This window comes from Nocardioides sp. P4_G10 (genome assembly GCF_056401175.1).
In genome coordinates this window covers 1-57,206 of the sequence record NZ_JBFUJV010000026.1, presented here as the reverse complement: position 1 = coordinate 57,206, position 57,206 = coordinate 1, and the positions used below count along the sequence as shown (strand labels likewise).

General features: G+C 70.8%; 54 protein-coding genes, 1 tRNA gene, 3 rRNA genes and 1 other RNA gene (1 of these 59 running past the window's edge). 24 read left to right on the top strand and 35 right to left on the bottom strand.

From position 1 onward, the window contains the following. The 3 genes from AC1DP1_RS20530 to AC1DP1_RS20520 form a co-directional block, all read right to left on the bottom strand. Positions 1-99, bottom strand: the 5' portion of a protein-coding gene (locus AC1DP1_RS20530; RefSeq protein WP_300052110.1) for a glutamine synthetase family protein. The gene continues 1,248 nt to the left of window position 1, outside the view; 99 of the gene's 1,347 nt are visible here — the first part of the coding sequence; its start codon is at positions 97-99; the stop codon falls past the left edge of the window. A gap of 86 nt (positions 100-185) precedes the next feature. Next, positions 186-812, bottom strand: coding sequence for a hypothetical protein (locus AC1DP1_RS20525; RefSeq protein ID WP_477508408.1), 627 nt, complete (start codon positions 810-812; stop codon positions 186-188). Positions 813-894: 82 nt separating this feature from the next. Next, a complete protein-coding gene (locus AC1DP1_RS20520; RefSeq protein ID WP_457189251.1) occupies positions 895-1,326 on the bottom strand; it encodes a hypothetical protein in 432 nt (143 codons plus the stop codon). Between the two features lie 111 nt (positions 1,327-1,437). Between AC1DP1_RS20520 and AC1DP1_RS20515 the strand changes: the two genes are divergently transcribed. After that, complete coding sequence (locus tag AC1DP1_RS20515) at positions 1,438-2,151, top strand: response regulator transcription factor (RefSeq protein ID WP_477508407.1); 714 nt, start codon at positions 1,438-1,440, stop codon at positions 2,149-2,151. 1 nt (position 2,152) lies between these two features. Beyond that, positions 2,153-3,451, top strand: a complete 1,299-nt coding sequence (locus tag AC1DP1_RS20510) for a sensor histidine kinase (RefSeq protein WP_477508406.1) — start codon at positions 2,153-2,155, stop codon at positions 3,449-3,451. A 26-nt stretch (positions 3,452-3,477) separates the two neighbouring features. Here the strand turns inward: AC1DP1_RS20510 and AC1DP1_RS20505 are convergent, their stop codons facing one another. From AC1DP1_RS20505 to AC1DP1_RS20495, 3 genes are all read right to left on the bottom strand, one after another. Further along, a complete protein-coding gene (locus AC1DP1_RS20505) occupies positions 3,478-3,855 on the bottom strand; it encodes a hypothetical protein (protein WP_477508405.1) in 378 nt (125 codons plus the stop codon). Between the two features lie 44 nt (positions 3,856-3,899). Next, complete coding sequence (locus tag AC1DP1_RS20500) at positions 3,900-4,286, bottom strand: hypothetical protein (RefSeq protein ID WP_477508404.1); 387 nt, start codon at positions 4,284-4,286, stop codon at positions 3,900-3,902. Between the two features lie 113 nt (positions 4,287-4,399). Then, a complete protein-coding gene (locus AC1DP1_RS20495; protein ID WP_477508403.1) occupies positions 4,400-6,442 on the bottom strand; it encodes an NAD(+) synthase in 2,043 nt (680 codons plus the stop codon). A gap of 156 nt (positions 6,443-6,598) precedes the next feature. Between AC1DP1_RS20495 and AC1DP1_RS20490 the strand changes: the two genes are divergently transcribed. The 3 genes from AC1DP1_RS20490 to panB all read left to right on the top strand — a co-directional run bounded on the left by AC1DP1_RS20490 (position 6,599) and on the right by panB (position 9,650). Then, positions 6,599-7,513: an N-acetyltransferase family protein gene (locus AC1DP1_RS20490; RefSeq protein ID WP_477508402.1), complete on the top strand. Its 915-nt coding sequence runs from the start codon at positions 6,599-6,601 to the stop codon at positions 7,511-7,513. Between the two features lie 10 nt (positions 7,514-7,523). Continuing rightward, positions 7,524-8,696 (top strand): PQQ-dependent sugar dehydrogenase, encoded by a 1,173-nt coding sequence (locus AC1DP1_RS20485; RefSeq protein WP_477508401.1) that lies wholly within the window; start codon positions 7,524-7,526, stop codon positions 8,694-8,696. Positions 8,697-8,795: 99 nt separating this feature from the next. Further along, entirely contained in the window at positions 8,796-9,650 is an 855-nt protein-coding gene (gene panB, locus AC1DP1_RS20480; protein WP_477508400.1) for a 3-methyl-2-oxobutanoate hydroxymethyltransferase, read from the top strand. A 71-nt stretch (positions 9,651-9,721) separates the two neighbouring features. Here the strand turns inward: panB and AC1DP1_RS20475 are convergent, their stop codons facing one another. Next, entirely contained in the window at positions 9,722-10,267 is a 546-nt protein-coding gene (locus AC1DP1_RS20475) for a hypothetical protein (RefSeq protein WP_477508399.1), read from the bottom strand. Between AC1DP1_RS20475 and AC1DP1_RS20470 the strand changes: the two genes are divergently transcribed. Then, positions 10,242-10,448, top strand: coding sequence for a hypothetical protein (locus AC1DP1_RS20470; RefSeq protein ID WP_477508398.1), 207 nt, complete (start codon positions 10,242-10,244; stop codon positions 10,446-10,448). The genes AC1DP1_RS20475 and AC1DP1_RS20470 overlap by 26 nt on opposite strands. Here AC1DP1_RS20470 and AC1DP1_RS20465 read toward each other — a convergent pair whose 3' ends face one another. Further along, entirely contained in the window at positions 10,449-10,673 is a 225-nt protein-coding gene (locus tag AC1DP1_RS20465; RefSeq protein ID WP_457189270.1) for a hypothetical protein, read from the bottom strand. Here AC1DP1_RS20465 and map point away from each other — a divergent pair. The 3 genes from map (at position 10,672) to AC1DP1_RS20450 (ending at position 13,889) form a co-directional block, all read left to right on the top strand. Further along, complete coding sequence (gene map / locus AC1DP1_RS20460; RefSeq protein WP_477508397.1) at positions 10,672-11,544, top strand: type I methionyl aminopeptidase; 873 nt, start codon at positions 10,672-10,674, stop codon at positions 11,542-11,544. The genes AC1DP1_RS20465 and map overlap by 2 nt on opposite strands. Before the next feature lie 13 nt (positions 11,545-11,557). Beyond that, an RNA gene (gene rnpB / locus AC1DP1_RS20455) (RNase P RNA component class A) lies at positions 11,558-11,933 on the top strand. A 234-nt stretch (positions 11,934-12,167) separates the two neighbouring features. Beyond that, on the top strand, positions 12,168-13,889 hold the full coding sequence (locus AC1DP1_RS20450; protein WP_477508396.1) for a SulP family inorganic anion transporter: 1,722 nt from the start codon (positions 12,168-12,170) through the stop codon (positions 13,887-13,889). 33 nt (positions 13,890-13,922) lie between these two features. Here the strand turns inward: AC1DP1_RS20450 and AC1DP1_RS20445 are convergent, their stop codons facing one another. Then, positions 13,923-14,471 (bottom strand): hypothetical protein, encoded by a 549-nt coding sequence (locus tag AC1DP1_RS20445; RefSeq protein WP_477508395.1) that lies wholly within the window; start codon positions 14,469-14,471, stop codon positions 13,923-13,925. Between the two features lie 139 nt (positions 14,472-14,610). Beyond that, entirely contained in the window at positions 14,611-15,414 is an 804-nt protein-coding gene (locus AC1DP1_RS20440) for a hypothetical protein (RefSeq protein ID WP_477508394.1), read from the bottom strand. A 107-nt stretch (positions 15,415-15,521) separates the two neighbouring features. On the opposite strand from AC1DP1_RS20440, the gene AC1DP1_RS20435 reads away from it, so the two are divergent. Then, the gene (locus AC1DP1_RS20435; RefSeq protein WP_477508393.1) at positions 15,522-15,695 is read left to right on the top strand and encodes a hypothetical protein; all 174 of its coding nucleotides are present in this window, start codon (positions 15,522-15,524) and stop codon (positions 15,693-15,695) included. Positions 15,696-15,698: 3 nt separating this feature from the next. Here the strand turns inward: AC1DP1_RS20435 and AC1DP1_RS20430 are convergent, their stop codons facing one another. Genes AC1DP1_RS20430 through AC1DP1_RS20405 form a run of 6 tightly spaced genes read right to left on the bottom strand, consistent with a single transcriptional unit; the run spans position 15,699 to position 20,396 of the window. Beyond that, positions 15,699-16,352: a GTP cyclohydrolase II gene (locus AC1DP1_RS20430; protein ID WP_477508392.1), complete on the bottom strand. Its 654-nt coding sequence runs from the start codon at positions 16,350-16,352 to the stop codon at positions 15,699-15,701. After that, positions 16,349-17,044 carry a RibD family protein gene (locus AC1DP1_RS20425; RefSeq protein WP_457189288.1) on the bottom strand — a complete coding sequence of 232 codons (696 nt, stop codon included), beginning with the start codon at positions 17,042-17,044 and terminating at the stop codon, positions 16,349-16,351. The genes AC1DP1_RS20430 and AC1DP1_RS20425 overlap by 4 nt, the downstream gene beginning before the upstream one ends. Next, positions 17,037-17,963: a lysylphosphatidylglycerol synthase transmembrane domain-containing protein gene (locus AC1DP1_RS20420; RefSeq protein WP_477508391.1), complete on the bottom strand. Its 927-nt coding sequence runs from the start codon at positions 17,961-17,963 to the stop codon at positions 17,037-17,039. The genes AC1DP1_RS20425 and AC1DP1_RS20420 overlap by 8 nt, the downstream gene beginning before the upstream one ends. Continuing rightward, positions 17,960-19,018, bottom strand: a complete 1,059-nt coding sequence (locus AC1DP1_RS20415) for a glycosyltransferase family 4 protein (RefSeq protein WP_477508390.1) — start codon at positions 19,016-19,018, stop codon at positions 17,960-17,962. The genes AC1DP1_RS20420 and AC1DP1_RS20415 overlap by 4 nt, the downstream gene beginning before the upstream one ends. After that, a complete protein-coding gene (locus tag AC1DP1_RS20410; protein ID WP_477508389.1) occupies positions 19,015-19,401 on the bottom strand; it encodes a 6-pyruvoyl trahydropterin synthase family protein in 387 nt (128 codons plus the stop codon). Before AC1DP1_RS20410 ends, AC1DP1_RS20415 begins: the two co-directional genes overlap by 4 nt. Next, positions 19,398-20,396 carry a zinc-dependent alcohol dehydrogenase gene (locus tag AC1DP1_RS20405; protein ID WP_477508388.1) on the bottom strand — a complete coding sequence of 333 codons (999 nt, stop codon included), beginning with the start codon at positions 20,394-20,396 and terminating at the stop codon, positions 19,398-19,400. Before AC1DP1_RS20405 ends, AC1DP1_RS20410 begins: the two co-directional genes overlap by 4 nt. Positions 20,397-20,482: 86 nt before the next feature. On the opposite strand from AC1DP1_RS20405, the gene AC1DP1_RS20400 reads away from it, so the two are divergent. Genes AC1DP1_RS20400 through AC1DP1_RS20390 form a run of 3 tightly spaced genes read left to right on the top strand, consistent with a single transcriptional unit; the run spans position 20,483 to position 23,458 of the window. After that, positions 20,483-22,159: an alkaline phosphatase family protein gene (locus AC1DP1_RS20400; protein ID WP_477508387.1), complete on the top strand. Its 1,677-nt coding sequence runs from the start codon at positions 20,483-20,485 to the stop codon at positions 22,157-22,159. Positions 22,160-22,202: 43 nt separating this feature from the next. Next, positions 22,203-22,721 carry a sigma-70 family RNA polymerase sigma factor gene (locus AC1DP1_RS20395; RefSeq protein WP_457189299.1) on the top strand — a complete coding sequence of 173 codons (519 nt, stop codon included), beginning with the start codon at positions 22,203-22,205 and terminating at the stop codon, positions 22,719-22,721. After that, positions 22,718-23,458, top strand: coding sequence for an anti-sigma factor family protein (locus AC1DP1_RS20390; RefSeq protein ID WP_477508386.1), 741 nt, complete (start codon positions 22,718-22,720; stop codon positions 23,456-23,458). The genes AC1DP1_RS20395 and AC1DP1_RS20390 overlap by 4 nt, the downstream gene beginning before the upstream one ends. On the opposite strand, the gene AC1DP1_RS20385 is transcribed toward AC1DP1_RS20390, so the two are convergent. The 3 genes from AC1DP1_RS20385 to AC1DP1_RS20375 all read right to left on the bottom strand — a co-directional run bounded on the left by AC1DP1_RS20385 (position 23,441) and on the right by AC1DP1_RS20375 (position 26,062). Next, positions 23,441-23,806: a hypothetical protein gene (locus tag AC1DP1_RS20385; protein ID WP_457189303.1), complete on the bottom strand. Its 366-nt coding sequence runs from the start codon at positions 23,804-23,806 to the stop codon at positions 23,441-23,443. The two genes, AC1DP1_RS20390 and AC1DP1_RS20385, sit on opposite strands and share 18 nt — an antisense overlap. 5 nt (positions 23,807-23,811) lie before the next feature. After that, positions 23,812-24,543, bottom strand: a complete 732-nt coding sequence (locus tag AC1DP1_RS20380) for a CDP-alcohol phosphatidyltransferase family protein (protein WP_477508385.1) — start codon at positions 24,541-24,543, stop codon at positions 23,812-23,814. A gap of 67 nt (positions 24,544-24,610) precedes the next feature. Beyond that, a complete protein-coding gene (locus AC1DP1_RS20375) occupies positions 24,611-26,062 on the bottom strand; it encodes an RNB domain-containing ribonuclease (protein ID WP_477508384.1) in 1,452 nt (483 codons plus the stop codon). A 147-nt stretch (positions 26,063-26,209) separates the two neighbouring features. Here AC1DP1_RS20375 and yaaA point away from each other — a divergent pair, with 147 nt between their 5' ends. Beyond that, positions 26,210-26,998 (top strand): peroxide stress protein YaaA, encoded by a 789-nt coding sequence (gene yaaA / locus AC1DP1_RS20370; RefSeq protein ID WP_477508383.1) that lies wholly within the window; start codon positions 26,210-26,212, stop codon positions 26,996-26,998. Between the two features lie 40 nt (positions 26,999-27,038). Here the strand turns inward: yaaA and AC1DP1_RS20365 are convergent, their stop codons facing one another. The 4 genes from AC1DP1_RS20365 to AC1DP1_RS20350 are packed head-to-tail and all read right to left on the bottom strand — an operon-like array spanning position 27,039 to position 31,578. After that, on the bottom strand, positions 27,039-28,133 hold the full coding sequence (locus AC1DP1_RS20365; RefSeq protein WP_477508382.1) for an FUSC family protein: 1,095 nt from the start codon (positions 28,131-28,133) through the stop codon (positions 27,039-27,041). A gap of 14 nt (positions 28,134-28,147) precedes the next feature. Next, positions 28,148-28,888, bottom strand: a complete 741-nt coding sequence (locus AC1DP1_RS20360) for a zinc ribbon domain-containing protein (RefSeq protein WP_457189313.1) — start codon at positions 28,886-28,888, stop codon at positions 28,148-28,150. 16 nt (positions 28,889-28,904) lie between these two features. Next, entirely contained in the window at positions 28,905-30,023 is a 1,119-nt protein-coding gene (locus tag AC1DP1_RS20355) for a Nif3-like dinuclear metal center hexameric protein (RefSeq protein ID WP_477508381.1), read from the bottom strand. Positions 30,024-30,045: 22 nt separating this feature from the next. Continuing rightward, a complete protein-coding gene (locus AC1DP1_RS20350; RefSeq protein ID WP_477508380.1) occupies positions 30,046-31,578 on the bottom strand; it encodes an AMP-binding protein in 1,533 nt (510 codons plus the stop codon). An 89-nt stretch (positions 31,579-31,667) separates the two neighbouring features. Between AC1DP1_RS20350 and AC1DP1_RS20345 the strand changes: the two genes are divergently transcribed. From AC1DP1_RS20345 to AC1DP1_RS20335, 3 genes are read left to right on the top strand one after another with little or no spacing between them, the layout of a single operon-like run. Then, complete coding sequence (locus AC1DP1_RS20345; protein WP_477508379.1) at positions 31,668-32,042, top strand: hypothetical protein; 375 nt, start codon at positions 31,668-31,670, stop codon at positions 32,040-32,042. Beyond that, the gene (locus AC1DP1_RS20340) at positions 32,011-33,453 is read left to right on the top strand and encodes a sensor histidine kinase (protein ID WP_477508378.1); all 1,443 of its coding nucleotides are present in this window, start codon (positions 32,011-32,013) and stop codon (positions 33,451-33,453) included. Before AC1DP1_RS20345 ends, AC1DP1_RS20340 begins: the two co-directional genes overlap by 32 nt. A 40-nt stretch (positions 33,454-33,493) precedes the next feature. Beyond that, the gene (locus tag AC1DP1_RS20335) at positions 33,494-34,165 is read left to right on the top strand and encodes a response regulator transcription factor (RefSeq protein ID WP_477508377.1); all 672 of its coding nucleotides are present in this window, start codon (positions 33,494-33,496) and stop codon (positions 34,163-34,165) included. Here the strand turns inward: AC1DP1_RS20335 and AC1DP1_RS20330 are convergent. From AC1DP1_RS20330 to AC1DP1_RS20305, 6 genes are all read right to left on the bottom strand, one after another. Next, positions 34,147-35,067 (bottom strand): serine/threonine-protein kinase, encoded by a 921-nt coding sequence (locus AC1DP1_RS20330; RefSeq protein WP_477508376.1) that lies wholly within the window; start codon positions 35,065-35,067, stop codon positions 34,147-34,149. The genes AC1DP1_RS20335 and AC1DP1_RS20330 overlap by 19 nt on opposite strands. 71 nt (positions 35,068-35,138) lie before the next feature. Further along, positions 35,139-35,525, bottom strand: coding sequence for a hypothetical protein (locus AC1DP1_RS20325; protein WP_477508375.1), 387 nt, complete (start codon positions 35,523-35,525; stop codon positions 35,139-35,141). Between the two features lie 123 nt (positions 35,526-35,648). Further along, a tRNA-Val gene (locus AC1DP1_RS20320) sits at positions 35,649-35,720 on the bottom strand. 212 nt (positions 35,721-35,932) lie between these two features. Beyond that, entirely contained in the window at positions 35,933-36,418 is a 486-nt protein-coding gene (locus AC1DP1_RS20315) for a peroxiredoxin (protein WP_477508374.1), read from the bottom strand. Next, positions 36,415-37,998 (bottom strand): AMP-binding protein, encoded by a 1,584-nt coding sequence (locus AC1DP1_RS20310; RefSeq protein WP_477508373.1) that lies wholly within the window; start codon positions 37,996-37,998, stop codon positions 36,415-36,417. The genes AC1DP1_RS20315 and AC1DP1_RS20310 overlap by 4 nt, the downstream gene beginning before the upstream one ends. Before the next feature lie 80 nt (positions 37,999-38,078). Beyond that, positions 38,079-38,507 (bottom strand): DUF3052 domain-containing protein, encoded by a 429-nt coding sequence (locus AC1DP1_RS20305; RefSeq protein WP_477508372.1) that lies wholly within the window; start codon positions 38,505-38,507, stop codon positions 38,079-38,081. Between the two features lie 258 nt (positions 38,508-38,765). Here AC1DP1_RS20305 and aceE point away from each other — a divergent pair, with 258 nt between their 5' ends. Continuing rightward, positions 38,766-41,513, top strand: a complete 2,748-nt coding sequence (aceE, locus tag AC1DP1_RS20300; protein WP_477508423.1) for a pyruvate dehydrogenase (acetyl-transferring), homodimeric type — start codon at positions 38,766-38,768, stop codon at positions 41,511-41,513. Positions 41,514-41,562: 49 nt separating this feature from the next. Here the strand turns inward: aceE and AC1DP1_RS20295 are convergent, their stop codons facing one another. After that, complete coding sequence (locus AC1DP1_RS20295; protein ID WP_477508371.1) at positions 41,563-42,549, bottom strand: alpha/beta fold hydrolase; 987 nt, start codon at positions 42,547-42,549, stop codon at positions 41,563-41,565. Positions 42,550-42,722: 173 nt separating this feature from the next. Here AC1DP1_RS20295 and AC1DP1_RS20290 point away from each other — a divergent pair, with 173 nt between their 5' ends. From AC1DP1_RS20290 to AC1DP1_RS20265, 6 genes are all read left to right on the top strand, one after another. Next, a complete protein-coding gene (locus AC1DP1_RS20290) occupies positions 42,723-43,895 on the top strand; it encodes a PucR family transcriptional regulator (RefSeq protein ID WP_457189335.1) in 1,173 nt (390 codons plus the stop codon). Positions 43,896-43,974: 79 nt separating this feature from the next. After that, positions 43,975-45,159: an acyltransferase domain-containing protein gene (locus tag AC1DP1_RS20285; protein ID WP_457189337.1), complete on the top strand. Its 1,185-nt coding sequence runs from the start codon at positions 43,975-43,977 to the stop codon at positions 45,157-45,159. Continuing rightward, a complete protein-coding gene (locus AC1DP1_RS20280) occupies positions 45,159-46,172 on the top strand; it encodes a beta-ketoacyl-ACP synthase III (RefSeq protein WP_477508370.1) in 1,014 nt (337 codons plus the stop codon). The genes AC1DP1_RS20285 and AC1DP1_RS20280 overlap by 1 nt, the downstream gene beginning before the upstream one ends. A 52-nt stretch (positions 46,173-46,224) precedes the next feature. Beyond that, positions 46,225-46,470: an acyl carrier protein gene (locus AC1DP1_RS20275; protein WP_172260204.1), complete on the top strand. Its 246-nt coding sequence runs from the start codon at positions 46,225-46,227 to the stop codon at positions 46,468-46,470. 90 nt (positions 46,471-46,560) lie between these two features. Then, on the top strand, positions 46,561-47,811 hold the full coding sequence (gene fabF / locus AC1DP1_RS20270; protein ID WP_457189341.1) for a beta-ketoacyl-ACP synthase II: 1,251 nt from the start codon (positions 46,561-46,563) through the stop codon (positions 47,809-47,811). A gap of 20 nt (positions 47,812-47,831) precedes the next feature. Beyond that, positions 47,832-49,262 (top strand): acyl-CoA carboxylase subunit beta, encoded by a 1,431-nt coding sequence (locus AC1DP1_RS20265; RefSeq protein ID WP_477508369.1) that lies wholly within the window; start codon positions 47,832-47,834, stop codon positions 49,260-49,262. A gap of 10 nt (positions 49,263-49,272) precedes the next feature. Here AC1DP1_RS20265 and AC1DP1_RS20260 read toward each other — a convergent pair whose 3' ends face one another. From AC1DP1_RS20260 to AC1DP1_RS20240, 5 genes are all read right to left on the bottom strand, one after another. Continuing rightward, positions 49,273-49,752, bottom strand: a complete 480-nt coding sequence (locus AC1DP1_RS20260) for a DUF3145 domain-containing protein (protein ID WP_457189349.1) — start codon at positions 49,750-49,752, stop codon at positions 49,273-49,275. A gap of 199 nt (positions 49,753-49,951) precedes the next feature. Further along, positions 49,952-50,986 carry a tetratricopeptide repeat protein gene (locus AC1DP1_RS20255; RefSeq protein ID WP_477508368.1) on the bottom strand — a complete coding sequence of 345 codons (1,035 nt, stop codon included), beginning with the start codon at positions 50,984-50,986 and terminating at the stop codon, positions 49,952-49,954. 93 nt (positions 50,987-51,079) lie between these two features. Further along, positions 51,080-51,197 (bottom strand): 5S ribosomal RNA (gene rrf, locus AC1DP1_RS20250). A 166-nt stretch (positions 51,198-51,363) separates the two neighbouring features. Continuing rightward, positions 51,364-54,504 (bottom strand): 23S ribosomal RNA (locus AC1DP1_RS20245). A 579-nt stretch (positions 54,505-55,083) separates the two neighbouring features. Continuing rightward, positions 55,084-56,599, bottom strand: a 16S ribosomal RNA gene (locus AC1DP1_RS20240). The 16S, 23S and 5S rRNA genes sit together here, the layout of an rRNA operon. Positions 56,600-57,206: the final 607 nt, after the last annotated feature.

Below are 57,206 nucleotides of genomic sequence, written 5' to 3'. Positions count from 1 at the left end.
GCTCTTCAGGAAGCCCAGCACGTCGGTGAACCACAGTCGCACGAACCGGACGTCACGCTCCTCGAGCGCCCGGAGCACGAAGTCCTCTTGCTTGCCCATGGCACCACCCTAGGGGCACGACGGTCCCGCTCCTGCCGGTGGCCGGAGAGCGGGCGGGACACGGCGCTGGTCGCGCGGCGGCCGTCCTAGCGGCAGATGTTGACGTCCTGCGAGCCGAGCACCCCGTCCCAGACCCTGCGCATCGGCGCGAGCCAGCTCTGGGTCGTCGGCACGAAGGCGATGCTGCCGTCGACCTCCTTCTTCTGGCCGCGCACGCGCACCTTCTCCACGACGAGCGGGACGACGACCTCGCGGCTGCGCACGCCTTCCCAGCAGGCCGACGCCTTCGTCTTGGTCACCGCCTCGTCGAGCGTGACCGTGTCTCCGACGCGCTCGCCGTCGTAGCGCCACGCGATCGTGGTCCGGTAGCCGGTGAAGCCCTCCCAAGGCGCGACCACGGTGGCCGACATGCCCCAGGTGCGGCGGGCCGGGATCGTGAAGGTGACCTCGCCGTCGCGCACCTCCTTGGTGCGCGACTGCCAGACGTGGACGACGTCGGCGTCGAGCGTGCTGCGCGCGTTCACGAGCTGGACCTCGCAGCCCTCGCAGTCGTCGACGGTGAAGGTCAGCGTGGTGGGCGCGGCGGCGCTGCGGGCATCGGACTGGGCCGGGGCGGGCTGGGCCTGGGCGGGCACGGAGCCCAGCGCGCCGGCCAGGAGGGCGGCGCCCGCGAGCGCGGCGGTGCGGGCCAGGGCGGTGGTGCGGTGGGTCATCTCGGTCTCCCCGTGAGGTGGTCTGTCGTCGCTGACTGGACGCACCTGCCGCCGAGAAGGTTGCACGCGGTGACCCGGAGCGTCAGTCCTCGCCGAGGGTGTTGCGCTCGAGCTCGGCGAGCGTGGGGCGGCCGCGGTTGCAGAAGACCTCGAGGTCGACGGAGTTGCGCCCGTCGCTGAAGACCGCGTCGACGTCGTCGTCCGGGCCCTTCTCCCAGCTGACGATGCGCCAGCCGGCGTCCTTGTCAGGTCGTACGCCGACGCCGTACGCCCACGTGTCGCGGCACTCGACGACGAACGCCCCCCACTCCCCCGAGATCTCCTCGGACACACCCGGGCCCTCGGGCTCGGGCACCGACGCGGACGGCACCGAGACGTCGCGGGCGACCTCGTCGCCCACCGGACCGCGGTCGCGGATCGTGGCGCCGACGGTCGACACGGCGAAGACCCCGACGAGCACGGCGACGACCGTGGTGGCGGCCCACAGGCCGACGAGCAGCATCCGACGTCTCACGGGTCCATCGTGCCCGCCCGCACGACAGCGTGAGGTGAGGCGGTGGTTAAGGCACTGATAAGGCTCGCTCGTCGCGCGGATCAGTGCGGTCGCGGACGGTACGGTCGCGGCGTGGCCGAGGTGCTGATCATCGAGGACGACGACCGGATCCGGCCGTTGCTGGTGCGCGGCCTGCGCGAGTGCGGGCACACGGTGACCTCCGCGCCCACCGGGATGGGCGGCCTCCAGCTCGCGGTCGACTCCGGTCCCGACCTGGTCGTGCTCGACCTCGGGTTGCCCGACGTCGACGGCACCCAGGTGCTCTCCATGCTCCGGGCGGTCAGCCAGGTGCCGGTGATCATCGCCAGCGCCCGCGCCGACGACCCGTCGCTGGTGGGGGCGCTCGACGCCGGCGCCGACGACTACGTCGTCAAGCCGTTCACCAGCGCCCAGCTCGACGCCCGCATCCGCGCGGTCCTGCGCCGGGTCGAGGCGGGCCGGCAGCGGCCCTCGACCATCACCGTCGGCGGCCTCGCCGTCGACCTCGCCGGACGGCGGGTGCACCTCGACGGCACCGAGGTCGACCTCACGCCGCGCGAGTTCGACCTGCTCGCCCACCTCGTCGAACGGCCGGGTGAGGTGGTGACCAAGCGTGACCTGCTCGTCGAGGTGTGGCGCCAGCCGTGGGGCGGGTCGGACAAGACGGTCGACGTGCACCTGTCGTGGCTGCGCCGCAAGCTCGGCGAGACCGCCGCGGCCCCGCGCTACCTGACCACGGTGCGCGGCGTCGGCGTACGCCTCGCGGCACCGGTCCCCGACGTGCCCGCGCCGACCGAGGACGGCTGAGGTGCGCCGCAGCCTCCTGGTGACCGCAGCCGCGGCCATCTCGATGGTGCTGCTGGCGATGCTCGTGCCGATGGCGATCCTCGTGCGCAGCTATGCGCTCGAGGACCGGCTGGCCCGCGCGGCCCTCGAGGTGCAGGCCGTCGAGACGGTCGTGTCCGGTCAGGACGCCGGCGCGGTCGGGCAGTACGTGGATCGGCTGAACGACAAGGACAGCCACACCCAGGTGACCGTGCTCTACCCCGACGGCCTCGAGATCGGACCGGACCGCGGCCAGGACGAGCTGGTCCTCGACGCCCGCAACACCGGCCGCGCCCGCGTCGACGACGTACCGGGCGGGTCGCAGATCCTCGTCCCGGTGTCGCGGGGCGGCAACTCCGCCCTGCCCTCCCAGACCCCGGTGATCCGGATCGTCGTCGACGAGCCGGGCATCACGTCGGTGGTCGGCGTCGCCTGGGGCCTGCTGGCCGTGCTGGCGCTGGCGCTGCTGGCCGGCTCGCTCGTGGTCGTCGACCGCCTCGGCCGCTCGTTCGTGATGCCCATCCGCCAGCTCGCCGAGCACACGCAGACGCTCGGTCGACCGGGCGCCGTCACCCCGGTCGCAGCGATCGAGGGGCCGCCCGAGGTGCAGGAGCTCGCCGGCGCCGTCGAACGCCTCACCGGCCGCATCCAGCTGTTGCTCGCCCGCGAGCGGGAGAGCGTCGCCGACCTCTCCCACCGCCTCCGCACCCCGGTCACCGCGCTGCGGCTGCGCGTCGAGACCGTCGACGACCCGGCCCTGCGCGACCGCCTGGCCGGCGACCTCGACGCGCTGCAGGCCACCGTCGACGAGATCGTCCGCGAGGCCCGTCGCTCCGAGCGCGAGGGCCTCGACCCGCGCACCGACGCGGTCGCGGTCGTCACCGAGCGCGTCCGCCACTGGGAGGCGCTGGCGGAGGACCAGGGCCGCGCCTACGACCTGCACCTCGCCGCGTCCGGTCCGCTGCTGCGGGCGAGCCGCGCCGACCTGGAGGCGCTGGTCGACGTGCTGCTCGACAACGTCTTCTCCCACACCCCCGACGACGCCGCCGTGAGGATCACGCTGGACGCGACCGACGACCTGGTCGAGCTCGTCGTGGAGGACGCCGGTCCCGGCCTGCCCCCCGGCCTCGACGCGACGGGTCGCGGCGAGAGCGGCGCCGGGTCGACCGGCCTGGGCCTCTCCATCGCCGCGCGCACCGCCGAGGACTCCGGCGGGGCGATCACCACGGGTGCCTCGGACATGGGAGGAGCCCGGGTCTCCGTCACGTTGCGGACGGACTGACCCGGGCTCCTGCCGGTGGACGAGGCTCAGGCCACGGAGACCTTCACCGAGCAGGCGCCGCCGCCGGCCGGGGTCACCGTGAGCTTGAAGGTGTCCTTGCCGGGGGTGTTCTTGCGGAAGGTGTCGAGGTCCAGCTCGCCCTCGTCGTCGGCCTTGAGGGTGCGGGACACCGCGACCTTGCCGTTGTGGCGGACCGCGACGGTCCACTGGCTGAACGCGCGGGCGTTCTCGATGTCGGCGTCGACGTCGTAGCCGCCGCGCTCGCGGTCGACGTTGAGCTCGTACGTCGCCCCGGCGCAGGTGCCGCGCCGCTCGACGTCGGCGCTCGCGGGCCCGGCGACGAGCAGCGTGGTGCCGGCCGCAGCGGTCGCGACGAGGGTGGTGGCGATGAGCGTCTTCTTCATGGGGTGTCTCCTCAGGTGGGGTGGATCAGGGTGTCTGGGGTGGATCAGGCGCCGAGCGTGGCGGTGCAGGGCTCGCCGTCGGCGGGCGTGAAGGTGACGGCGTACGTCGCGTCGCCGGGGTTGCCGTCGCTGTAGGCGTCGACGTCGATCTCCCCGTCCTCGTCGGTGGTGCGGGTGCCGGTGAGCAGGGAGGTGTCGTCGCGCGTCAGCTCCACCTCCCACTCCTCGCCGGGTCCGGCCGACTGCAGCTCGGCACTCACCTCGGTGCCGCCGTCCTCGGCCTCGGCGCTCAGCTCCCAGGTCGCGCCACCGCAGGTGCCGCGCTCGGTGGTCTGGGCCTCGACGGCGTTGCCGACGGCCCACCAGGACCCGAGCCCGACCACGACCGCCGCCGCTGCGACGCCGCCGATGACTGCCTTCTTCTTCTGCACGGTTCCTCCTCGTCGTCCGACGCCGGGTGCGGCGTCGTGCAAGGAGGTTCGCGCGGGCGCGGCTAACTGCGCTCCAGCCGGTCGTTAAGGGCAGGCAAAGGCCTGAGCAGCGCTCAGGACGTCGGCACGTCCCGGTCGATCTCGGCCAGCCAGGCCGTCCCCTTCGCGTCGCTCGGCATCCGCCAGTCGCCGCGCGGGCTCATCGTGCCGCTGGGGCTGACCTTGGGGCCGTTGGGCAGCGCCGAGCGCTTGAACTGGTTGGCGAAGAACCGCTTGACGAAGACCACCAGCCAGGTGCGGACCTCCTCCAGCGAGTACGCCACCCGCGCGTCCTCCGGGAAGCCGGGCGGCCACTCGCCCGACTCGAGGTCCTTCCACGCGTGCCAGGCCAGGAACGCGATCTTGCGCGGCCGGAATCCGTGGCGCACGACCAGCGCGAGGGTGAAGTCCTGCAGGTTGTAGGGCCCGACCGTGTCCTGCGTCGCCTGCGGCTTCTTCCCCTCCTCGACGGGGATCAGCTCGGGGGTGATCTCCAGCTCGAGGATCTCCCCGAGCAGCTGGCCCACGGTCTCGTCGAACTCGCCGTGGCTGATCACCCAGCGGATCAGGTGCTGCACGAGCGTCTTCGGGACGCCGGCGTTGACCGTGTAGTGCGACATCTGGTCGCCCACGCCGTAGGTGCACCACCCGAGCGCGAGCTCGGAGAGGTCGCCGGTGCCGACGACGATGCCGCCGCGCTGGTTGGCGAGCCGGAACAGGTAGTCGTAGCGCAGGCCGGCCTGGACGTTCTCGAAGGTGACGTCGTAGACCTTCTCGCCGCGGCCGTAGGGGTGGCCGAGGTCCTTGAGCATCTGCTCGGCCGCTGGCCGGATGTCGAGCTCCTCGAAGGTCACGCCGAGCGCCTGCGAGAGCCGGGTGGCGTAGGACTTGGTGGTCTCCCCCGTCGCGAAGCCGGGCATCGTGAAGGCGAGCACGTCGCTGCGCGGGCGGCCGAGCCGGTCCATCGCCTTGCAGGCGACGATGAGCGCGTGGGTCGAGTCGAGGCCGCCGCTCACGCCGATCACGGCCTTGGGCGAGCCGATGGCGTTGAGCCGCTGCTCGAGCCCGGTGACCTGGATGTTGTAGGCCTCGTAGCAGTCGAGGGCGAGCCGCTCGGCGTCGTCGGGCACGAACGGGTAGCGGTCGACCTTGCGGAGCAGACCGATGTCGCCGGTCGGCGGCTCGAGCTCCCACTCGACGGTGCGGAACCGGTTGACCCGCTCGTGGTGGGTGCGACGGTTGTCGTCGAAGGTCACCTGACGCATCCGCTCCTGGCGGACCAGGTCGAGGTCGATGTCGACGACCGTGCGGCGCGGCCCGTCGGGGAACCGCTCGCTCTCGCCGAGCAGCGAGCCGCACTCGTAGACCATCGTCTGGCCGTCCCAGCTCAGGTCGGTCGTCGACTCGCCCTGCCCGGCCGCGGCATAGACGTACGCCGCCGAGCAGCGCGCGCTCGCACTGCGGACCAGCAGCCGCCGGTCCTCCGCGCGGGCGATCGTGATCGGTGAGCCACTGAGGTTGGCGAGCACCGTCGCGCCGGCCAGCGCGGCCTCCGCGCTCGGCGGCACGGGCACCCACATGTCCTCGCACACCTCGACGTGCAGGTCGAGGCCGGGGACATCGAGGCACCGGAAGATCAGGTCGGGGCCGAAGCGGACGTCCTGCCCGGCGACGGTGATCCACTCCAGCTCGCGGTCGTCGCCCGGTGCGAACCAGCGCCGCTCGTAGAACTCGCGGTAGTTGGGCAGGTAGGACTTCGGGGCGACGCCGAGGATCGAGCCGCGGTGGACGACGACGGCCGCGTTGAAGACCCGGTTGCCGTGCACGACCGGCGCGCCGATCACGAGCATGGTCATCAGGTCGGCGCTCGCCGCCACGATCTCGGCGAGCGCCTCCTCGACGGTCGCCAGCAGCGTGTCCTGCAGGAACAGGTCGTCGACCGAGTAGCCGGTCAGGCACAGCTCGGGGTAGACCGCGACGGCGACGGAGTCGTCGTGGCAGGCTCGCGCCTGCTCGATCACGACAGCTGCGTTGGCGACGGGATCGGCGAGGTGCACCGGCAGGGTCACTGCCGCGATGCGGGCGAAGCCCTGGGCGTAGGCCGAGTAGAAGTCCACGCCGCCACTCTAGGGATCCTGTTCCTCGACCCGGGGTGGTCCACCGGGAAACGGTCGCCCAGCGCAGGTAGTCCAGTGGCAAGTGGCTGTCTGGGCGCCCGGATGAGAGCCACAACTCACTGGACTACTACGAGCCCAGCGGGACAGGCTCCCCCCATGGCCCTCGACATCAGCCCGTGCGTCACCGATGACGACTACGACGAGTGGCGGCGCGTGCGGATCGCGGTGATCCCCTACGAGCGCACCCAGTCGCTCGCCGAGCTGCGGGAGGGTGACAAGCCCGAGCGACTCATGCTCCTGGCCCGCATCGACGGGGAGGTCGTCGGGCACGGACTGGCCCAGCCCTCCGACACGAGCGGTGGCGGCTCGGTGGTCCCGCGGGTGCTGGAGGCCCATCGCCGGCGGGGCGTCGGCACGGCCCTTCTCGAGCGCCTCGCCGCGCACGTCGTCGACCTCGGCGTGGCGACGCTGCGTGCCGGTGCCGACGACGAGGGCTCGGTGGCCTTCGCCCGTCGGTTCGGCTTCGAGGAGGTGAACCGCGAGGTCGAGCAGACCTTCCACCTGCACGGCCACCTGCACGGCCCGGTCGAGGTCACGCCGAGGCCCGAGGGCGTCGAGGTAGTCACGGCGCAGGATCGTCCCGGGCTGTGGGAGGCGGCGTACGAGCGCTTCGGCCTCGAGGTACTCGCCGACTTCGCCGTCGACACCCCGCTCGACGTCAGCCCCGAGCGGTGGGCGCGCGACTGGCTGGTCGACCCGATGTTCCTCGCCCTCCACGGCTGCGAGGTCGTCGGGTGTGCCGGGCTCGGTCGCGACGCCGACCAGCCGACCCGCGCGGAGAACGGCCTCACCGCCGTACGCCGCGACTGGCGCGGCCGCGGCCTCGCGGTCCACCTCAAGCTGATCACCCTCGCCTGGGCCGCCGAGCACGGCATCGAGGAGGTCTACACCTGGACCCAGGACGGCAACGCCGCGATGCGGGCCCTCAACACCCGGCTCGGCTACGAGACCACCCGCGTGGGGATCCAGCTCGCTCGGCAGACCTTTACCTCGTGGCCGCCGTCGCCGTAGCGTCGCCCGCGTGCGCCACAGCCTCCGCACCACCCGCCTGCCCCTGTCCCTTGCCACGGTCCTCGCGACCGGCGCCCTCGCCGGCGGCCTGCTTCCGGGGCCACCGCCGTCGGTCGCAGCCGCTGACGTCGCAGGCCACCAGGAGGCGCGCGCCCCGCAGCTGCAGGTGCGCACGCTCGCGCGTGGCCTCCGGAACCCGTGGGACGTCCAGCAGGCCACCGGCGGCCGGCTCGTCGTCTCCGAGCGCGACCGCACCCGCCTCAGCGTCGTACGCAAGGGCAAGCGGCGCACGCTCGCCGACCTGTCGAAGCTGGTGTGGGTCTCCGGCGAGACCGGGCTGATGTCGCTCGCGGTCGACCCGGGCGCGCGGACGCTGTGGGCGTGCCACGGCAGCGCGAAGGGAGGCAACCACGTGCAGGTCAGCCGCTGGCGCGTCGACAAGAAGTGGACACGCCTCAACGGCCGCCGCACGCTCCTCACCGGCCTCCCCTCGACCTCGGGGCGCCACGGCGGTTGCCGGCTGCTCCTCGACCGCGACAGCGACGCCCTCTTCGTCGGCACCGGCGACGCCGCCGTGGGGACCAACCCCCGCGACCTCGACTCGCTGGGCGGCAAGGTGCTGCGCGTGCACCGCGGCACCGGCGCACCGATGGCCGGAAACCCGTACGCCGACGCGAGCAGCGCGCGGCGCTTCGTGTGGACCTACGGCCACCGCAACGTGCAGGGCCTTGCCCAGCGTGACGACGGCTCGGTCTGGTCGGTCGAGCACGGCAGCTACCGCGACGACGAGGTCAACCTGCTCGTCGCCGGCGGCGACTACGGCTGGAACCCCGTCCCGGGCTACGACGAGTCGGTCCCGATGACGGACCAGTCGCTGCCGGGCGAGCAGCAGGAGGCGGCGTGGTCCTCCGGCGAACCGACGATCGCGACCTCGGGCGCTGCTTGGGTCCGGGGATCGCAGTGGGGCACGCTCGAGGGCACTCTCGCCGTCGCCGCGCTGAAGGGCTCCGAGGTGCTGTTCCTGCGCTTCGACGCGGCCGGCAACCTCACCTCGGTCACCCGACCGCCCCGGTTGCAGCGGTTCGGCCGGCTGCGGTCCATCACGTCGGCTCGCGACGGCGACCTGCTCGTCACCACCGACAACGGCGCGAGCGACCGCGTCCTCCGGGTGTCACCGCGCTGAGCGTGACCGTCACCACAGCGCCGTACCGACGGGTCGGCACTAGCCTGACAAGTGGTCCGTGGACTCCATCAGGGAGCCGCGAGATGACGAGGAGTGAGCATGCCTGAAGAGACCGCCCCCTACGGTTCCGGCCCGGCTGCATCGCAGCAGTCCGCCCCCGGCAAGCGGGTCCGCACCCATCACCTGCGGGAGATGAAGGAGCGCGGCGAGAAGATCACGATGCTGACGGCGTACGACATGTACACCGCCGCGACCTTCGACGAGGCGGGCATCGACCTGCTCCTGGTCGGCGACTCCGCGAGCAACAACGTCTTCGGCAACGAGACCTCCCTCCCGGTCACGGTCGACGAGCTCCTCCCCCTCACCCGCGCGGTGGCGCGCTCGGTGAAGCGCGCGATGGTCGTCGGCGACCTGCCGTTCGGCAGCTACCAGGCCTCGCCCGAGCAGGGCTACCTCACCGCGGTCCGCTTCATGAAGGAGGCCGGGGCACACTGTGTGAAGCTCGAGGGCGGCGCCGAGATGGCGCCCGTCATCCAGAAGTGCACGCAGGGCGGCATCCCCGTCATGGCCCACATCGGCTTCACCCCGCAGTCCGAGCACACCCTGGGCGGCTACCGCGTCCAGGGCCGCGGCGACGCGAGCGATCGCGTGATCGCCGACGCCCGCGCCGTGCAGGAGGCGGGCGCGTTCGCCGTCGTCATGGAGATGGTCCCCGGCGACGTCGCGGAGCAGATCAGCAAGGAGCTGACCATCCCGACGATCGGCATCGGCGCCGGCGCCGGCTGCGACGGGCAGGTCCTCGTCTGGCAGGACGCCTTCGGCCTGCGCACCGGCCGGATGGCGCGCTTCGTCAAGCAGTACGCCGACGTGCACGGCGTGCTGCTCGACGCGGCGAAGGCGTACGCCGACGACGTCCGTGGCGGCACGTTCCCGGGCGCCGACCACACGTTCTGACGCCTCGCGCACGGCGGGCGTCGGCACCCACACCTACGGGCCGGTGACAACGTCCGCTCCGCGCGGCAGGATCAGGCATCCCGACGACGCGAGGAGACCTCCGTGAGCGAGACCCCGGCAGAGAAGACGGCAGCCACCCCGTCCACCGCGAAGAAGACCACGGCGAAGACGTCGACCGCCAAGAAGTCGACTGCCAAGAAGTCTCCGGCGAAGAAGACGACGTCGTCCGCCACGGGCGCCGCGAAGAAGGCCCCCGCGAAGAAGGCCCCCGCGAAGAAGGCGGCGGCCACGAAGTCCACGGCCACGAGGTCGACGAGCACCGCCGCGAAGAAGGCCACGAAGAAGACCGCGACCAAGGCCACGACCAAGACTGCTGCCAAGAGCACCGCCACGAAGGCGACGAGCAGGAAGGCACCGGCCCGGAAGTCGACGGCGAAGAAGGCCCCCACGAAGAAGGCGACGGTCGCCAGGTCGACGGCGAGCGCGACGGCGCGGACCACCGGGTCCGACAAGCCCGTGGCGGCCGCGGCGCGGCGGTCGCACGCCGAGCGCGCCGCCGACGTCGGCGCCCAGGCGATGTCGACGGCGGCGATGGTCCAGAAGGTCGCGCAGGACACCGCGGAGCGGGTGGCGGCCGAGACCGCCGCGCGCGTGAGCAAGCAGTACGAGGCGGCGATCGCCGAGCTCACCAAGACCCTCGACAAGAACACCAAGCGGGCGCTGAAGAGCGTCCGTGCCGCCGCCGACGTCGCTCAGGCGGCCAACCCCGTCAAGGGCAAGAAGAACAAGAAGAAGTGATCAGTTGTCCGGCGTGCCGTCGGTGACGCCATCGCCGGAGCCGGCGCCGTCGTCGTTCCACTTCGGGTCGTTGTCCCACTCCTCGTTGCGCTCCTCGACCTTCTCGAGGGCGCGCGAGGCCTCCGCGGCCGTGGCGTAGGGGCCGAGGCGGTCGCTGTTCTTGCAGCCGTCCCTGCCCTCCACCGCGTGGTGCGTCAGGCAGAACCAGTATTCGTTCTCGCTCATGGCCCGAAACTACACTCGCGCCGTGCCTGTCGTATCCCCCGCAGAGGTATCTGCTCGTCGTGCCGTGCCAGCCCACATCGCCCGCCCGGAGTACGTCGACCGGCCGGCGCCGCAGCGGTTCACCGGCGAGGAGGTCAAGGACGCCGAGACGATCGAGCGCATGCGGGTCGCCAGCCGCCTCGCCGCGCAGGCCCGCGACCTCGTCGGCTCCCACGTCGTACCCGGTGTCACCACCGACGAGCTCGACCGCATCGGTCACGAGTTCCTCTGCGACCACGGCGCCTACCCCTCGACGCTCGGCTACCGCGGCTTCCCGAAGTCGCTGTGCTCGAGCGTCAACGAGGTGATCTGCCACGGCATCCCCGACGCGCGCGTCGTCGAGGACGGCGACATCGTCAACATCGACATCACCGCCTTCATCGGCGGCGTGCACGGCGACACCAACGCGACCTTCCTCGCCGGCGAGGTCGACGAGGAGACGCGGCTGCTCGTGGAGCGCACGAAGGAGGCGCTCGACCGGGCGATCAAGGCGGTCAAGCCCGGCCGCCGGGTGAACATCATCGGCCGGGTGATCGAGGCGTACGCCAAGCGCTTCGGCTACGGCGTGGTCCGCGACTTCACCGGCCACGGCATCGGCACCTCGTTCCACTCCGGCCTGATCATCCCCCACTACGACGACGAGCGCTTCGACGACGAGATCCGGGTCGGGATGACGTTCACCATCGAGCCGATGCTCAACCTCGGCACGCCCGACTACGACATGTGGGACGACGGCTGGACCGTCGTCACCAAGGACCTCCGTCGCTCCGCGCAGTTCGAGCACACCCTGCTCGTCACCGAGGATGGCGCCGAGGTGCTGACGCACCCCTAGACTCCTCCCCGAGTGGGTCGGCCGGGCGGCCGCGGCTCGCCGCTCCTGGTTCGTCCTGGCGTGGTGGGTCGAGGAAGGTCCGGGCTCCACAGGGCAGGGTGGTGGCCAACAGCCACCCGGGGCAACCCGCGGGATCAGTGCCACAGAGAACAGACCGCCGGTCCACGGACCGGTAAGGGTGAAACGGTGGTGCAAGAGACCACCAGTGCGCCGGGCGACCGGCGCAGCTAGGCAAACCCCACCCGGAGCAAGATCAGACAGGATGCGTTCGAGGGCGGCCCGCCCGAGCATCCGGGTAGATCGCACCAGGCGGCCGGCAACGGTCGTCGCAGATGGATGGTCGCCCCCGCATTGCGGGACAGAACCCGGCCTACAGGCCGACCCACTCCTCACACCGCTACGTCGTCGTTGACGTGCGGGTGCTGGAGGCCGCACGGCGCCAGCCGTGCCCGGCGAAGGACCTGGTGCCGCGGCACCTGGGCTGGTCGGTCGAGGAAGTCACCCGGTTCAGGGGGTGCGACCGGCTTCCGGGGGTGGTGTCCTCGGGTGACGAGCGGGCCCGTGCCGGGCGGGGAGGCCGACCGAGAGGAGCGGCAGTGGCGGCGCAAGCGACCTCTCGTGTCGTGGCCCTCTCACGCACGATGCCGGGACTGGCGATGCTGCGGTCCTACCGGCCGGCCCTGTTCGGCAAGGACCTGGTCGCCGGTCTCGTGCTCACCACGCTGCTGGTCCCGCAGGGGATGGCGTACGCCGAGCTGGCTGGCCTGCCCGCCATCACCGGTCTGTACACGACCATCCTCGCGTTGCTCGGCTACGCGCTGTTCGGCCCGTCCCGGGTGCTCGTCCTCGGCCCGGACTCGTCGCTCGGCCCGATGATTGCTGCGGTCGTCGTTCCGCTGGTCGCAGCTGAGGGAGACGCGGAGGCCGCCGTCGCCTACGCCTCCGTGCTCGCCCTCATGGTCGGTGCGATCACCGTGCTCTCCGGCGTGTTCAACCTCGGCTTCATTGCCGACCTCCTGTCGAAGCCGACCCAGATCGGGTACATGAACGGCCTCGCGCTCACGATCCTCGTGAGCCAGCTCCCCAAGCTGTTCGGGTTCTCCGTCGATGCGGACGGCCTGATCGGTGAGACGGTCGCGTTCGCCGAGGCGGTCGGTGACGGAGAGACCGTCGGAGCCTCGCTGGCCGTCGGGACAGCATGCCTGGTCCTGATCGTGGGACTTCAGCGCCTGTGGCCGATCTTCCCGGCCGTGCTCGCCGCCGTCGTCCTCGCGATCGCTGCCGTTGCCGTGTTCGATCTCGCGGACCGAGGTGTCGACCTGATCGGGGAGCTCCCGTCGGGTTTCCCACCGCTCACGTTTCCGACGGTGCCGATCGGCGACCTGGGCCTTCTGTTCGCCGGCGCGCTCGGCATCTCACTGGTCTCACTCACCGACACCATCTCGAACGCATCCGTGTTCGCTGACAAGACCGGGGAGGAGATCGACGGGAACCGCGAGATGATCGGCGTCGGCGCGGCCAGCATCGCCGCGGGGTGCTTCCAGGGGTTCCCCGTCAGCGCCAGCGGATCGCGGACCGCGGTCGCATTCCAGAGCGGCTCGCGAACCCAGGTCACCGGCCTGGTCGGAGCTGCAGCAGTCGTCACCCTGCTCGTCGCCGCGCCCGGACTGCTCCGCAACCTTCCGCAGCCGGCGCTCGCAGCAGTCGTCATCGCCGCATCCCTGTCCCTCGCCGACATCGCGGGACTGCGTCGGCTTCGGCGCCAACGCCGCTCCGACTTCATCCTCGCCCTCGTCGCCTTCCTCAGCGTCGCCCTCCTGGGGGTGTTGTACGGCATCGCCGCCGCCGTCGGCCTGTCGATCCTCAACGTGTTCCGCCGGCTCTGGTGGCCCCACCAGGCGCTCCTCGGCCGATCGGGTGGCGTCCGCGGCTACCACGACACCGCCTACCGCGAGACCTCCGAGCACCTGCCCGGTCTCGCGATCTACCGGTTCGACGCACCGCTGCTGTTCGCGAACGCACGCACGTTCCGCAACCAGGTGCGACGTCTCGCGGCCATCGAGCCCCGGCCTGTGTGGGTCATCATCGCGGCGGAACCGATCACCGACGTCGACACCACCGCAGCAGACATGCTCGCCGACCTCGACACCGACCTCGAACAGGCCGGCACGCGGCTGGTCTTCGCCGAGCTCAAGGACGCCGTGCAGGCCAAGGTCGGGAGCTACGGACTCGCAGCCCTCAGCGACGACCGCTTCTACCCGACCATCCGGACCGCGGTCGAGGCGTACGCGGCCACGCACGCGGTCTCCTGGGTGCCGGGCCCCAGCCCCTACCGCTTGGACTGACCGGCCTGGCCGGCCGGTGCCTGCGCAGGACCGTCAGCCGACGTGCACTGCTGCGGGTCCGGCCGGCACGTCGTAGCGATGGAGCACGACGCCGCCGTCGAGCTTCCTCAGGACGTGATGCGCCAGCCGTGCGGTCGTGGGCGCCACGGACAGGTTCTGGCACGCGTACAGCCGGCTGGACCAGCCGTCGGGACGCTGGTGGCGGACGCGCACCTCGAGCACCTCGGTTGCCCGCCAGTCCCGCGCCGGTCTGCCACTGGACGGGGCGACCAGCTCGAGCGCGTCCCACTGCCCCATCCACAGCTTCATCTGCAGGTCGAGGGCGGCGCAGAGCAGATCCGGGTGCTCCTCCACGACCAGCATCCGGTGGTGCACCCGGTACCGGTACGGCTGGCGCTGGTCGCGGACGACGCCCGCGCGAGTGGCGGCGGTGTCGAGATCGAGCGCGCAGGCACTGGGATCGGTCAGCCGGGCCGCACACATGCGTGCCGCGCTGGACCAGTCACCGGACGCGACATCCGCCAGGGCGTCCAGGGCGGGCGCGAGAAGTCGTGCTCCGGGATGCATGATGGCGATCGCCACGTGAACCCCTCCTCACCGGTCCCCAGCCGCGCGACACGCGCCAGCGGGCGTGGCAGCCAGCCTGGGGCGTTCCTGCCCGGGTCAGGACGAATGGCCGCGCTTATCCCGTGAACCGGGGACGTGACGCGGCACGGACGGCTCAGAAGCCCATGTCGAAGCCGCCGCCGTCGAACCCGCCGTCGAACCCGCCGCCGTCGCCACCACCGTCGAAGCCACCCCCGTCGCCCCCGTCGCCGCCGTCACCCCCGCCGTCGCCGCCGTCACCCCCGCCGTCGTAGCCGCCGCCGAGGTCGCCGAACATCATGCCGCCCATGAACATCCAGGTCATGGGGCCGAAGGCGCCGAAGTAGCCCATCGCGTAGGGCTCGTAGGCGCGGCCGCCCTGCCAGTACGGGACTCGCTGTGGTCCGACCATCACCTTGCGCACGTCGGGCTCGGCGCCGGCGCGGACGCGCTCGACGTCCAGGGCGCAGGCGGGCACGTCCCGCTCGACGCCGTCCGGCGGGACGTAGGGGACGTCGTCCACCGAGGGGCCGTGACGAGGATCGAAGAAGCAGGGCGGCCGACGCGTCGGAAGCGGCTCGCCCGTGACGCGGGCGCGCACACACGCGACGGCGTAGCGACCGTCCTCGACGATCCCCGTGACGTGCCGGATGTCCTCGGGTCCGGTGATCGCGTCACCGGCCGTCTTGGCGGCCTCGTAGGCGTCGAGCGCGCGCTGGTAGTCGGCCGTGGCACCGGCGTCGAGCTCGTGCCCGGTCATCTCCAGGTCGAGCTGCTGCAGGTCCTCGCCGAACGCGGTGATGTCCTCGAAGGCCAGCTTCCTCACCGGAGCGAGCTCGTCCTCCCGCCGGGTCAGCTCACGCTCCTTGTTGCGGCGCGACGCACCGACAGCGACCGCTCCGAGCACGGCGAGGACGACCAGGATCAGGATGAGGTCCATGTCGAGAGCCTACGTCCGGGCGGTGAAACCGGGCCTGCCTGAAACCTCCGCCTGATCTGCGGTACCCGTGCGGTGCACGGGGTCGGGATCCCGCCCACAGTGAGGACGTGAGCAGCAACCGACCCTCCACCACCCGCGGCCAGGCCGCCGACGCGGCCGCGACGCTCGCCGTCCTGGTGGTCGGCGCATCGGTCCTGGCGATGACGGCCCCGCTGGTGTCCGCGTTCGCGGTCGCGCTGACCGCCGTGCTCTACATCCCGATGCGCCGTCGCGCCGTGTAGCAGTCAGGACCCCGGCATCTGGAGCACGTGCCCACCGGCGGCCTTGGTGGCGAGGTAGCCGTGGTTGACCGGGCTCAGGTGCAGGCCGGTGCGCACCCGGCGCTCGACCCGCAGGCCGGCCGTCTCGAGCTGGGCGGCCTTGTCGGGGTTGTTCGAGAGCAGGTCGAGCCGGTCGACGTCGAGGGCCTCGAGCATCTGCACCGCGACGGTGTAGTCGCGCGCGTCGTCGGCGAAGCCGAGCGCCCGGTTGGCCTCGTAGGTGTCGAGCCCGCGGTCCTGGAGGTCGTAGGCGTCGATCTTGTTGTAGAGCCCGATGTCGCGTCCCTCCTGGCGCAGGTAGAGCAGGTAGCCGCCGGCGTGGCTGACGCGGCGGATCGCCTCCTCCAGCTGGGGCCCGCAGTCGCAGCGCGCGCTGCCGAGCACGTCGCCGGTGAGGCACTCGCTGTGCAGCCGCACGAGGGGTACGCCGACGGGGCGGGCGTCGTCGTACGCACGGATCCCCAGCCCGATGGCCACGTGCTCCCGACCGTCGACCAGGCCGTGGAAGGTGGTCAGCCGGGCGGGCACCGAGGTCCCGTCGGCCAGCCGCAACGGCAGGTCCACCGCGCGGCGCACGGACGCGACCGGCACGGGGCCCAGGACGGGTTCAACACTCATCCGGTCTCCTCGAAGCGCGGCGAGAGGGCGTAGCGCAGCAGCACCACGTCGCCGATCTGCTGGGTCTCCGCGAGCCGCGCGCGGTGGCCGGGGTTCCAGGGGAAGGCGCCGTCGCCGACGAAGCGTCGAGCCTGCGAGCTGCCGACGAAGAACGGGGCGACGACCAGGTGCAGCTCGTCGGCGGCCGCGGCGGTGAGGAACTGGGTGTGCACCCGTCCCCCGCCCTCGACCATCAGCCGTCGCACGCCGCGGTCGTGGAGGTCCGCGCTGAGCCGGTCCACCTCGACGTCCGGCCCGCCGTCGACGACGGTCGCCACGTGCGCCAGCCGGCTGCGGGCCGTGCGCAAGGACGGGGTGGCGCAGTAGACGATCTTCTCGCTGTCGCCCGTCGCGAAGAAGTTGCTGTCGGCGTCGAGCCGGGCGCGCCTGGTCATCGTCACCTTCGTCGGCGACTCGGCCATCCCCCGAGCGCGTCGCCGCTCGCGCAGGACGGGGTCGCGCACCAGCAGCCGCGGGTTGTCGTCGCGCACGGTGCCGGCGCCGACGAGGATCGCGTCGCACTCCGACCGCACCCGGTCCACCCGGCAGAGGTCGGCGTCGTTGGACAGCACCAGCCGCTCGCGGGTGGCGCCGCCGAGGTAGCCGTCGAGCGAGATGCTGCAGCTGAGGATCGTGTACGGGCGCTCAGGCACGGACCCTCCCCCCTGTCGTCGCGGGCGCGGTCGCCGGCCTGCCGGACGCCAGCACCACGACGATCCCGGGCAGGTTCGCGACGAGCACCATCGCGCCGTACGCCACCGCAGTCGCCACCCCCGTCGCGGCGCCCAGCCCCGCGACGGCGAACGCCCACGCCGCCATCCCCTCCCGCGGACCCCAGCCCGCCAGGTTGAGGGGAAGACCGGCGGCGACCAGCACGACGAGCACCAGCGGGAGCAGTGTCGAGACGGGAGCCTGCACGCCGACGGCGCGAGCAGCGACGACGTACGTCGCCACGTAGCCCGCGAGCGCCACCAGCGAGGCGACGAGGACCCCTGGCCACGACCGACGCACGAGCAGCGCGAGGCGTACGTCGTCGCGGGCCGTGCGGGCCAGCCGGCTCCACCAGCCGTCGCCCCGCGCCGACCGGACCGCCAGCCCCGCAACGGCGGCGACCACCACGAGCCCGGCCAGCACCCACGGAAGGGCGGGGCGCACGGGCGACGGCAGCAGCCCCACGAGGAGCACCGCGACGACGGCCTGGACGGCCTGTCCCGCGACCCGCTCCCAGCCGACGGCCCGCAGCGCCCGCCCGGTCTCCCCTGTCGAGCGACCGTGCACGACCCCGCGGTGCACGTCACCCAGKACCCCTCCGGGCAGGACCGTGTTGAGCAGCTGCGCGCGGTAGCAGGCCGCCACGGCGGCGGGCAGCGCGATCTCCGCGCCGAGCTCGCGCGCCACGAGGTGCCAGCGCCACGCGCAGGCGACCGTGGTGACCGCCGCGATCGCCAGGCCGAGCAGGAGCACGGACACGTCGAGCGAGCGCAGTCCCTCGACGACCGAGTCACTGCCGACCTGCCAGACGACCGCCCCGAGGATCGCCGCACCCGCCAGCCGGCTCCACGCCCTCCTCACGCCGCCACCCCCTGCAGGACCTCGGCCACGCGAGCGGCCGTGATCGACCACCCCGTCACGTGGCAGCGTCGTTCGAGGGCCCGCGCCCGGAGCTCCTCGCGCAGACCGCGGTCGGTCAGCCACCAGCGCAGCGCCGCGGTCAGGGCGCCCGGATCCCCCGGGCGGACCAGGATCCCCGGCACCCCACGTCCCGGCACCTCCCCCAGCGACTCACGTACCCCGCCGACGTCGGTCGCGACCACCGGCAGGCCGCGCGCCAGCGCCTCGGCCACCACCATCCCGTAGGTCTCCGCGCGACTCGGCAGGACCAGCAGGTCCGCACCGGCGTACGCCGCCTCGAGCGCGTCGCCGCTCAGCGCGCCCGTCAGCACGAACCGGCCGGCGAGCCCCCTCTCGGCGCTCGTCTTGAGCACCAGGTCCGCGAAGTCCAGGTCGACGGAGTCGGCGCCCGCGCAGGTGCAGTGCCACGACAGGTCGTGCAGGTCGCAGAGGGCCGCCAGCAGCTGGTCCTGTCCCTTCACCGGGCTGATCGTCCCGACGCAGAGAAGGCTGGCCCCCGTGGGAGTGCCCGTGGAGAGGGATGCGGGGTCGACGCCGGGGTGCGCCACGTGCACGTCGGACGGCGCGACGTCGTACTCCTGCACCAGCCAGTCCCGGCACCACGCGCTGGTCGTGACCACCGACGCCGCGGCCGCGACCACCTGCCGCTCGGCGATCCGGGCCAGGACGTCGTCGACACCGACCGGCAGGTGGACCAGCAGCACGACCCGCAGCCGCGCACCCGCCGGCACCAGCACCTCCGGGAGCCGGGACGCGAGCAGCCCGTCGACGAGCACGACCGACCCGTCCGGGATCCCGTCGAGGGCCTGCTGCAGGCCGCTCCTCCCGACATCCGCCGTCCACGGCCACCCGCCGTCGACCTCGCCGACCTCGACCTGGCGGCCGAGGTCCCGCAGGGCGGCGCAGACCCGGCGGTCGTAGGTGTTGCCGCCGCTCGGCCGCCGCGGGTCGTCGACGCCCCGCGGCACCAGGACGTGCAGGACACCCACGGTCACAACGACCTCTCGTAGCTCGCCGACGCCACGTGGGACTCGTGCAGCGTCACGACCAGTGCGTCGACGTGGTCGGCGGGACCCAGGTCGCCCGCGGCGATCCGGTCGGCCATCTGGTCGGCGACGTGGCGGGCCAGCACCTCGGTGGTGGTGTTGGTGCCGGCGAAGACCGGCTCCTCGTCGAGGTTGCGGTAGGACAGCGTCCCGACGACCTCCGCGAGCGCTGCGGTCGCCCGGCCGATGTCGACGAGGATGCCGTCGGCGTCGAGGCCCTCGCCACGAAAGGTCGCGTCCACGACGAACGTCGCTCCGTGGAGCGCCTGCGCCGGCCCGAACACCTCGCCGCGGAAGCTGTGCGCCACCATCATGTGGTCGCGGACGGTCACGCCGAACACGGGACCTCCGCCGCACCTGCCGGGTAGGTGACCGAGTGGCACAGCGCCGGCAGCTCGCGCGAGACGAGCCGCGGCATCACCTCGGGAAGCTCCTCGAAGGGCGACTCGCCGGTCAGCAGACAGTCGAACGCGTCGTCGCGGAGCAGCTCGAGTGCCAGTGCGAGCCGCTGCGCCGTCGTGCGGCTGTCACGTCGGGCGGGCGCCACCCGGCCCACCTGGCTGGCCCGCAGTGCGAGCCGCCCGGAGTGGAAGCTGCCCCCGAGCGACACGGTCGTCGGCTCGTCGCCGTACCAGCTGAGCTCGAGCACCGTCCCCTCGCCCGCTAGCAGGTCCAGGCTGCGCTGCAGCCCCGCCGACGTCGCGCTGGTGTGCACGACGAGGTCGCGCCCGGGCGGCGCGTCGTCGGGCAGCGCGAAGTCCACGCCGAGCGCGTCGGCCACCGCGGCGCGGGACGCATCGACGTCGACCAGGGTCACCGAGGTGCCGGGCACGCGCGACGCCAGCCGCGCCACGCTGCACCCGAGGACGCCGGCACCCACCACGGCGATCCGGTCGCCGAGCAGGGGCGGCGCGTCCCACAGCGCGTTGACCGCCGTCTCGACGATCCCGGCCAGCACCGCGCGCGCCACGGGCACGCCCTCGGGCACCGGCACGACCGCCTCGGCCGGGACGACGTACGCCGTCTGGTGCGGGTGGAGGCAGAAGACATCGCGACCGAGCAGGTCGGCCGGGCCCCCCTCGACCCGACCGACGTTGAGGTAGCCGTACTTCACCGGCCCGGGGAAGTCGCCGTCCTGGAACGGCGCCCGCATCGCGTCGTGCTGGCTCGCCGGCACCCGGCCATCGAAGACGAGGCTCTCGGTCCCGCGGCTCACCGCGGAGCGCAGCGTGCGGACGACCACGTCGTCCGGGCGTGGGGTGGGGAGCGCGACGTCACGGATCTCGCCCGCGCCCGGCTCGCGGAGCCAGAAGGCCCGTGCCCGCATCCGCTCCTCCTCGCCCGGTGAACCGCGACGGCGCTGGTCCCGTATCCCTCGACGACGTGCTCGTACACGGGGTGAACGGAGCAGACGTGCCGACGGTTCAACGGTGGCGTGGACTCGCCGCGACGGGCCTCACCCTGCTCGCGCTGGGGCTCGTGCTGGGGGTCCTCACGGCTCCCGCCCGGCTCGACGAGATGTCGCCCAGCGCGTTCCTGCGGCTCCCGGTCGAGCTGGTCGTCCTCGTCGCGCTGGTGCTCGCGCTCCCCGACCGCTCCCGGCGCGTGCGCGGCGTCGTCGTGGCGACGGCCGGCCTGCTGCTCGGCGTGCTCGCGGTGTTCAAGGTGCTCGACCTCGCCTTCGGCGAGGCGCTCAACCGCCCGTTCGACCCGATGATCGACTGGCGCTACGCCAGCGACCTCGTCGGGACGGTCCGCGGCTCGGCCCCGGGAGTGCTCGGGGTGGTCCTGCTGGTGGTCGCCGGGCTCGTGCTGCTCGCCGCACTCCTCGTCGTGCCGCTCGCGCTGCGACGGGTCTGCCGGTCCGCGGTCCGGCACCGACCGGTCGCGGTGCGGGCGGTCGCGGTGCTCCTGCCGCTGTGGTTGGCGCTCAGCCTGCTCGGCATCCGCGCCGACACCGTCCCGGTCGCCTCCGACGCCGCGGCGTCGTACGCCCTCGCGCAGGTGACCCGGGTGCCGTCCCAGCTGCGCGACCAGCGCGATTTCGCCCGCGCGGCGGCCGACGACCCCGCCCGGGACACCCCGGCCGCCGACCTGCTCACCGGGCTGCGCGGCAAGGACGTGCTGGTGGTCTTCGTCGAGAGCTACGGCCGTGTCGCGATCGACGACCCCGGCCTCTCCTCCGACGTGGTGGCCACGCTCGACGAGGGCACCCGCCGCCTCGGGCGCGCCGGCTACCGCGCGCGCAGCGCCTGGCTCACCTCCCCCACCTTCGGCGCCATCAGCTGGCTCGCGCACTCGACGCTCCAGTCCGGGCTCTGGGTCGACAGCCAGCAGCGCTACGACCACCTCGTCACCACCGACCGTGAGACCCTGTCCAGCCTGTTCGGCCGGGCCGGCTGGCGGACGGTCGCCTCGGTCCCGGCCAACGACCGCGACTGGCCGCAGGGTGCGTTCTACGGCTTCGACCACGTCTACGACTCACGCAACGTCGGCTACCGCGGGCCGCGCTTCGGCTACCCGACGATGCCCGACCAGTTCACTCTCGAGGCGTTCCAGCAGGCCGAGCTCGCGCCGCGGGACCGGCGGCCGGTGATGGCCGAGATCGACCTGATCAGCAGCCACGCGCCGTGGTCGCGGACCCCCGACCTGCTGCCGCAGGAGTCCGTCGGCGACGGGAGCGTCTACGCCGGGATGCCCGAGACGCTGCCCTCCGAGGCCGACATCTGGCCCGACGCGGGGCGGGTGCGCGCGGCGTACGCCCACTCGATCGTCTACTCCCTGCAGTCGGTCGTCTCCTTCCTCTCGACCTACGCCGACGACGACCTGGTGGTGGTGCTGCTCGGGGACCACCAGCCGGCGACCATCGTGTCCGGTGGCTCCGGCGGCGACCCCGGCCACGACGTGCCGGTCACGGTCATCGCGAAGGACCAGGGGGTCGTCGAGGCCCTCGCGCCGTGGGGCTGGGACCCCGGGATGCGGCCCTCGGACCACGCGCCGGTGTGGCGGATGGACGCCTTCCGTGACGAGCTCCTCCGCGCCTACGGCCCCGAGGGCCACACTGGGACGGCTCGGGCGGTCACGCGTTGAACCATCCGGACGACGCCGCCGTCCTCCCGAGGAGGAGGGTGGGATGCCGAAGGACGAGGTCGCGCTGATGCAGCGGGTGCACGACGAGCACGCCGAGGTGCTCTGGCGCTTCTGCCTGCGCCTCGTCGGCAACGACCGCGGCCGCGCCGAGGACGTCACCCAGGAGACGCTGCTGCGGGCCTGGCGCCACGGCACGATCCTCCACAGCCCCCCGGCCGCCGTCCGCTCGTGGCTCTTCACGGTGGCCCGCAACATCGTCATCGACGACTGGCGCAGCCGGAAGGCCCGGCCCGAGACCCCCGTCGGGGAGGTCCCCGAGCAGCGCCGCTCGACCGAGGACGACGCCGACGACCAGCTCCTCCTGTCGTGGGTCGTAGCGGAGGCGCTCACCCACCTGTCCGAGGACCACCGCACCGTGCTGCTGGAGTGCTACTACCGCGGCCGTCCGGTCGCCGAGGTCGCCCGCCGCCTCGGCGTCCCGCCCGGCACCGTGAAGTCCCGCACCCACTACGCGCTGCGGGCGCTCAAGCTCGCGCTCGAGGAGATGGGGGTCTCGGCATGAGCACCCCGACGAGCTGCCCCCACGCGCACGACGACGCGGCGTACGTGCTCGGTGCCCTCAGTCCCGCGGAGCGTCTCGACTTCGAGCGCCACCTCGACACCTGCGACGAGTGCTCGCGCTCGGTCCGCTCCTTCGCCGGGATGCCCGGGCTGCTCGACCTCGTCGACCCCGCCGTCCTCGAGGACCCGCCTGCCGACCCGCCCCTCCCGGCGACCCTGCTGCCCTCGGTGACCCGCGCGGTCGAGGTCCGCAGCCGCCGGCGCGTCCTCGTCGTCGCCGGGCTCGCAGCCGCAGCAGCCGCCGTGGTGGCGCTCGCCGTGCCTGCGGTCCTGGAGCGCGCCGACACGCCGGTCTCCGGGCCGGGCACCAGCACGTCCTCGCCGCAGTCGCCCGGGTCGCCCGACGGCGGCAAACCGGTCGAGACGCACGAGATGGCCCCGCTGGGCCACGTCCCCGTCGAGGCCAGCCTCGGCCTCGAGCGCGTCGCCTGGGGCACCCGGATGCTGCTGACCTGCACCTACGACAAGGACGCCGTGGAGGTGGACCTGCCCGAGCAGGTCGACTACCTGTTGTTCGTCACCGCCTCCGACGGCCGGTCCGAGCAGGTCGGGAGCTGGACCTCGTTGAGCGGCGCCACCATGGAGGTCCCGGCCGCCACGTCCGTCCCGCGTGACGACATCGCCAGCGTGGAGGTGCGGACCACGAGCGGGCGGGTGGTCCTACGACTGGACGCGTGAGGCGAGCGGGTTGTCGGCGGCGAGCAGCCGCGCTCCCGCGACGATCGCGACGACCTCGGCGGCGGCGGCGACCCACACCGCCCACCCGGTCCAGTTGGCGGTGACGCCGAACAGGCCGACCGTCGTGGCGAGCACGAAGGCCAGCAGCGTGCTCGCCCCGAACCCGAGGGCGAGGAACGCCGGCACCCAGTGCCGCCACACCAGCAGCAGGACCGCGATCACGGCACCGGCGATCGCGTTGAGCATGAACGACGGTCCGAGGAAGTCGTCGTCCCGGGCGAAGTCGAGCCAGAGGTAGAGGTGCACCGCCGCCGAGACGAGCACCGATAACGCTGCGATGACGCGCATGCCACTCACCTGCCGTGTTCGAGGACCTTGGCAGGGAGTACGTCCGCGGCACCCGCCCGGTTCAGTCGACGCCGCCACAGCCACACCACGTCCCAGCCGAACGACTCCGCGAGCAGCAGCGCCGCGACCACCAGCACGCCGTACGTCGTCGCTGCGGGCGCGAGGCCGGACGCCGCGAGCGTCAGGGCGATGCCGACGTAGGCCGCCACCACCTTGCGCCAGTAGCGCGGCGGCAACGGCCGCTGCATCCACGGCAGCAGCCGCGCCGCGACGGCGTACGCGTAACGGATCACGCCCAGCCCGAGCACCCACGCACCGTGCTCCCGAGCGACCAGCACGCTGAGCACGAGGATCAGGAAGGCGTCGGCCTCTCCGTCGAGGCGCGCGCCGTACGCCGACGCGGACCCGGTGCGACGCGCGACGCGGCCGTCGACGAGGTCCAGCAGCAGCGCGACGACCGTGAGCGGGACCAGGACGCCGACGACGTCAGCCCCGGTGAACGCCTCCGCCACCAGCGCGGCGATCCCGCACGCCAGCGTCGCCCGGGTCAGCGTGACCAGGTCCGCCGGCCCGAGGGCCGCGACCCCGTCGGCGGTCGCCCGGCGGCCGGCCGCGACCGCCAGCACGACGGCGCAGGCCAGACCGACGACCCACGCAGGGGGTCCGACGTCGAGCACGGCGAGCAGGGCGACCACGCCCACGAGGCACACGGCCAGACCGCGCCGCACTCCGACCACGGGACACCTCCTCCCCCGGGCGTACGTCGCCGGCCTCCGCCCGGTTCACCCAGCCGCCGTACGTCGATCAGACCAGCCGGAACTCCACGGTCCGCGTCGTCGGGTCGGCCGCCGCCAGCTCGACGGTGATCTCCTCGCCGAGGGGGAGGTCGGAGGTGCTGGTCACCGGCGCCTCGATGGCGGGGTCCTGGATGGTGATGTCGCCCTTCTGCTTGCTCTTCTCGTCGAGGTCGACGACGACGGCGGTGAAGCGCTCACCCACCCGGTCGTGGAGCAGCTCGGCCTCGCAGAGGTTGACGACGGCGTTCTCGTAGCGGTTGGCCCGGCGCCCGGACTCGGTCATGGTCTCGGGCAGCCTGCCCATCGCCTCGATGACCCACGACGGGACCTCGGTGCCGGCGCACAGGGCGACGCAGACCTCGCCGGCGTAGCGGTCGGCGAGCCGACGCAGCGGGGCGGTGACGTGGGCGTACTCCGAGGCGAGCGCGGAGTGCTGGGCCTGCTCGGGGAGCTCGCCGTTGAAGGCGACGTAGCCCGCGCCGCGCAGCAGGCGGGTGCACGCCACGACCATCGCGGCGTGGGTGGGCTTCGACGGGTCGAGCGTGCGGATGAAGTCGGGGTAGAGCTGCTCGGCGGGCCACGAGATGCCGAGGGCACGCGCGGTGCGGTGGAGGCGTTGCACGTCGCGGGGATCCGCCGGCGGCAGGGTGCGGAGGATGCCGACGCGGGCGTAGACCATCAGCGAGGCAGCGGCCATCCCGGTGAGGAGGGAGATCTGGGCGTTCCACGTCTCGACCGGCGTCAGCCGCCGGAACTCCAGCTCCCAGTGCCCGTCGCCGGTCTCGACGAGCTCCTGCTCGGGCAGCGGCAGCGAGACACCGCCGCGGGCGGCCTCGCGGGCGAGGCGCAGCTCGCCGACCTCCTTCAGCAGGCCGATGAGCTCGTCGGCCTTCCCGGCGTCGATGTCGGCCTGCACCCCTTCGTACGACAGCTTGGCGCGCGAGCGGACCAGCGCCCGCTCGACCTCGACGTCCGTGCCCTCACCGGTCTTGTCGACCTTGATCGTCCACAGCAGCGCCGGACGCACCTCGTCGGGGAGCAGCGAGGCGGCGCCCTCGCTCAGCACGGTCGGGTGCAGCGGGATCTTGGAGTCGGCGCCGTAGAGCGTCTCGCCCCGGCGGTTGGCCTCGACGTCGACGGGGTCACCCGCCGCGACGAACGCCGCGACGTCGGCGATCGCGTAGTGCACGACGTAGCCATCCCCCGACCGCTCGATGTGCATCGCCTGGTCGAGGTCGCGGGCCGACTCGGGGTCGATCGTGACGAACGGGATGTCGGTGCGGTCGAGCTCCGGCAGCCGGGGCGACGCGGCCGCCTCCGCGGCCGCCCGCTCGACGGCCTGGGGGAAGGTCGGCGTGACGTCGAGCTCCGCCTGGATCGCGGCGATGCCGTCGCGCATCTCCTGTGCCGTCACGCTGTCCCCGCTGGAGCGGACCTTCACCACACGGTTGCTGGGCATGTCACGACCCTAGTCGGGAGCGACGGAGTCGCGCACCACGCCGGGGGCGGGAGGTCGAGTGTCCCCGCGAGCGAGGCACGAGGTCGCGTCAGGGCGTACCGAGACCCGCGAACCCGACGAACCCGGCCGCTCCCTACGCTTGCGCCCGTGCTGATCCTGCTGCCGCCCAGCGAGGGCAAGACCGCTCCCCGTCGCGGCAAGGCCCTCGACCTCGGCTCGCTGTCCTCGCCGTCCCTCACCACCGCCCGGACGACGCTGATCGAGTCGCTCGTGCGGCTCTGCGGCGACGACCCGGACAAGGCCGCCGCGGCGCTCGGCCTCGGTCCCGCCCAGCGCGACCTGGTGCAGCGCAACGCCGACCTCGAGGGCGCCCCGACCGCCCGCGCCGACGCGATCTACACCGGTGTCCTCTACGACGCCCTCGGCTTCGACACCCTCTCCCCCGCGGCCCGCCGCCGGGCGACCGCCCGGGTGGCGATCACGAGCTCGCTCTTCGGCATCGTGCGGCCCGGCGACCGGATCCCGGCCTACCGGCTCTCCGGCGACGCCACCCTTCCTGGCCTGCCCGGCACCGGTTCGGTCGCCGGCGCGTGGCGCGAGGTCCTCGGCGAGGCTGTCACCGAGGCGGTCGGCACCGGCCTGCTCGTCGACCTCCGCTCCGGGACGTACGCCGCCTTCTGGCGGCCGGACGCGTCCCTGGCCCGCCGCGTCGCGACCGTGCGCGTGCTCCACGAGTCGGCCGGCAAGCGGTCGGTCGTGAGCCACTTCAACAAGGCGACCAAGGGCCGCATCGTCCGGGCGCTGCTCGAGGACGGCGCCAACCCCCGCACACCCAGGGCGCTCGCCGACACCCTCGCCCGGCTCGGCTGGACCGTCGAGACGGGCGAGCCCACCGCCAAGGGCACCCAGCTCGACGTGGTGGTCAACGAGGTCTGAGCGCGCTGCCGAGTGGTCCGCCCAGGAGATCGTGGCCGTGCTAGCGCAGCGGGATCACGTCGGTCGCCTCGAGCGGGTCCATCCCGCACAGCGCCAGCATGTCGGCGACGATCGAGCGCACCTGCGCCAGGATCACCTCGGCGGACAGGTCGTCGCTGTGCTCGACCTGCGCCGTGGCGCGCCCGAGGGCGATGAGGTCCTCGATGACCGCCTCGGCCATCCGGTTGGCCACCAGCTCGTCGGCGACCCGGTCCGAGAGGTCCGCCAGGTCGCGCATCAGGGAGGCGTACGACGCCGGCACGGGCTCGCGGCGGTAGCAGGCCACCGCGACCCGGCGCACGACCACGCGAGTGTTGCGCAGGGCCACGTCGAGCGGCTCGACGAGCTCGGCGAGCTGGCGCTGGTGCTCGCCGTGCCGTCGCCGGAACGGCGAGGAGCTCACGACCGACAGTCCCTCCGACGACGCCGCGCGCAGCTCGGCGATCAGTGCGTCGGTGGACCGGGCGTCGCGCAGCACGGCCAGCGCCTTGTCGACGTCACCGTCGCCCAGGCGGTCGGCGGACGAGCGCAGCAGCTCGGCGATCTTGCGCACGACCACGGCCGCCTGGTCGCGCGGCTTGCGCAGGGGCGCGCGTGGCACGACGGTCGCCGCCACGAGCGCCACCGATCCCCCGATGATCGCGTCGGTCCAACGGAGGAAGGCGTCGCCCGGGGCGGGCGCCAGCGCGGCGACCACGATCCCCTGCACGGCGGCCTGGATGACCATGATCTGCCCGGCGTCGAGCAGCAGCGCGATCGACATGCCGGCGGCCACGATCACCGCGATCTGCCACCCGCCCGAGCCGATCAGGTGGGTGGCCGCGTCGCCGAGGAAGACGCCGAGCGCCACGCCCACGGTCACCTCCGCGACCCGGCGCTGCCGCTGGCCGTAGGACATCCCGAGGGACACCACGGCCGCGATCGGCGCGAAGAACGGCAACCGGTGGTTGAAGACGTCGGCGGCCAGCCACCACGCGATGCCGGCGGCGACCGCGCACTGGCCGATCACCCAGCCCTTGGCCCGCAGCCGGGCCACGCGGGCCCGCAGCGACATGCGGCTGCGCTCGGCCACGAGCTCCGCGTCGATGAAACGCACGACGCGTCAGCTCCTCAGAGGCCGGACTCGTCGGTGCGCACCAGGATGCGCTGGCACTCCTCGCAGCGGATGACCTCGTCGGCCGGGGCGGACCGGATCCGCGACAGCTCGGAGGCGTCGAGGGTCATGTTGCAGCCACCGCACTGGCGGGACCGGAGCAGCGCGGCGCCGATGCCCTTCTGCTCGCGCAGCCGCTCGTAGAGCGCCATCAGGTCGTCGGGCATGCCCTCGGTCGCCGGGCCGCGAGCGGCCGACACCTCGTCGAGCGAGCGGTCGATCTCGACGCGCTTCTCGTCGCGCGCCGCGACCAGCTCGGCTAGGCGGGCGTCGATGTCCTCGGCGCGGATGCCGAGGCCGGCGAGCAGCTGCTGCGCCTCCTCGAGCTTCTCCATCACCTCGAGCTCGGCGTCCTCGAGCGTGGAGATCCGGCGCTCGAGGGAGACGAGCTCGTGCTGCATCCGCTCGAGGTCCTTGGGGTTGGTGATCTGCCCGCTGTCCATCCGGGAGCGGTCGCGCTCACGGCGGGTCTTGACCTGCTCGACCTCGCGGTCGGCCCTGGTCTGCTCGACGGTGAGGTCGTCCACGACGATGCGCGCGTCGCGCACCTGGTCGGTCAGCTGGGTGCGCTCGGCCTCCAGCGTGCTGATCTCGGCCATCTCGGGGAGGTGGCCCCGCTGGTGCCGCAGCTGGGCGGCACGGGAGTCGAGCGCGGCGACGTCGAGGAGCGCGTGCTGGTGGGTGGGATCGGCCTTCAACGGCTCTCCTGCTGCTTCAGTGGCGGAACGTCCACGGGTCGGTGCACCGCGTGCTGACCCGGGTGTCGACCCTATCGCCCATCTCCCGACGCAGCCGAGCCTCCACCGCTGGCAGCCAGGTCCACTCGGCTGCCCAGTGCGCGACATCGACCAGGGCAGGCCCGTCGTGCTCGAGGAACTCGGCCGCGCGGTGGTGCCGGAGGTCGCTCGTGACGTAGACGTCGACGTCGCTGTGGGCGAGCTCGTCGAGCAGGAAGTCCCCCGCCCCGCCGCACACCGCGACTTTCCGAACCGGCCGCTGCGGGTCGCCGGCCACGCGTACGCCGTGGGCCGTCGCCGGCAACGCCTCCGCGACCCGCGCGGCGAGCTGCTCGAGCGTCATCTCCTCGACCGTGCCGATCCGTCCGGTGCCGGTGGCCGCCAGCCCGGGGTCGGCGAGCGGGACCACGTCGAAGGCCGGCTCCTCGTAGGGGTGGGCGGCCAGCAGCGCCCGCACCACCGCCGTACGACGACCGCGCGGCACCACCGCCTCGACCCGGGCCTCCTCGACCACCTCGAGGTCGCCGACCGCTCCGAGCGCGGGCGTGGCGCCGTCGAGCGGGCGGAACCGGCCCTCGCCCGTCGCGGTCCAGGTGCACGAGTCGTAGTCCCCGAGCCGGCCCGCGCCCGCATCGGTCATGGCCGTGCGGACGGCGTCCGCCGACTCGACCGGCACGAACGCGACGATCTTGTCGAGCGGTCCGGCCGGCGTCGGCCTGATGGGCGCGAGGTCGGTGAGCCCGAGCGCCAGCGCGAGCGACTCCGAGACGCCGGAGACCGCCTGGTCGGCGTTGGTGTGGGCGGCCAGCAGCGCGCAACCGCCAGCGTTCAGGGTGTGCAGGGTGCGCCCCTTGGGCGTGTCCGCGGCGACCGAGCTGACGGGCGTGAGGAACAGCGGGTGGTGCACGACAAGGAGGTCGGCACCCCACTCGACCGCCTCGCGAGCGACCTCGACCGTCGGGTCGACGGCGAACATCACCCGCGCCACCTCGGCGGACGGATCGCCGGCCACCAGCCCTACGGCGTCCCACGAGTCGGCCGTCCGTGGCGGGTACCAGGTGTGCAGCAGGTCGACGACGTCGGCGAGGCTGGGCATGGGCGCAGGCTAGTTGACCGGGCTAGTTGACCTGCCGCTCCTGCCCCTCCCAGTAGGGCTGGCGCAGCTTGAACTTCTGCAGCTTCCCGGTCGCCGTACGGGCCAGCTCGTCGCGGAACTCGATGGACGTCGGTGCCTTGTAGCCGGCGGCCCTGTCCTTGCACCACGCGATCAGCTCGGCCTCGTCGGCGGTCGCGCCGTCGGCCAGCACGACGAGCGCCTTGATGGTCTCGCCCCACTTGTCGCTCGGCACGCCGATGACCGCGACCTCGGCGACTGCGGGGTGCGAGAAGAGCACGTCCTCGACCTCGATCGAGGAGACGTTCTCGCCGCCGGTGATGATGACGTCCTTCTTGCGGTCGCTGATCGTGAGGTAGCCGTCGTCGCCGATCACCCCGCCGTCGCCGGTGTGGAACCACCCGTCGACGAGCGCCTTCTCCGTCTCGTCGGGCCGCTCCCAGTAGCCCTCGAGGATGACGTTGGACCGCGCCAGCACCTCCCCCTCGGCATCGGTGCGCAGGCGTACGCCGATCGCGGGCGCGCCGGCGCGCACGAGCCTGGCGGCCCGCTCCTCTGCCGGCAGGTCGTCCCACTCGGCGCGACTGCGGTTGACGGTCAGCAGCGGCGAGGTCTCGGTGAGGCCGTAGATCTGCACGAACTCCCAGCCGAGCTCCTCCTCGACCCGCACGACGGTCTTCGTGGGCGGCGGTGCGCCCGCCATGATGATGCGCACGCGGTCGCGACCGGGGATCTCGCCCTCCCAGTCCTGGGCGGCCTCCAGCACCGCGGCGGCCACGGCCGGGGCCGCGCACATCACGGTCACGCCGTGCTGCTCTACCCGTCGCAGGATCTCTGCCCCGTCGACCTTGCGGAGCACCACCTGCGGCACGCCGAGGCCGGTCATCGCGAACGGCATCCCCCAGCCGTTGGCGTGGAACATCGGCAGCGTGTGGAGGTAGACGTCGCGGTCGCTCACCCCGGCGTGGAGGCCGAAGGTCACGGCGTTGGTCCAGAGGTTGCGGTGGGTCAGCTGCACGCCCTTGGGCCGCGCGGTCGTGCCGGAGGTGTAGTTGATCGTGGCCGTGGCGTTCTCGTCGGGCTCCCACGGGCGCGGCTCGACCCCGGGCTCGGCGTACATCGACCCGTCCTCGCCGAGCACGAAGGTGTGCTCGACGTCGACGCCCTTTAGCGAGTCCACCAGCTCCGGGTCGACGTAGAGCACCCGCGCGCCGGAGTGGGCCACGATGTAGGCGATCTCGTCCGGCCGCAGCCGGAAGTTGATCGGCACCAGCACCCGCCCCGAGCCGCACACGCCGAAGAACGACGTCAGCAGGCGCGCAGAGTTGTGGCTGATGATCGCGACCCGGTCGCCGACCTCCAGGTCCAGCTCGTCCAGCTTCGCCGACTGCCGGCGCGCCAGGTCGTTCGCCTCGGCGTAGGTCAGGGTGCCCAGCGACGCGGCGGGCTGGTCGGGCTCGTCGATGAACCCCGGGCGCTCGCCGTAGACGGCCGCAGCGCGCTCGATGAAGTCGGTGACGCTGAAGGGGACGATCATGCGCCCACTGTGGCACGCGTCCCGCTGTCTAAGAACCCTCTCATCCGCGTCTCACGCTGGCCCCACGCCGGTTGCGCACGATGGCGCCCATGGGACAGGTGACGAGGGTGCTCCTCCTCCTGGCGGTCGTGGTGCCGGTGACGGCGTACGTCGCCGGGTCGCTGGCGTCGCCCGGAGCGCCGGCACCTGCCGACCACAGTCCCGTGATCCTGCGCGACGCCCCCACCGACCCGGCCACCACCGACCCGGCCGCTCCCCCGCCCGGCGGAAGATCGCCCGGCACTCCGTGGCCCGACCCTGACCGACCGGACGGCGGCCCCGGGCAGGACCCGCAGCGCGGCGGCGGTGACGAGGCCCGGGTCGTGACGCCGAAGCCGACACCGGTCGGAGAGGATGACGACGACGAGTGGGATGACGACGACGGGCCGGACGATGACGACACCGACGACGAGTGGGACGACTGACGGTGCCCGCCGACGCTTCGCCCGCGTCTCGGTCCGCACCCGCATCACGGTCGTCATCGCGCTCCTCACGGCGGTGGCGATGACGGGCGCGGGGCTGCTGGTCTACGCGCTGGAGTCGGCGCGGATCGAGCGCCAGGTGAACGCGCAGATCGGCCAGGAGATCGCCGAGTTCCGCGCGCTCCGCATCGACCCGAACACCGGCGAGGAGTTCGACGACGTCGGCCGCGTGCTCAACGTCTTCCTCACCCGCAACGTCCCCGACGACGACGAGATGCTCGTCGGCTACGTCCGCGGCGAGACCCCTGAGCGCACGGTCAACCGCTACGGCCAGGAGGTCCTCGACGAGCCGGCCTACCAGGACGCGCTCGCCGAGCTCGACGGCGTCGGCGGCACCCGCGTCATCGAGTCGCCCACCTTCGGTGAGACCTGGGTGACGCTCGTTCCCGTCACCAACACGCAGGGCGAGGGCTCGCTGGTCATCGTCAACTTCCTGCGCGACGAGCACGAGGAGCTCGACCGCACGCTGCAGACCTACACGCTCATCGCGCTGCTCTCGCTCGGGCTGATCACCACCATCGCCGGCTTCCAGTCCGGCCGCCTCCTGGCGCCGCTGCGCACCCTCGAGAGCACCGCCCGCGAGATCACGACCACCGACCTGTCACGCCGCATCCCGGAGCGCGGCAACGACGACATCACCGCGCTCACCCGAACGATCAACAGCATGCTCGAGCGGCTCGACTCGGGCTTCGCCGCGCAGCGCCAGTTCCTCGACGACGCCGGCCACGAGCTCAAGACCCCGCTCACCGTCCTGCGCGGACACCTGGAGCTGCTGGACGGCGAGGACCCGGCCGAGCTGGCCCAGACGCGCGAGCTCCTCCTCGACGAGGTCGACCGGATGTCGCGCCTCGTGCAGGACCTCATCCTGCTCGCGAAGAGCCGCCGTCCCGACTTCCTCGTCCTGGGCGAGGTGCACCTCGCCGACCTCACCCAGTCGGTGCTGGCCAAGGCCACCGCGCTCGGCGACCGCGAGTGGCAGCTCGACGGCGTCGCCCGCGGCCGCGCGGTGCTCGACGAGCAGCGGGTCACCCAGGCGCTGCTCCAGCTCGCCGACAACGCGGTCAAGCACACCGACCCCGGTTCCGCCGTGGCGGTCGGCTCGGCCCGCGAGGACGGCCTGGTGCGGCTGTGGGTCCGCGACTCGGGTGACGGGATCCCGGCCGAGGACCGCGAGGCCGTGCTCGAGCGGTTCGGCCGCAGCCACGTGCGTGCCGGCGACGACGGTTTCGGCCTCGGGCTCAGCATCGTGCGCGCGATCGCCGACGCCCACGGCGGCGACGTACGCATCACCGACGCCGAGCCCCACGGCGCGCACGTGGAGATCGTCCTGCCCGACCGGGAGATCGACCGATGACAGACGACCCGACCGACGACCTGACGAGGACGGACACCCGATGGCCCAGATCCTGATCGTGGAGGACGAGGAGCGGATCGCCTCGTTCGTGGCCAAGGGACTCCGCGCCGAGGGCCACCAGCCGACCGTCGCGGGCGACGGCCCGAGCGGGCTCGACGAGGCGTTGTCGGGCCGCTTCGACCTGATGGTGCTCGACATCGGGCTCCCCGGCATGGACGGGTTCGAGGTGCTCGACCAGCTGCGCTCCCAGGGGAGCCGGATGCCCGTCATCGTGCTCACCGCCCGCGACTCGGTGACCGACACGGTCACCGCCCTCGACAGCGGCGCCGACGACTACATGGCCAAGCCGTTCCGCTTCGCCGAGCTGATGGCCCGCATCCGGCTGCGCCTTCGCGCGTTGGTGCCGGCCGACGCCCAGGTGGGCGGGGACGACCTCGTGGTCGGCGGCCTGCGGCTCGACCGGCGCACCCGCCGCATCGCCGGGCCGCGGGGCGAGTCCGAGCTCTCCGCACGCGAGTTCGCGCTGGCCGAGATCTTCCTGCTCAACCCGGGCCAGGTCCTGACCCGCGAGCAGCTGCTCGACCTGGTGTGGGGCTACGACTTCGACCCCGGCTCCAACGTCGTGGACGTCTACGTCGGCTACCTGCGCAAGAAGCTCGGCACCGACGCCATCGCGACCGTGCGCGGGGTGGGCTACCGGCTCAGCACCTGATCCTGGGCCCTCGGGTTGAAGGCCGTCAGCGAGCCACGCGGCAGCCCGGCCAGCACCGGCTCGAGCGCCTCGGCCACCTCGTGCGGCAGCGGACGGTCGTCGGGGTCGCGGCGCAGGCACGCGTGGACCGTCTCCGCGACCACGGCCGGTACGTCGTCTGGCATCGCCGCGGGGGCGTCCACGAGCTGCGGGAACCGGCGTCGTACGTCGTCCGCGTCGGGGTCGCCGTGCTCGAACGGTCGCCGGCCGGCGACCGCGTGGAAGAGCGTCGCCCCCAGGCCCCACACGTCGGAGGCGTAGGACGGCACGGGCCCACCACCCTGGTGCGCGGCACCCGGGTCGCACTGCTCGGGCGACATGTAGGCATCGGTGCCGATCGGGTGGCGGAGCCGGCGGGCGTCCTCCTCGGGGCGGGCCACCGACAGGTCGATCAGGCGCGCGGGGGCGCCCATGATGACGTTGCTGGGCTTGATGTCGAGGTGGGTCCACCCGATGTGGCGGAAGTAGTGCAGGGCCGCGGCGACGTCGATGGCGAGCGGGAGGTACTGCTGCTCCTGCAGGCGCCCGTGGCGACGGACCAGGCTGGAGAGCCGCGGGCCGTCGATGTGCTCCAGCACGACGTGCGGACGGTCGCCGTCCTGCCCGTCCCGGAGGCCGCGCACGACGACCGGGTGGTTGACCGTGGCGAGGGCGAGGACCTCCCGGCACAGGCCGCGCCGGGAGGACTCGTCCTCGAGCTGGGAGGGACGCAGGGCCTTCACCACGACCGGCGACCAGGTCACCTCGTCGAAGCACAGCCAGGCCTCGTAGGCGGCCCCGCCACCGAGGCGGCGCAGGGCGCTCAGGCCCGGCGCGAGGAGCTCGCCCTCGTCGAGGTGCCAGCCGTCGTCGTTCCTGCCCACGTCGCCTCCCACGTCGCCTCCCACGTCGCCTCCCACGTCGCCTCCCACGTCGCCTCCCTCACCGCCCGCTGTCAGCGGCGGGTGTCGTTGCGGCTGCGGTCGTTGGTGCTGTTGGCCGTCTTGTCGCGCGTCTTGTCGCCGCCGTCGCGCGTCCAGTCGCGGGTCTTGTCGCCGCGGCTCTTGTCGCGGTCGCGGCTGACGTCTGTCACCCGGCTGTTGGTGTTGTCGTTGGTGTCGCGGCTCTGGTCGGTGTACGACGGGCTGTTGGTGTTCGTGTCGTCGTCGTCGTTGGTGTCGTCATCGTCGTCGTCGGATACCAGGACGAGCGACGGGGTGTCGTCGTCGCGCTTGGCGGCCTCGTCCGGCGTGGCGGACACGACTGGCGTCGCCATGGCGACCAGGCCGAAGGCGGTCAGGCCGGCGACACCCAGCAGCGTGGTGGGAAGGATCTTCCTCATCGTGGTTCCTCTCGTCGGGGGCCGGTTCGGCCCGGTGTACGAGAAGAGTGCTGCGGCGGCGTGAGCCGTCCGTGAGGCGTGGATGAGAGGCCTCTCATGCGGTCCCCGGCATGCGGGGAAGGGTGCGTCGGGACGGTTTCGAACCGCCGACCGCTCGGGTGTAAACCGAGTGCTCTACCGCTGAGCTACCGACGCGCAGGGGCACACACTACGGGACCGGGCACCCGGCCCGGAAAACCGTCGGCCGGTGTCCGCCAGGCCTCTCAGGGCCGGCACGAACAGGTCCGGAAATGAGTTGAACCGCTGGCGTCTCGGGTCACCAGCGGTTCAACAAGAAGAAGATTACACCCCGCCCCAAAGGGCGGTGAGGAATCGCCGAATTGGCCCGGATCGGTCTAGACCAGAGCTCACACGAGGTGCGTCTCGAGCGCCGCGTGGAGCTCGTTGAGGTGCTCGTCGAGGTCGCGGCCGTCGGGGTTCGCGTTGTGCACCGACCACCGCAGGCGGCCCCCCCGGTCGATGACGTACGACGACCGGCGCGGCGCGCCCTTGACCTCGTCGAACACCTCGTAGGCCCGCGACACGGCGCCGTGCGGCCACCAGTCCGAGAGCAGCGGGAAGTTCAGCCCCTCGGCCTCCGCGAAGGTCCRCAGGGCGTAGACCGAGTCGCACGACACGGTCAGCACCTCGGTGTCGAAGGTGAGGAACTCGTCGAGCCGGTCGCGCACGCCCGAGAGCTCGCCGGTGCACACCCCGGTGAACGCGAACGGGAAGAACATCAGCACGACCGCCTTGCGGCCCCGGAAGTCGCTGAGCCGGACGTCCTGGCCGAACTGGTCACGGAGCGTGAAGTCGGGTGCCTCGTCGCCGATGCACAGTCCGTTGCCCGTCACGCTGGTCCCTCGCCGTCCTTCTGGTCATCCCTGGTGTCCCACCCGGCCAGCTCCCGCTTGAGCACCTTGCCCGTGCCGTTGCGCGGCAGCTCGTCGAGGAACACGATCTCGCGCGGCACCTTGAACCTGGCCAGGTTGGCCTTCACGTGCTCGCGCAGGTCGTCCTCCGACACCTCGCCGGTGCGCACCACGAAGGCGCGCAGTCGTTGACCATAGTCCTCGTCGACAACGCCGACGGCGGCGACCTCCCCCACACCCTCGTGGGTGACCAGGCAGTCCTCGACCTCCTGCGGGAAGACGTTCTCGCCGCCGGAGACGATCATGTCGTCGTCGCGGCCCGCGACGTGCAGGCGGCCGGCCTCGTCGAACCAGCCGAGGTCCCCCGAGGACATCAGTCCCTCGACGACCTCCTTGGACCCGCCGTTGGTGTAGCCCTCGAAGAGCAGCCCGTTGCCCACGAAGATCCGGCCCGTCTCGCCCCGCGGCAGCTCGTGCCCGTCGTGGCCGAGGATCTTCACGACGGTGCCGTGCGGCGGCTTGCCCGCCGACGTCGGGTCGGTCCGCAGGTCCTCGGGAGTGGCGATCGAGGCGTAGGCCACCTCGGTGGAGCCGTAGATGTTGTAGAGGTTGTCGCCGAACCGGTCCATCCACGCCTTGGCGAGGGTGGCCGGCAGCGCCGAGCCCGACGACGCGACCACCTCGACGCGGGAGAGGTCCACCCCTTCGAGCTCACCGGGGTCGAGCGCCAGGATGCGCTGGAGCATCACCGGGATCACCACCATCGACTGGCACCGCTCGGCCTGCGTGGTCCGCAGCGCCTCGACCGGGTCGAAGGTGCGTCGCAGCACGACGGTCGAGCCGAGCAGCATCGCCAGCGCCAGGTGCGCGAAGCCCCAGGTGTGGAACAGGGGCGCCGCGATGTGGGTGCGCCACCCCGCCCGCAGCGGCATCCGCGACAGCAGCGACACGGCGGCGTCGATGCCGGCCTCCTTGCGCGGAGCCCCCTTGGGCGTGCCGGTCGTGCCGGAGGTGAGGATCACGATCCGGGCGTGCCGAGCGGGCGGCTGCAGCTCACTCTCGTCGTACGCCGTCACCAGCCGCTCGAGGGTGTCGTGGGTCCCGGAGGCCTCGGGATCTCCGTCGGTCCACGCCAGCACCCTCTGGTCGAGGTCGGCGCCGGCGAGCAGCCCCGTGAACTCCTCGTCGTGGATCACCATGCGCGGCGCCTCGCGCTCCAGCACGTCGACCAGCTGCGGTCCCGCGAAGGCGGTGTTGAGGTAGAGGATGTCGGCGCCCAGCTTGGCGATCGCGATGGTGGCGTCGATGAAGCCGCGGTGGTTGCGGCACATCACCGCGACCGAGTCGCCCTCGCGGACGCCGCGCTCCGCGAGCGCCCTGGCGAGGGAGTTCGAGCGGCGCTGCAGCTCGCCCCAGGTGAGCTCGCCGAGCTCGTCGACCACGCCCACCTGGTGCGGCTCACGGGCAGCGAGCGTGGCGAAGCCTCCCGCGGGTCCGGTCCCCCAGCGCACGACCAGCCGGCCGATCTCGAGCAGGGTGCGTGGCCCGTGGGGCCTGATCACGCCCGCTCGTCCCAGCACGCTGACAGTCGTCGCGACCCCCGACGCCCGGGCCGCGAGCGTGGACGGGAGGTCGCGAACGGTCACGCGGGGGTCTTCGGCGCGACCAGCCGGATGGCCTGCCAGTCCTTGCTGACCGCCGCCGTCGTGGTCTGCGACAGGCCCGCGATCGGCGCCGCCTCGGTGACGTCGGACGCGTCGACCGTGCCGGGCCGGCCGACCTTGGGGGTGAGGAGCCAGATCGACCCACCGCCGACGAGGTCGGTCAGGGCGTCGACGAGGCCGTCGACGAGGTCACCGTCGTCGGCGCGCCACCAGAGCAGGACCGCGTCGACCACGTTGCCGTAGTCGCCGTCGACCATGTCTGCGTCGATGCAGTCCTCGACCGCGACGCGGAGCTCGTCATCGGTGTCGTTGTCCCAGCCGAGTTCCTGGACGACCATGCCGGGCTTGAGCCCGAGGCGGTCCCCCGTTCCTGTCACCGGGGCAGAATCGCCCACCGTCGAGCTCACGCAGTGCCTCCTGTGTTCGGGGTGCCCGACCAGTCGAGGTCAGGCGTGGATGCGCACAGTCCACAGGAACACAGCAGGAGCCGCAACCCCGGTCCACGCCCCGTCCTCGCGCACGCCTGTCAGGGACGGCGGCCGCGGTCGCGCCGCACGGCCCGTGGGACTACCCATGGGTAGATTTCGTGGCGCCGACGGTCGTGACACGATGAGCGGGTGAGTGACGCCGAGAAGTCCGACGAGAAGTCCAGCAAGAACCCGGCCATCGCGTCGGTGATCCACGAGGGTCTTCCCACCCAGCTGCCCGACATCGACCCGGACGAGACGCAGGAGTGGCTCGCGTCGTTCGACGCGATGCTCGACGACCGCGGCCGCGACCGCGCCCGCTACCTGATGCTGCGCCTCCTCGAGCGCGCGCGCGAGAAGCAGGTCGGCGTCCCGGCCCTGCGCTCGACCGACTACCTCAACACGATCCCGCCGGAGCGCGAGCCGTGGTTCCCCGGTGACGAGGAGGTCGAGCGCCGGATCCGCGCGTTCATCCGCTGGAACGCCGCCGTCATGGTCTCGTCGGCCAACCGCAAGGGCCTCGAGGTCGGCGGTCACATCGCCACCTACCAGTCCTCGGCGAGCCTCTACGAGGTCGGCTTCAACCACTTCTTCCGCGGCAAGGACCACGAGGGCGGTGGCGACCAGATCTACATCCAGGGCCACGGCTCGCCGGGTGTCTATGCCCGCGCGTTCCTCGAGGGTCGCCTCAGCGAGGAGCAGCTCTACCGCTTCCGCCAGGAGGTCCAGCACGGCAAGGGCGCCGGCCTGCCGTCGTACCCCCACCCGCGCCTGATGCCCGACTTCTGGGAGTTCCCGACCGTCTCGATGGGCCTGACGGCCATCGGCTCGATCTACCAGGCCCGCTTCAACCGCTACCTCGACAACCGCGGCATCAAGGACACCCAGCAGCAGCGCGTGTGGGCCTTCATGGGCGACGGCGAGATGGCCGAGCCCGAGTCGCTGGGCGCGATCCGCGTCGCCGCGCGCGAGGAGCTCGACAACCTGACCTGGGTCATCAACTGCAACCTGCAGCAGCTCGACGGTCCGGTCACCGGCAACGGCAAGATCATCCAGGAGCTCGAGGCCAACTTCCGCGGTGCCGGCTGGAACGTCATCAAGGTCGTCTGGGGCCGCGAGTGGGACGCCCTGCTGGCGCGCGACGTCGACGGCGTCCTGGTCAACCGGATGAACTCCACGCCCGACGGCGCCTTCCAGACCTACTCGACCGAGGACGGGGCCTACGTCCGCGAGCACTTCTTCGGCGGCGACCCGCGCCTGCGCAAGATGGTCGAGCACATGTCCGACACCCAGATCGAGAAGCTCCCCCGCGGCGGTCACGACTACCGCAAGGTCTTCGCCGCGTTCGACGCCGCGTCCAAGCACACCGGTCAGCCGACGGTGATCCTGGCCCACACCATCAAGGGCTGGACGATCGACGCCCTCGAGGGCAAGAACGCCACCCACCAGATGAAGAAGCTGACCCTCCCGGACCTCAAGAAGTTCCGCGACCGGCTCTACCTGCCGATCAGCGACCGCGACCTCGAGGAGTCCTACGAGAAGACCGGCGGCGCGCCGTTCTTCCACCCGGGCGCCGACGCCCCGGAGATCGAGTACATGCTCGAGCGCCGCCAGGCTCTCGGCGGCTCGATCCCCCGCCGCGTGAACCGCGCCACCGCCCTCAAGCTGCCCGGCGACGAGCTCTACGCCGAGCTCAAGCAGGGCTCGGGCAAGAACAAGTTCGCCACCACGATGGCCGTCGTCCGGCTGCTGCGCGACTGGATGAAGGACCCGGAGATCGGTGACCGCCTGGTCCCGATCGCCCCCGACGAGTACCGCACGTTCGGCATGGACTCGATGTTCCCGAGCGCGAAGGTCTACAACCCGGGCGGCCAGCAGTACGAGTCGGTCGACCGCAAGATGCTGCTGTCCTACAAGGAGTCCGCGCAGGGCCAGATGCTCCACGAGGGCATCTCCGAAGCAGGCGCGATGGCGTCGGCCACGGCCGCCGGGTCGGCGTACTCCACGCACGGCGAGCACATGATCCCGTTCTACATCTTCTACTCGATGTTCGGCTTCCAGCGCACGGGTGACTCGATCTGGGCGATGGCCGACCAGCTGGCCCGCGGCTTCCTCATCGGGGCCACGGCCGGTCGCACCACGCTGACGGGCGAGGGCCTCCAGCACGCGGACGGACACTCGCCGCTGCTGGCCGCGACCAACCCGGCGATCGTCCACTACGACCCGGCGTTCTCCTACGAGATCAGCCACATCATGCAGAACGGCCTCGAGCGGATGTACGGCACCGGCGGGCCTGACGGCACCGGCGAGGACGTCATCTTCTACATCACCGTCTACAACGAGCCGGTCTCCATGCCGGCCGAGCCCTCCGACGTCGACGTCGACGGCATCCTGCGGGGCATCCACAAGGTCGCCACCGCCGAGGGCGAGGGCCCGAAGGTCCAGCTGATGGCGTCCGGCGTGGGCTTCCCGTGGGCCGAGGAGGCCGCCCGCCTGCTCGCCGACGACTGGGGCGTCCAGGCCGACCTGTGGTCGGTCACCTCGTGGAACGAGCTCGCCCGCGACGGTGCCGCCGCCGAGCAGTGGAACCTGCTCAACCCGGGCGAGGAGCGTCGCACGGCCTACGTCAGCGACAAGCTCGCCGGCGCCCAGGGGCCGGTCGTCGCGGTGTCCGACTACATGCGGGCCGTCCCGCTGCAGATCGCCCGCTGGGTCCCGGCCGACTACCGCGTGCTCGGTGCCGACGGGTTCGGCTTCGCCGACACCCGCCCGGCCGCCCGCCGGTTCTTCCACATCGACGCGGTCAGCGTCGTCGTCCAGGCCCTCCAGGCCCTGGCCGACGCCGGCGACTTCCCGGTGGAGAAGGTCGTCGAGGCCGCGCAGCGCTACAAGATCGACGACCCGACTGCGACCAAGGACATCAAGCAGGAGGGCGGAGACGCCTGAGCACCCGCATCACCTGACACGTCGCCGAGCCCGCTTGAGGATGTCTTCCTCAGGCGGGCTTCGCGCGTCGTACGTCGGCCAGCGGCGAGACCGGCGACCCGCCGGCCCGGGCCTCGGCCGGCGGCCGCGACGCCCCCTCCTCCAGGAGGTCGCGCCAGCGCTCGCGGTCGTAGTGGGCGGGCTCGGTGGTGCGGATGAAGTCGCGCACGATCTTCGCGAAGCGCTCGGGGTGGTCGCGGTGCGGGAAGTGGCCGGCGTTGGGGATGATCTCGACGCGGGCGGTCGGCGCGAGGGCGCTGGCGTTGCTCGCGTGGCTGACCGGGATGACGAGGTCGTCGGCGCCCCAGATCACGCACATCGGCATGGCCTCGGTGAGGTACGCCCGGTCGGCCATCGTCACGATCTGGCCCTTCCAGTCCACGACCGCGCGGACCACGTGGCGGATCGCGGCACGCGCGCTCGGGTCCTTGAAGGAGTCGTAGATGGCGGCGACCTCGCCGAGGTCGCGCAGCTGGCTGATCCCGGTGCGGGCGAGAACCCGCATGGTCGTCGTGGCGACGTGGCGAAGGCCCGGCGCGGCGAGCACCCCCATCACCTGCTGGAACCCGGGCGTGGTGATCGCGCGGATCGCGGGGTTGACCTCGGGCCCCAGGCCGCCGGAGCCCACGAGGACGAGCCGCTCGGTCCGCTCGGGGTACTGGTAGCCGAACTGCATCGCCACTCCCCCGCCGAAGCTGTGCCCGACCACCGTCGCGGTGTCGATGCCCAGCACGGTCAGCAGGTCACGCATGCCGTTGGCGTAGCCGCCCACGCTGTAGTCGGCGCGCGGCTTGTCGGACGACCCGTGCCCGAGCAGGTCGGGCGCGATGACGGTGTGCGTCCGGGAGAGCGAGTCGATGACCGGCCCCCAGGTCGTGTGGTCGCAGCCGAGTCCGTGGAGCAGGAGGACGACGGGCCCCGACCCGGCGCGGACGTAGGCGCGTCGGTGCCCGTGCACGGTCACGTGCTCGACCTGCGGGCTGTTGCGACGGGTCACTCGACCATCCACCTCGATCTCAGGGTGCTGACTGTCCGGGATTCAACCAGACGGTGCGGCCCGGTACCCCGCACGCCTCGCTCCGATGCCACATCGTGACGCGCGGGCCCGCGACGCGCCGTCCGCTCTTCGTGGGAATCCCACTACGTGACGCACCCCACTACAGTCGTCCCGTGACCCCGTCCCGTCGTCGCGCAGCCGAGGCCCTGCGCAACTCCACGGGTGCGTTGAGCACCGCCGCCACGGGCCGGATGTCGACGGACCTGCCGTGGTTCGACGACCTGAGCGCTCAGGACCGCTCGTGGGTCGGCCTGATCGTGCAGGCCGGCATCCGCGGGTTCGTGGACTGGTACGACCACGAGGTCGAGGCGTCGGCCCACGATCCGCTCGACGTCGTCGTGTTCGGCGCCGCGCCGCGCGAGCTCACCGGCGTCATCTCGCTCCAGCAGACGGTCGAGCTGGTGCGGCTGAGCATCCGGGTCGTCGAGACGACGATCGACGCGCTCCTCGACCCGGAGGACGCCAGCGAGGTGCACGACGCGGTGCTGCTCTACGCGCGCGAGGTCGCCTTCGCCACTGCCGCCGTCTACGCCCGCGCCGCCGAGTCCCGCGGCGCGTGGGACGCCCGGCTCGAGGCACTGGTCGTCGACTCGGTCGTCCGGGCGGAGGCCGACGAGAGCGTGCTGTCGCGGGCGAGCGCGCTGGGCTGGGGGGCGCACGGCGACGTGGCCGTGGTGCTGGGCGCCACGCCTCTCCACCGGGCCGAGCTCGACGTCTTCGAGTCCGTACGCCGCTCGGCTCGCGCCGGCGGGATGGACGCGCTGTGCGCCACGCAGGGCGACCGGCTCGTCGTCGTGCTGGGCGGCGTGACCGACCCGCTCCCGGCCGCGACCCGGCTGCTGGACCACTTCGGTGACGGGCCCGTCGTGGTCGGACCCGTCACCGCTGACCTGGCCCACGCCAACGCGTCCGCCCGCGCCGCCCTGTCGGCCCACCGGGCGGCCAGTGGCTGGCCCGACGCCCCGCGCCCGGTCGCGAGCCGCGACCTGCTGCCCGAGCGGGCCCTGGCCGGCGACGGCCACGCGCGGCGCCACCTGGTCGACGAGGTCTACCTCCCGCTGGTGGCTGCCCGCGGCACCCTGTTGGAGACGCTGTCGGCGTGGTTCGAGCACGGCTCGTCGATCGAGGCGACGGCTCGCGCGCTCTTCGTGCACCCCAACACGGTGCGCTACCGGCTGCGCCAGATCTCCGACGCCACGGGCTGGTCGCCGACCCGCCCGCGCGAGGCGTTCGCCCTCCAGCTGGCGCTGATCCTAGGGCGTCAGTCGGGTCGAACGGAACTGTAGGAACCCTACAAAGATCTGGGGGTCAGATTCGTCGGCGTCGGACCCGCGCCGACCGGCCACCACCCGGCACAGTGGACGTGTGCTCGTCATCGTCGCCCCCGGTCAAGGGGCCCAGACCCCCGGTTTCCTCACGCCATGGCTGGAGGACCCGACCTTCGCCGCGCGGTTCGACTGGCTGGCCACGGTCGCCGGCATCGACCTCGCCCACTACGGCACCCAGGCAGACGCCGACACGATCCGCGACACCAAGATCGCCCAGCCGCTGCTGGTCGCGACCGGGCTGATCGCGGCGCTCGACCTCTTCCCGCACCCCGCCGACGCGTTCGCGCGCATCGGCGCGGTCGCCGGCCACAGCGTGGGCGAGCTGACCGCCGCGGCGGGCGCCCGGGTGATCACCGCCGAGCAGGCGATGGTGCTGGTGCGCGAGCGCGGCAACGCGATGGCCGACGCGGCCGCCACCACCGCCACCGGGATGACCGCCGTCCTCGGCGGCGACCGCGACGAGGTCCTCGCGGTCATCGAGCGCCACGGCCTCACCGCCGCCAACGACAACGGGCCCGGCCAGGTCGTCGCAGCCGGTACGACGGAGCAGCTCGCGGCCTTCGCCGAGGACCCGCCCGCCAAGGCGCGCCTGATGCCGCTCAGCGTCGCCGGCGCGTTCCACACCGTCCACATGGCACCCGCGGTCGACCGCCTCGCCTCGCTGGCCCGGTCGGTCTCCACCCACGACCCGCGCACGCCGGTGATCTCCAACCGCGACGGCCAGGTCGTCCACGACGGCCGCGACGTGCTGCGCCGCATGGTCGGGCAGATCTCCAACCCGGTCCGTTGGGACCTCTGCCTCGAGACCATGAGCGACCTCGGCGTCACCGGCATCCTGGAGATGCCGCCCGCCGGCACGCTCACCGGCATCGCGAAGCGCGCGCTGAAGGGCGTCGAGACCTTTGCGCTCAAGACGCCCGACCAGCTCGACGACGCACGCGCGTTCTGCGACAAGCACGGCGAGGCGTCGATGATCGAGACCACGCCGACGTGGCGGATGGTCGTCTCGCCCGCCAAGGGCACGTTCCACCTGTCCTCCGAGGCCGTCGAGCGCGACGTGCTGGAGCCCGGTGCCGTGATCGGCGCGGTGGCCAGCCTGCGCGACCGCATCGACATCACGGCGCCGCACGGCGGCTCCGTCGTCGAGTGGCTCGTCGAGGACGGCGACCTCGTCTCCCCCGGCCAGCCCCTCCTGCGGCTCCACCCGGAGGGGACCCACTGATGGCCGCCATCGCCGGCGGCACGGGCGCCCCTCACGCACGCATCATGGGCGTCGGGGCCTACCGCCCGACCCGCCTCGTCCCCAACTCCGAGGTCGTCGACGCCATCGACTCCAGCGACGAGTGGATCCAGCAGCGCTCCGGGATCAAGACGCGCCGCTGGGCCGGTCCGGAGGAGTCCGTGCAGATGATGTCCGTCGAGGCCTCGCGGATCGCGATCGAGCGGTCCGGGCTCGACGTCGGCCAGATCGACTGCGTGGTCGTGGCCACCGTGAGCCACCTGCTCCAGACGCCCGCCGTCGCCACGGCTGTCGCGCACGAGCTCGGCACCGACGGCGCGGCCGCCTTCGACATCTCCGCGGCCTGCTCCGGGTTCTGCCACGGCATCGCCCTGGCCTCCGACATCGTCCGCGCCGGCAGCTCCCGCTACGTCCTCGTGATCGGGGTGGAGCGGCTCACCGACATCCTCGACCTCACCGACCGTGGCACGGCCTTCATCTTCGCCGACGGGGCCGGAGCGGCCGTCGTCGGACCGAGCGACACCCCGGGCATCGGACCGGTCGTGTGGGGCTCCGACGGCGAGCAGTTCGACCTCATCCGCCAGCGCGAGGACTGGCGCGACGTCGTCGGCACCGACACCCAGCCGGGCTCCGGCGTGATGCCGCACCTCACCATGCAGGGCAACCCGGTCTTCCGCTGGGCGTCCTTCGCGATGGCCAAGATCGGCCAGCAGGCGCTCGACACGGCCGGGGTCTCGCTCGACGAGCTCGACGTCTTCGTGCCCCACCAGGCCAACATGCGCATCATCGACGCGATGGCGCGATCGATGAAGCTGCCCGCCTCGGTGAAGATCGCCCGCGACGTCGCCGACCAGGGCAACTCCTCCGCCGCGTCGGTGCCGCTCGCGCTCGACCGGATGATGGCCGAGGGCGACGCGAAGTCCGGTGACACCGCCCTGCTCATCGCGTTCGGCGCCGGGCTATCCTACGCCGCCCAGGTCGTCACCGTCCCCTGACCCGCACCACCCACAGACCAGCCCAAGCAGCACCAGAAGAAGGGAAGGCCCCATGGCCAGCACCGAAGAAATCCGCGCCGACCTCGCCGAGATCGTCAACGAGGTGGCCGGCGTCGACGCCGACGACGTCCAGCTGGACAAGTCCTTCGTGGACGACCTCGACGTCGACTCGCTCTCCATGGTCGAGGTCGTCGTGGCCGCCGAGGAGAAGTTCGGCGTGACCATCCCCGACGACGAGGTCAAGAACCTCAAGACCGTGGGCGACGCCGTCGCCTACATCGAGCGCGCCCAGGGCTGACGCTCTCCCCCGCGTCACGGGTGGCCGGCGTCCAGCCCCGGCCCCCGTGACCCAGGAACCTCATCCCCAGCGAGAACGGAACCACATCAGATGCCCTCGACCCGCGTAGTCGTCACCGGCCTCGGCACCACCTCCCCCGTCGGCGGGGACGTCGCCTCCACGTGGCAGGCGATGCTGTCCGGCACCTCCGGCGTCCGGCGCCTCACCGACGAGTGGGTCGACCAGCTCCCGGTGAAGATCGGTGGCCGCGTGGCGGTCGAGCCGTCCGAGGTCCTCGAGCGGGTCAAGGCGCGCCGTCTCGACCGGTCGAGCCAGTTCGCCATGGTCGCCGCCGAGCAGGCGTGGGCCGACGCGGGCCTGGAGGACTCCGGTCTCGAGCCCGAGCGGCTCGGCGTGGCACTCGCCTCCGGCATCGGCGGCGTCACCACGCTCCTCGACAACTACGACATCCTCCTCGAGAAGGGTGCGCGCCGGGTCTCCCCGCTCGCCGTCCCCATGCTCATGCCCAACGCCCCGGCGGCCAACGTCAGCCTCAAGTACGGCGCCCGCGCGGCGGTCCACGCCCCCACCTCTGCCTGCGCGTCGGGCAACGAGGCCATCGCCATGGCGATCGACCTGATCCGCCTCGGCCGCGCCGACGTGGTCATGGCCGGCGGCACCGAGGCCGCGATCCACCCGCTCCCGATGGCAGCGTTCGCCAACATGATGGCGCTGTCCAAGACCGGCAGCGAGGAGGGTGGCGACCCGACCACCGTCTCCCGCCCCTGGGACACCGACCGCGACGGCTTCGTCCTCGGCGAGGGCGGCGCCGTGCTCATCCTCGAGTCCGAGGAGCACGCCCGCGCCCGCGGCGCGAAGATCTACGCCGAGGTGCGTGGCGCCGGCATCAGCAACGACGCCCACGACATCGCGCAGCCAGACCCCGCGGGTCGCGGCGGCACCCGCGCGATCAAGATGGCGCTGCGCGAGGGCGACGTCGACCCCGCCACCGTCGTCCACGTCAATGCCCACGCGACCTCGACGCCCAAGGGCGACATCGCCGAGGGCCTGATGCTCCACGCCGTCCTCGGCGAGCACGTCGACCGCTGCGTGGTCACGAGCACCAAGTCGATGACCGGCCACCTGCTCGGTGGCGCCGGCGCCCTCGAGGCCGTGGCCACCGTCATGGCGCTCCACGACCGCGTCAGCCCGCCGACGATCAACCTCGACAACAAGGACCCCGAGGTCGACCTCGACATCCCGACGTCGAAGCGCGACCTGCCCGAGGGCGACATCGTCGCGCTCAACAACTCCTTCGGCTTCGGCGGCGCCAACGTCGCGGTCGCCTTCGGCAGCGTCTGAGAACCGGAAGAGAACTCCCCATGACGACGACGGCCACGAAGCCCGCCAAGCTGCCCCGCGACCAGGACCCGCGCAACCCGGTCCACCGGCTCACGGCGCTGCTCGACGAGGGCACCCTCGAGCTGATCACCGCCGACGACGACTCAGGGATGCTCGCCGCCGTCGGACGGGTCGACGGCACGTCCGTCGTCGCCTTCTGCAGCGACGCCACGGTGATGGGCGGCGCCATGGGCGACGTCGGCTGCCGCGTCGTGGTGGACGCCTACCACCGCGCCCTCACCGACGGGGTGCCGATCATCGGCCTCTGGCACTCCGGTGGCGCCCGGCTCGCGGAGGGCGTGCTGTCCCTCCACGCCGTGGGCCGCATCTTCCAGGTGATGACCCAGGCCTCCGGGGTCATCCCCCAGATCTCCGTCGTGCTCGGCCCCGCCGCCGGCGGCGCCGCCTACGGCCCGGCGCTCACCGACGTGGTGATCCTCGGCCCCGAAGGACGCATCTTCGTCACCGGCCCCGACGTCGTCCGCTCCGTCACGGGCGAGGACGTCGACATGCTCCGCCTCGGCGGCCCCGAGCCGCACGGCCGCCGGTCGGGCGTCGTGCACATCCTCACCGAGTCCGAGCGCGAGGCGCTCGACCGGGCCCGCACGGTGGCCTCCCTCCTCGGCGCGCAGGGCAGCCTCGCGGCCGAGTCCGTCGAGGACCGCGACCTCGGCGCCCTCCTGCCGGAGTCCAAGAAGCGCGCCTACGACGTGCACCCGCTCGTCGACGGCCTGCTCGACGAGGGCACCATGCAGGAGCTGCACGCCCGCTGGGCCCCCAACATCGTCACCGCACTCGGCCGCTTCGGCGGCCGCACCGTCGGCGTCGTGGCCAACAACCCGCTGCGCCTCGGCGGCTGCCTCGACTCGCTCTCAGCCGAGAAGGCGTCCCGCTTCGTGCGCATGTGCGACGCCTTCGGGGTGCCGCTGATCGTGCTCGTCGACGTGCCCGGCTACCTCCCCGGCGTCGGCCAGGAGTGGGACGGTGTCGTACGTCGTGGCGCCAAGCTGCTCCACGCCTTCGGTGAGTGCGTCGTCCCGCGCGTCACGCTCGTGACCCGCAAGACCTACGGCGGCGCCTACATCGCGATGAACGCCCGCTCCCTGGGTGCCACCCGCGTCTTCGCGTGGCCGGGCGCCGAGGTGGCCGTCATGGGTGCCGTCGCGGCCATCCGGATCCTGCACCGACGCAAGCTGGCGGAGGTCTCCCCCGAGATCCGCCCGCAGGTCGAGACCGAGCTCGCCGCCGAGCACGAGCGGATCGCCGGCGGCGTCGACAAGGCCGTGGAGATCGGGGTCGTCGACGAGGTCGTCGAGCCCACCCACACGCGCAGCGCGATCGCGCTCGCCATGCGGCACGAGATCGACACGGCCGGCGTACGCCGCGGCCGTCACGGCAACATCCCCCTCTGAGGGGGCGTCGTCAGACCACCTGGTGCAGCCAGCGCACCGGAGCACCCTCTCCGGCGTGCCGGAAGGTCTCGAGCTCGTCGTCCCACGGCTTGCCGAGCAGGTTGTCGATCTCGAGCAGCAGCGTGGTGTCACCGAGGGCGGCCTTCACCACCGCGGCCTTCAGCCGGTCCTCGGGGATCAGGATGTCGCCGTGCGGCCCGGTGATGGCGTGGAAGATCCCGAGGTCGGGCGTGCACGAGAAGCGCGTGCCCTCGGTGGAGCTCGTCGGCTCCTCGGTGATCTCGAAGCGCAGGTGGTTCCAGCCACGCAGGGCAGAGGCCACCGCCGCTGCGGTGCCACCTGAGCCGGTCCAGGACAGCTCGGCACGGTAGGACCCCGGCTGGGCAGGCTGCGGCGTCCAGTCGAGCGAGACGGCGACTCCGAGGATCCCGCCCACGGCCCACTCGATGTGCGGGCAGAGTGCAGAGGGAGCAGAGTGCACGTAAAGAATGCCCCTCGTGGCCGGACCGTCCGGACGGGAAGCAATGCGTGTGGTCACTGTGACCTCCTTGAGTTCCGACGCTCCAGATGCGCCTTCCCCAGCGTTCTGTCGTCAGTGCTCAAAGAGTTGAGTGACACGTATGTGATTAGTGGCCCCATTGTGACCCATGTGGCGCCCGAGCGCCAGCAGTCACGCCGATGAGGAGGGGTCAGGACTGACGGCGCTCGAGGATCTCTGCGCGCTCGGCGGAGTCGGTGAGCTCGTCGGAGTCGATCGCGTGCGTGCGGTGGAACCACGCCAGCGCGTCCGACTCACGGCCGGCCGCCTCGAGCGTGTCGGCATAGGCGTAGCGCAGCCGCACCACCCAGGCAGCACGGCTCTTCGACGTCAGCGGCGCGAGCTCGAGGGTGCGCAGGGCAGCGTCGAGCTGGCCCATGTCGCGCCGGGCGCCCGCCTCCACCAGCGTCATCTCGGCCTTCGCCTCGGTGCTGAAGTTGGCGACGGACGGGGTCTTGGCCAGCTTGATCGCCTGCTCGGGATTGCCGAGAGCTCGGTGGCAGTCGGCCATGATCGGCAGGTAGTCCGTCGCACCGTTCATCCGCTTCGCGGCACGCAGCTCGGCCAGCGCCTCGGCGTAGTGGCCGGCGGCGTAGGCCGTCTCCCCCACCGCCTCGCGGACGACCGCGATGCGGGAGGCGCGGGCACGGGCAGCCAGGGCGTGACGGTAGGCGAGCTCGGGGTCATCGTCGATGAAGGCTCCGGCGGCAGCCAGGTGCCTGGCGACGCGGGCTGCGAGCTTCTCGGGCAGGCCCTTCAGCTGGGCACGGACCCCCCGGTCGAGCTCGATGCCGGTGATGTGCTCGGGCAGGTCCGGTCCGTCGTACGCCGCCTGGTCAGCCGTGCGGGCTTCCTTCTCCTGGGCACGATCCCGGGGCCCGCGCTGCTGGGCGCCGGCAGGACGCTTGCCGCCCGTCGGCTTGCCGCCTGACGGGCCACGGCCGCCGGACTTGCCACGGGTGTCCCCGGATCGGCTCGCGCCGCGGGAGTCACCACGGGAGTCGCCACGGGAGTCGCTGCGGGATCCGCCTCGGGAGTCACCGCGCGAGTCGCTCTGCGACCCGCCGCGGGACGACGAGCTGCCGCGGCCACCGCCGGACGAGCCACCTCGTCCGCCGCCGGACCCACCTCGTGACGGTCCCTGTCCTCGACGGTCCTCGGCCACAGCCGCACTTCCCTTCTCCACGCCTCGACACCCCGTACGGGGGCAACGCTACTCATACCGCGCCAGAAATGGCGCAGGGGCCACCAGATCACTGGTGGCCCCTGCCAAATGTTTGTCCGGCGGCKTCCTACTCTCCCACAACCTCTCGGTTGCAGTACCATCGGCGCTGAAAGGCTTAACTTCCGGGTTCGGTATGGGACCGGGTGTTTCCCGTTTCGCTATGGCCGCCGTAACTCTTTCAACCTCATCAAACCCCCGGGGCATGTCGCCCTGGGCTGGGTTTGTTGGTTGGGAACTGCTTAGTGGACGCGAACAAGAGTGTGTGTCTGTGTGTTCGTTGGTTTGCGCGGTCGTACGTGCACGGACACGCGGTGTGCGTGTGTGGTTTTGTACGTGGTTGGGACAAGCCCTCGGCCTATTAGTACCGGTCGGCTAGGCATTACTGCTGTACACCTCCGGCCTATCAACCCCATGTTCTGTGGGGGGCCTTACCCCATTATTGGGTGGGAAACCTCATCTTGAAACGTGCTTCCCGCTTAGATGCATTCAGCGGTTATCACTTCCGAACGTAGCCAACCAGCCGTGCTCTTGGCAGAACAACTGGCACACCAGAGGTTCGTCCATCCCGGTCCTCTCGTACTAGGGACAGCCTTTCTCAAGTTTCCTGCGCGCGCGGCGGATAGGGACCGAACTGTCTCACGACGTTCTAAACCCAGCTCGCGTGCCGCTTTAATGGGCGAACAGCCCAACCCTTGGGACCTACTCCAGCCCCAGGATGCGACGAGCCGACATCGAGGTGCCAAACCATCCCGTCGATATGGACTCTTGGGGAAGATCAGCCTGTTATCCCCGGGGTACCTTTTATCCGTTGAGTGACCACGCTTCCACATGCCGTGGCCAGATCACTAGTTCCGACTTTCGTCCCTGCTCGACATGTCTGTCTCACAGTCAAGCTCCCTTGTGCACTTACACTCGCCACCTGATTGCCAACCAGGCTGAGGGAACCTTTGAGCGCCTCCGTTACATTTTAGGAGGCAACCGCCCCAGTTAAACTACCCATCAGGCACTGTCCCTGATCCGGATGACGGACCTAGGTTAGACATCTAGTACGACCAGAGTGGTATTTCAACGTTGACTCCACCCCCACTGGCGTGAGGGTTTCACAGTCTCCCACCTATCCTACACAAGCCGTACCAAACACCAATACCAAACTATAGTAAAGGTCCCGGGGTCTTTCCGTCCTGCCGCGCGTAACGAGCATCTTTACTCGTAGTGCAATTTCGCCGAGTCCATGGTTGAGACAGTGGGAAAGTCGTTACTCCATTCGTGCAGGTCGGAACTTACCCGACAAGGAATTTCGCTACCTTAGGATGGTTATAGTTACCACCGCCGTTTACTGGGGCTTAAATTCTCAGCTTCGACCCCAAAGGGTCTAACCGGTCCTCTTAACCTTCCAGCACCGGGCAGGAGTCAGTCCGTATACATCGTCTTACAACTTCGCACGGACCTGTGTTTTTAGTAAACAGTCGCTTTCCCCTGGTCTCTGCGGCCCTTTACGCTTCCCCCAGCAAGTGGGTTCACGATCCGGGCCCCCCTTCTCCCGAAGTTACGGGGGCATTTTGCCGAGTTCCTTAACCATGGTTGTCTCGATCGCCTTAGTATTCTCTACTTGATCACCTGAGTCGGTTTGGGGTACGGGCGGCTCGTTGCTCGCTAGAGGTTTTTCTCGACAGCATAGGATCACCCACTTCGCCATAAAGGCTCCGCATCACGTCTCAGACTCCACACTGAAGTGGATGGTGCGGATTTGCCTACACCACGTCCTACACGCTTGCCCACAGACAACCATCGCTGTGGCTGGGCTACCTTCCTGTGTCACCCCATCGCTTGACTACTACCAGCTCGGGTCCCACGCTCCGCTCACCAGCCTCGCCCCGAAGGGTCCGGTCCGATGAGTTTCGGGTGGTTAGCATCACCAGGTTCGTCATGGGCGCAACTTCGCCGGTACGGGAATATCAACCCGTTGTCCATCGACTACGCCTGTCGGCCTCGCCTTAGGTCCCGACTTACCCAGGGCAGATTAGCTTGACCCTGGAACCCTTGATCATTCGGCGCACGGGTTTCTCACCCGTGATTCGCTACTCATGCCTGCATTCTCACTCGTGTGGGCTCCACGCCTGGATCACTCCGGCGCTTCACTGCCCACACGACGCTCCCCTACCCATCCAGCGCACTGAACACCGATCAAGTCGATGCTGATGTATTCGCTGAATGCCATAGCTTCGGCGGATGACTTGAGCCCCGCTACATTGTCGGCGCGGAATCACTTGACCAGTGAGCTATTACGCACTCTTTCAAGGGTGGCTGCTTCCAAGCCAACCTCCTGGTTGTCAATGCGACTCCACATCCTTTTCCACTTAGTCACCGCTTAGGGGCCTTAGCTGATGGTCTGGGCTGTTTCCCTCTCGACTACGGAGCTTATCCCCCGCAGTCTCACTGCTGCGCTCTCACTTACCGGCATTCGGAGTTTGGCTAACGTCAGTAACCTTGTAGGGCCCATCGGCTATCCAGTGCTCTACCTCCGGCAAGAAACACGCAACGCTGCACCTAAATGCATTTCGGGGAGAACCAGCTATCACGAAGTTTGATTGGCCTTTCACCCCTATCCACAGGTCATCCCCTCAGTTTTCAACCTAAGTGGGTTCGGTCCTCCACGTCGTCTTACCGACGCTTCAACCTGCCCATGGATAGATCACTTCGCTTCGGGTCTTGAGCGCGCTACTGAAACGCCCTATTCGGACTCGCTTTCGCTACGGCTTCCCCACACGGGTTAACCTCGCAACACACCGCAAACTCGCAGGCTCATTCTTCAAAAGGCACGCCGTCACCCACACACCCCACAAGGGAATGCACAAGCTCCGACGGATTGTAGGCACACGGTTTCAGGTACTATTTCACTCCCCGCCAGGGGTACTTTTCACCTTTCCCTCACGGTACTTGTCCGCTATCGGTCATCAAGGAGTATTTAGGCTTAACGGGTGGTCCCGCCAGATTCACACGGAATTTCAGGGGTTCCGTGTTACTTGGGAACACGCTCCAGAGCCAGCGCTTTACGTCTACGGGCCTATCACCCTCTACGGTACGGCTTTCCAACCGACTTCGACTTCCACACTGGTTTCTTACTCTGTGCTGAGCCGGCAGACTCAACTGAACGGTCCCACAACCCCCCGAATGCAACCCCTGCCGGGTATCACACACTCGAGGTTTGGCCTCATCCGATTTCGCTCGCCACTACTCTCGGAATCACTGTTGTTTTCTCTTCCTGTCGGTACTGAGATGTTTCACTTCCCGACGTTCCCTCCACACACCCTATGTGTTCAGGTGCAGGTAACACGACATGACTCGTGCTGGGTTTCCCCATTCGGACACCCCCGGATCACAGCTTGGTTGCCAACTCCCCAGGGCTTATCGCAGGCTCCAACGTCCTTCATCGGCTCTTGATGCCAAGGCATCCACCATGTGCCCTTCATAGCTTGTCTCAACAACGTCAAAACAACACACGCCCGTAAGCACATGCCATTCCCACGCAGACCGTTCACAAGGAACGAGACAAACCAAAGAACACCCGACCCACCCCACAATCAAGGAATGAGCCGGACAGACTCTTCACACACCGCAACCCGTAAGRAAACAGGTTCACGGCGCGAAGATAATTACACACTCACCACACACCACCCACCAGGCATGACGCCCGATCGATTGCGTGCAGTGAAGATGCTCGCGTCCACTATGCAGATCTCAAACAACAACCCCACCAACCCCCACACCCCCACACGTGGAGACACAGACGAAGAGAGGAACAGAAGCCCAACCACACACCCGACCCGTTCCCGGGCGGGCCGTGACGGCTGATCCTTCAGGACCCAACAGTGTGCTTGACCCCACCCCCACCAACGTGGGGCATGAGTGAACCAGCAACCCACCCACCCCCCACGGAAAACCCGTGACGAGCTGGCAGCGCTGATGTCGACGATTCCACTAGTGAGACACCACCATCGCACCTGGGCGCTTCGCGATCCTGAATGGACCGGCCAGATGTCGGGGTGTGTGCTCCTTAGAAAGGAGGTGATCCAGCCGCACCTTCCGGTACGGCTACCTTGTTACGACTTCGTCCCAATCGCCAGCCCCACCTTCGACGGCTCCCTCCACAAGGGTTGGGCCACCGGCTTCGGGTGTTGCCGACTTTCGTGACGTGACGGGCGGTGTGTACAAGGCCCGGGAACGTATTCACCGCAGCGTTGCTGATCTGCGATTACTAGCGACTCCGACTTCATGGGGTCGAGTTGCAGACCCCAATCCGAACTGAGACCGGCTTTTTGGGATTCGCTCCCCCTTACGGGATCGCAGCCCTTTGTACCGGCCATTGTAGCATGCGTGAAGCCCTGGACATAAGGGGCATGATGACTTGACGTCATCCCCACCTTCCTCCGAGTTGACCCCGGCAGTCTCCTATGAGTCCCCACCATTACGTGCTGGCAACATAGAACGAGGGTTGCGCTCGTTGCGGGACTTAACCCAACATCTCACGACACGAGCTGACGACAGCCATGCACCACCTGTACACCCCCAAAAGAAGCCCCATCTCTGGAGCGGCAGGGTGTATGTCAAACCCAGGTAAGGTTCTTCGCGTTGCATCGAATTAATCCGCATGCTCCGCCGCTTGTGCGGGCCCCCGTCAATTCCTTTGAGTTTTAGCCTTGCGGCCGTACTCCCCAGGCGGGGCGCTTAATGCGTTAGCTGCGGCACGGAATCCGTGGAATGGACCCCACACCTAGCGCCCAACGTTTACGGTGTGGACTACCAGGGTATCTAATCCTGTTCGCTCCCCACACTTTCGCTCCTCAGCGTCAGGTCATTCCCAGAGAACCGCCTTCGCCACCGGTGTTCCTCCTGATATCTGCGCATTTCACCGCTACACCAGGAATTCCGTTCTCCCCTGAATACCTCTAGTCTGCCCGTATCGAAAGCAAGCCAGGTGTTAAGCACCTGGTTTTCACTCCCGACGCGACAAACCGCCTACGAGCCCTTTACGCCCAATAATTCCGGACAACGCTCGCACCCTACGTATTACCGCGGCTGCTGGCACGTAGTTGGCCGGTGCTTCTTCTGCAGGTACCGTCACTTGCGCTTCGTCCCTGCTGAAAGAGGTTTACAACCCGAAGGCCGTCATCCCTCACGCGGCGTTGCTGGATCAGGCTTCCGCCCATTGTCCAATATTCCCCACTGCTGCCTCCCGTAGGAGTCTGGGCCGTGTCTCAGTCCCAGTGTGGCCGGTCACCCTCTCAGGCCGGCTACCCGTCGAAGCCATGGTGAGCCATTACCTCACCATCAAGCTGATAGGCCGCGAGCACATCCCTGGCCGAAAAACTTTCCACAACCATCTCATGCAAGAAGTTGTCGTATCCGGTATTAATCACCGTTTCCGGTGGCTATCCCAAAGCCAGGGGCAGATTACTCACGTGTTACTCACCCGTTCGCCGCTCGAGTACCACCGAAGTGGCCTTTCCGCTCGACTTGCATGTGTTAAGCACGCCGCCAGCGTTCGTCCTGAGCCAGGATCAAACTCTCCATCGAAAACATACCCACCAACCCACCACCAAAGCAGCAGACCAGCAGGACTATCAATAAGAGCCACATCCATGACTGAACAAAACTAGCAATTTGAGACCCCCTCCAAAGAAGAGGACCTCGCCAGAATCATTGTCAAAGAAACCGCGACACCAACACCCACCAAACCCAAGAAAGAGTCCGGCAAGCAAAGTTGACGTCAACGGGGCATAACAAACTAATTCGTCGACTAATCAAACACACTGTTGAGTTCTCAAGAATCAGACGCACCCACATCGCGATCCGGTGAGGATCTCGGTTGCGTGGGGCAACTGGTGAAACTTAGCGAGCGACTTTCTGCCGTGGCAAATCCTCGGCTGTTTCGCTCTGACCCGGTGGTGTCACCGTGACCGGTGACCGCTTCGAGTTGTCCTGCCCGGGGCCGGGAGCCCGACCTGACCGGTCTTGCTCCCCGCCGCTCCCTGGCGACAGAGAGAACATTATGCAGTTCGCCCGGATCGTGCAAATCGAAACGCTGTGACCGCGACCACACTCGCGTTTGCGCAGGTCAGAGGCCTGTTGTGACCCCTGGGACGGTGGGGAGTGGGTGTCGGGCGGGCCGCAGGGGCCCGCC

Coding starts and splice junctions, on each gene's coding strand:
- AC1DP1_RS20525 (WP_477508408.1), bottom strand. CDS start 812: ATGACCCACCGCACCACCGCCCTGGCCCGCACCGCCGCGCTCGCGGGC.
- AC1DP1_RS20505 (WP_477508405.1), bottom strand. CDS start 3,855: ATGAAGAAGACGCTCATCGCCACCACCCTCGTCGCGACCGCTGCGGCC.
- AC1DP1_RS20490 (WP_477508402.1), top strand. CDS start 6,599: ATGGCCCTCGACATCAGCCCGTGCGTCACCGATGACGACTACGACGAG.
- panB (WP_477508400.1), top strand. CDS start 8,796: ATGCCTGAAGAGACCGCCCCCTACGGTTCCGGCCCGGCTGCATCGCAG.
- AC1DP1_RS20470 (WP_477508398.1), top strand. CDS start 10,242: ATGGTCCAGAAGGTCGCGCAGGACACCGCGGAGCGGGTGGCGGCCGAG.
- map (WP_477508397.1), top strand. CDS start 10,672: ATGGCCCGAAACTACACTCGCGCCGTGCCTGTCGTATCCCCCGCAGAG.
- AC1DP1_RS20465 (WP_457189270.1), bottom strand. CDS start 10,673: ATGAGCGAGAACGAATACTGGTTCTGCCTGACGCACCACGCGGTGGAG.
- AC1DP1_RS20440 (WP_477508394.1), bottom strand. CDS start 15,414: ATGGACCTCATCCTGATCCTGGTCGTCCTCGCCGTGCTCGGAGCGGTC.
- AC1DP1_RS20430 (WP_477508392.1), bottom strand. CDS start 16,352: ATGAGTGTTGAACCCGTCCTGGGCCCCGTGCCGGTCGCGTCCGTGCGC.
- AC1DP1_RS20405 (WP_477508388.1), bottom strand. CDS start 20,396: ATGCGGGCACGGGCCTTCTGGCTCCGCGAGCCGGGCGCGGGCGAGATC.
- AC1DP1_RS20395 (WP_457189299.1), top strand. CDS start 22,203: ATGCCGAAGGACGAGGTCGCGCTGATGCAGCGGGTGCACGACGAGCAC.
- AC1DP1_RS20390 (WP_477508386.1), top strand. CDS start 22,718: ATGAGCACCCCGACGAGCTGCCCCCACGCGCACGACGACGCGGCGTAC.
- AC1DP1_RS20385 (WP_457189303.1), bottom strand. CDS start 23,806: ATGCGCGTCATCGCAGCGTTATCGGTGCTCGTCTCGGCGGCGGTGCAC.
- AC1DP1_RS20375 (WP_477508384.1), bottom strand. CDS start 26,062: ATGCCCAGCAACCGTGTGGTGAAGGTCCGCTCCAGCGGGGACAGCGTG.
- AC1DP1_RS20355 (WP_477508381.1), bottom strand. CDS start 30,023: ATGCCCAGCCTCGCCGACGTCGTCGACCTGCTGCACACCTGGTACCCG.
- AC1DP1_RS20350 (WP_477508380.1), bottom strand. CDS start 31,578: ATGATCGTCCCCTTCAGCGTCACCGACTTCATCGAGCGCGCTGCGGCC.
- AC1DP1_RS20345 (WP_477508379.1), top strand. CDS start 31,668: ATGGGACAGGTGACGAGGGTGCTCCTCCTCCTGGCGGTCGTGGTGCCG.
- AC1DP1_RS20340 (WP_477508378.1), top strand. CDS start 32,011: ATGACGACACCGACGACGAGTGGGACGACTGACGGTGCCCGCCGACGC.
- AC1DP1_RS20335 (WP_477508377.1), top strand. CDS start 33,494: ATGGCCCAGATCCTGATCGTGGAGGACGAGGAGCGGATCGCCTCGTTC.
- AC1DP1_RS20325 (WP_477508375.1), bottom strand. CDS start 35,525: ATGAGGAAGATCCTTCCCACCACGCTGCTGGGTGTCGCCGGCCTGACC.
- AC1DP1_RS20280 (WP_477508370.1), top strand. CDS start 45,159: ATGGCCGCCATCGCCGGCGGCACGGGCGCCCCTCACGCACGCATCATG.
- AC1DP1_RS20275 (WP_172260204.1), top strand. CDS start 46,225: ATGGCCAGCACCGAAGAAATCCGCGCCGACCTCGCCGAGATCGTCAAC.
- fabF (WP_457189341.1), top strand. CDS start 46,561: ATGCCCTCGACCCGCGTAGTCGTCACCGGCCTCGGCACCACCTCCCCC.
- AC1DP1_RS20265 (WP_477508369.1), top strand. CDS start 47,832: ATGACGACGACGGCCACGAAGCCCGCCAAGCTGCCCCGCGACCAGGAC.